This window comes from Mesorhizobium sp. (genome assembly GCF_017306585.1).
Classification (GTDB): Bacteria; Pseudomonadota; Alphaproteobacteria; order Rhizobiales; family Rhizobiaceae; genus Mesorhizobium.
In genome coordinates this window covers 1-57,671 of record NZ_JAFKIC010000115.1, presented here as the reverse complement: position 1 = coordinate 57,671, position 57,671 = coordinate 1, and the positions used below count along the sequence as shown (strand labels likewise).

50 protein-coding genes (1 of these 50 running past the window's edge) are annotated in these 57,671 nt (G+C 64.4%); 30 read left to right on the top strand and 20 right to left on the bottom strand.

Translation table 11 applies throughout. The annotated features are described in order from the left end of the window. The 10 genes from sfnG to J0I79_RS07960 all read left to right on the top strand — a co-directional run. Positions 1-893, top strand: partial view of a dimethylsulfone monooxygenase SfnG gene (gene sfnG / locus J0I79_RS08005; RefSeq protein ID WP_292856291.1) — the 3' portion only. It extends 208 nt beyond the left edge of the window; only the last 893 of its 1,101 coding nucleotides appear in the window; its start codon lies beyond the left edge, outside the window; the stop codon is at positions 891-893. Positions 894-1,014: 121 nt separating this feature from the next. Next, entirely contained in the window at positions 1,015-1,947 is a 933-nt protein-coding gene (locus J0I79_RS08000) for an ABC transporter ATP-binding protein (protein WP_292856290.1), read from the top strand. Next, positions 1,944-2,843: a branched-chain amino acid ABC transporter permease gene (locus J0I79_RS07995; protein ID WP_292856289.1), complete on the top strand. Its 900-nt coding sequence runs from the start codon at positions 1,944-1,946 to the stop codon at positions 2,841-2,843. The genes J0I79_RS08000 and J0I79_RS07995 overlap by 4 nt, the downstream gene beginning before the upstream one ends. Before the next feature lie 3 nt (positions 2,844-2,846). After that, complete coding sequence (locus J0I79_RS07990) at positions 2,847-3,887, top strand: branched-chain amino acid ABC transporter permease (RefSeq protein ID WP_292856288.1); 1,041 nt, start codon at positions 2,847-2,849, stop codon at positions 3,885-3,887. 77 nt (positions 3,888-3,964) lie between these two features. Next, positions 3,965-5,302 (top strand): ABC transporter substrate-binding protein, encoded by a 1,338-nt coding sequence (locus tag J0I79_RS07985; protein ID WP_292856287.1) that lies wholly within the window; start codon positions 3,965-3,967, stop codon positions 5,300-5,302. A gap of 66 nt (positions 5,303-5,368) precedes the next feature. Further along, a complete protein-coding gene (locus tag J0I79_RS07980) occupies positions 5,369-6,160 on the top strand; it encodes an ABC transporter ATP-binding protein (RefSeq protein WP_292856286.1) in 792 nt (263 codons plus the stop codon). A gap of 24 nt (positions 6,161-6,184) precedes the next feature. Then, positions 6,185-7,432, top strand: a complete 1,248-nt coding sequence (locus tag J0I79_RS07975; RefSeq protein WP_292856285.1) for an SfnB family sulfur acquisition oxidoreductase — start codon at positions 6,185-6,187, stop codon at positions 7,430-7,432. 66 nt (positions 7,433-7,498) lie between these two features. Then, complete coding sequence (msuE, locus tag J0I79_RS07970) at positions 7,499-8,059, top strand: FMN reductase (protein ID WP_292856284.1); 561 nt, start codon at positions 7,499-7,501, stop codon at positions 8,057-8,059. A 106-nt stretch (positions 8,060-8,165) separates the two neighbouring features. After that, the gene (locus tag J0I79_RS07965; protein ID WP_137929145.1) at positions 8,166-8,651 is read left to right on the top strand and encodes a hypothetical protein; all 486 of its coding nucleotides are present in this window, start codon (positions 8,166-8,168) and stop codon (positions 8,649-8,651) included. A 294-nt stretch (positions 8,652-8,945) separates the two neighbouring features. Beyond that, positions 8,946-10,064: an epoxide hydrolase family protein gene (locus tag J0I79_RS07960; RefSeq protein ID WP_292856283.1), complete on the top strand. Its 1,119-nt coding sequence runs from the start codon at positions 8,946-8,948 to the stop codon at positions 10,062-10,064. Positions 10,065-10,108: 44 nt separating this feature from the next. Here J0I79_RS07960 and J0I79_RS07955 read toward each other — a convergent pair whose 3' ends face one another. The 7 genes from J0I79_RS07955 to J0I79_RS07925 form a co-directional block, all read right to left on the bottom strand. After that, complete coding sequence (locus tag J0I79_RS07955; RefSeq protein ID WP_292856282.1) at positions 10,109-10,783, bottom strand: helix-turn-helix domain-containing protein; 675 nt, start codon at positions 10,781-10,783, stop codon at positions 10,109-10,111. 110 nt (positions 10,784-10,893) lie between these two features. Next, positions 10,894-11,433, bottom strand: coding sequence for a sarcosine oxidase subunit gamma family protein (locus J0I79_RS07950; RefSeq protein ID WP_292856281.1), 540 nt, complete (start codon positions 11,431-11,433; stop codon positions 10,894-10,896). Further along, complete coding sequence (locus J0I79_RS07945) at positions 11,426-14,311, bottom strand: sarcosine oxidase subunit alpha family protein (protein WP_292856280.1); 2,886 nt, start codon at positions 14,309-14,311, stop codon at positions 11,426-11,428. The genes J0I79_RS07950 and J0I79_RS07945 overlap by 8 nt, the downstream gene beginning before the upstream one ends. After that, entirely contained in the window at positions 14,308-14,574 is a 267-nt protein-coding gene (locus J0I79_RS07940; RefSeq protein ID WP_292856279.1) for a sarcosine oxidase subunit delta, read from the bottom strand. The genes J0I79_RS07945 and J0I79_RS07940 overlap by 4 nt, the downstream gene beginning before the upstream one ends. A 78-nt stretch (positions 14,575-14,652) precedes the next feature. Further along, positions 14,653-15,906 (bottom strand): sarcosine oxidase subunit beta, encoded by a 1,254-nt coding sequence (locus tag J0I79_RS07935; protein WP_292856278.1) that lies wholly within the window; start codon positions 15,904-15,906, stop codon positions 14,653-14,655. An 81-nt stretch (positions 15,907-15,987) separates the two neighbouring features. After that, positions 15,988-18,399 (bottom strand): FAD-dependent oxidoreductase, encoded by a 2,412-nt coding sequence (locus tag J0I79_RS07930; protein ID WP_292856277.1) that lies wholly within the window; start codon positions 18,397-18,399, stop codon positions 15,988-15,990. Between the two features lie 190 nt (positions 18,400-18,589). Beyond that, positions 18,590-19,249, bottom strand: coding sequence for a TetR/AcrR family transcriptional regulator (locus tag J0I79_RS07925; RefSeq protein ID WP_292856276.1), 660 nt, complete (start codon positions 19,247-19,249; stop codon positions 18,590-18,592). A 275-nt stretch (positions 19,250-19,524) separates the two neighbouring features. On the opposite strand from J0I79_RS07925, the gene J0I79_RS07920 reads away from it, so the two are divergent. The 5 genes from J0I79_RS07920 to J0I79_RS07900 all read left to right on the top strand — a co-directional run bounded on the left by J0I79_RS07920 (position 19,525) and on the right by J0I79_RS07900 (position 24,689). Further along, the gene (locus J0I79_RS07920; protein ID WP_292856275.1) at positions 19,525-20,964 is read left to right on the top strand and encodes an aldehyde dehydrogenase family protein; all 1,440 of its coding nucleotides are present in this window, start codon (positions 19,525-19,527) and stop codon (positions 20,962-20,964) included. A gap of 59 nt (positions 20,965-21,023) precedes the next feature. Continuing rightward, positions 21,024-21,599, top strand: coding sequence for a DUF1349 domain-containing protein (locus tag J0I79_RS07915; protein ID WP_292856274.1), 576 nt, complete (start codon positions 21,024-21,026; stop codon positions 21,597-21,599). 95 nt (positions 21,600-21,694) lie between these two features. Beyond that, a complete protein-coding gene (locus tag J0I79_RS07910) occupies positions 21,695-22,678 on the top strand; it encodes a glycosyltransferase family 10 fucosyltransferase (protein ID WP_292856273.1) in 984 nt (327 codons plus the stop codon). A 165-nt stretch (positions 22,679-22,843) separates the two neighbouring features. Continuing rightward, positions 22,844-23,608 carry a glycosyltransferase family A protein gene (locus tag J0I79_RS07905; RefSeq protein WP_292856272.1) on the top strand — a complete coding sequence of 255 codons (765 nt, stop codon included), beginning with the start codon at positions 22,844-22,846 and terminating at the stop codon, positions 23,606-23,608. An 85-nt stretch (positions 23,609-23,693) separates the two neighbouring features. After that, positions 23,694-24,689 (top strand): hypothetical protein, encoded by a 996-nt coding sequence (locus tag J0I79_RS07900; RefSeq protein ID WP_292856271.1) that lies wholly within the window; start codon positions 23,694-23,696, stop codon positions 24,687-24,689. On the opposite strand, the gene J0I79_RS07895 is transcribed toward J0I79_RS07900, so the two are convergent. The 7 genes from J0I79_RS07895 to J0I79_RS07865 form a co-directional block, all read right to left on the bottom strand. Next, positions 24,672-26,246, bottom strand: a complete 1,575-nt coding sequence (locus J0I79_RS07895; RefSeq protein WP_292856270.1) for a glycosyltransferase — start codon at positions 26,244-26,246, stop codon at positions 24,672-24,674. The two genes, J0I79_RS07900 and J0I79_RS07895, sit on opposite strands and share 18 nt — an antisense overlap. 7 nt (positions 26,247-26,253) lie before the next feature. Continuing rightward, positions 26,254-27,525, bottom strand: coding sequence for a glycosyltransferase family 4 protein (locus tag J0I79_RS07890; RefSeq protein ID WP_292856269.1), 1,272 nt, complete (start codon positions 27,523-27,525; stop codon positions 26,254-26,256). 190 nt (positions 27,526-27,715) lie between these two features. Next, positions 27,716-29,245: a mercuric reductase gene (locus J0I79_RS07885; RefSeq protein WP_292856268.1), complete on the bottom strand. Its 1,530-nt coding sequence runs from the start codon at positions 29,243-29,245 to the stop codon at positions 27,716-27,718. After that, positions 29,235-30,584, bottom strand: a complete 1,350-nt coding sequence (locus tag J0I79_RS07880; RefSeq protein WP_292856267.1) for a glucoamylase family protein — start codon at positions 30,582-30,584, stop codon at positions 29,235-29,237. Before J0I79_RS07880 ends, J0I79_RS07885 begins: the two co-directional genes overlap by 11 nt. Beyond that, positions 30,577-32,064, bottom strand: a complete 1,488-nt coding sequence (locus J0I79_RS07875) for a glycosyl hydrolase (protein WP_292856266.1) — start codon at positions 32,062-32,064, stop codon at positions 30,577-30,579. The genes J0I79_RS07880 and J0I79_RS07875 overlap by 8 nt, the downstream gene beginning before the upstream one ends. A 61-nt stretch (positions 32,065-32,125) precedes the next feature. Continuing rightward, on the bottom strand, positions 32,126-32,878 hold the full coding sequence (locus tag J0I79_RS07870; RefSeq protein WP_292856265.1) for an SDR family NAD(P)-dependent oxidoreductase: 753 nt from the start codon (positions 32,876-32,878) through the stop codon (positions 32,126-32,128). 127 nt (positions 32,879-33,005) lie between these two features. Continuing rightward, positions 33,006-33,821: an IclR family transcriptional regulator gene (locus J0I79_RS07865; RefSeq protein ID WP_292856264.1), complete on the bottom strand. Its 816-nt coding sequence runs from the start codon at positions 33,819-33,821 to the stop codon at positions 33,006-33,008. Between the two features lie 188 nt (positions 33,822-34,009). Here J0I79_RS07865 and J0I79_RS07860 point away from each other — a divergent pair, with 188 nt between their 5' ends. The 6 genes from J0I79_RS07860 to J0I79_RS07835 all read left to right on the top strand — a co-directional run bounded on the left by J0I79_RS07860 (position 34,010) and on the right by J0I79_RS07835 (position 40,742). Beyond that, complete coding sequence (locus J0I79_RS07860; protein WP_292856263.1) at positions 34,010-35,023, top strand: ABC transporter permease; 1,014 nt, start codon at positions 34,010-34,012, stop codon at positions 35,021-35,023. After that, positions 35,023-35,865 (top strand): ABC transporter permease, encoded by an 843-nt coding sequence (locus J0I79_RS07855; protein ID WP_292856262.1) that lies wholly within the window; start codon positions 35,023-35,025, stop codon positions 35,863-35,865. The genes J0I79_RS07860 and J0I79_RS07855 overlap by 1 nt, the downstream gene beginning before the upstream one ends. Positions 35,866-35,868: 3 nt before the next feature. Continuing rightward, complete coding sequence (locus J0I79_RS07850) at positions 35,869-36,939, top strand: ABC transporter ATP-binding protein (RefSeq protein WP_292856261.1); 1,071 nt, start codon at positions 35,869-35,871, stop codon at positions 36,937-36,939. Next, positions 36,936-37,973 (top strand): dipeptide ABC transporter ATP-binding protein, encoded by a 1,038-nt coding sequence (locus tag J0I79_RS07845; protein ID WP_292856260.1) that lies wholly within the window; start codon positions 36,936-36,938, stop codon positions 37,971-37,973. The genes J0I79_RS07850 and J0I79_RS07845 overlap by 4 nt, the downstream gene beginning before the upstream one ends. A gap of 72 nt (positions 37,974-38,045) precedes the next feature. Next, a complete protein-coding gene (locus J0I79_RS07840; protein WP_292856308.1) occupies positions 38,046-39,287 on the top strand; it encodes a CaiB/BaiF CoA-transferase family protein in 1,242 nt (413 codons plus the stop codon). 18 nt (positions 39,288-39,305) lie between these two features. Next, on the top strand, positions 39,306-40,742 hold the full coding sequence (locus tag J0I79_RS07835; protein ID WP_292856259.1) for an NAD-dependent succinate-semialdehyde dehydrogenase: 1,437 nt from the start codon (positions 39,306-39,308) through the stop codon (positions 40,740-40,742). A 26-nt stretch (positions 40,743-40,768) separates the two neighbouring features. Here the strand turns inward: J0I79_RS07835 and J0I79_RS07830 are convergent, their stop codons facing one another. Continuing rightward, positions 40,769-41,407: a class II aldolase/adducin family protein gene (locus tag J0I79_RS07830; protein WP_292856257.1), complete on the bottom strand. Its 639-nt coding sequence runs from the start codon at positions 41,405-41,407 to the stop codon at positions 40,769-40,771. Next, positions 41,407-42,771, bottom strand: coding sequence for a 3-oxo-tetronate kinase (otnK, locus tag J0I79_RS07825; RefSeq protein ID WP_292856255.1), 1,365 nt, complete (start codon positions 42,769-42,771; stop codon positions 41,407-41,409). The genes J0I79_RS07830 and otnK overlap by 1 nt, the downstream gene beginning before the upstream one ends. A 116-nt stretch (positions 42,772-42,887) precedes the next feature. Here otnK and J0I79_RS07820 point away from each other — a divergent pair, with 116 nt between their 5' ends. Beyond that, positions 42,888-43,625 (top strand): GntR family transcriptional regulator, encoded by a 738-nt coding sequence (locus tag J0I79_RS07820; RefSeq protein WP_292856254.1) that lies wholly within the window; start codon positions 42,888-42,890, stop codon positions 43,623-43,625. 34 nt (positions 43,626-43,659) lie between these two features. Here the strand turns inward: J0I79_RS07820 and J0I79_RS07815 are convergent, their stop codons facing one another. The 3 genes from J0I79_RS07815 to J0I79_RS07805 all read right to left on the bottom strand — a co-directional run bounded on the left by J0I79_RS07815 (position 43,660) and on the right by J0I79_RS07805 (position 48,828). Beyond that, complete coding sequence (locus J0I79_RS07815) at positions 43,660-44,889, bottom strand: aminotransferase class III-fold pyridoxal phosphate-dependent enzyme (RefSeq protein ID WP_292856252.1); 1,230 nt, start codon at positions 44,887-44,889, stop codon at positions 43,660-43,662. 118 nt (positions 44,890-45,007) lie between these two features. Beyond that, positions 45,008-46,606, bottom strand: coding sequence for an ABC transporter substrate-binding protein (locus tag J0I79_RS07810; RefSeq protein ID WP_292856250.1), 1,599 nt, complete (start codon positions 46,604-46,606; stop codon positions 45,008-45,010). Positions 46,607-46,653: 47 nt separating this feature from the next. Beyond that, positions 46,654-48,828, bottom strand: coding sequence for an alpha-ketoacid dehydrogenase subunit alpha/beta (locus J0I79_RS07805; RefSeq protein ID WP_292856248.1), 2,175 nt, complete (start codon positions 48,826-48,828; stop codon positions 46,654-46,656). Between the two features lie 350 nt (positions 48,829-49,178). Here J0I79_RS07805 and J0I79_RS07800 point away from each other — a divergent pair, with 350 nt between their 5' ends. Together J0I79_RS07800 and J0I79_RS07795 are read left to right on the top strand one after the other, a co-directional pair. Beyond that, the gene (locus J0I79_RS07800; protein ID WP_292856246.1) at positions 49,179-49,460 is read left to right on the top strand and encodes a type II toxin-antitoxin system ParD family antitoxin; all 282 of its coding nucleotides are present in this window, start codon (positions 49,179-49,181) and stop codon (positions 49,458-49,460) included. Between the two features lie 20 nt (positions 49,461-49,480). Further along, positions 49,481-49,756 carry a type II toxin-antitoxin system RelE/ParE family toxin gene (locus tag J0I79_RS07795; RefSeq protein ID WP_292856244.1) on the top strand — a complete coding sequence of 92 codons (276 nt, stop codon included), beginning with the start codon at positions 49,481-49,483 and terminating at the stop codon, positions 49,754-49,756. A 44-nt stretch (positions 49,757-49,800) separates the two neighbouring features. Here the strand turns inward: J0I79_RS07795 and J0I79_RS07790 are convergent, their stop codons facing one another. Further along, positions 49,801-50,580 carry a helix-turn-helix transcriptional regulator gene (locus J0I79_RS07790; protein ID WP_292856242.1) on the bottom strand — a complete coding sequence of 260 codons (780 nt, stop codon included), beginning with the start codon at positions 50,578-50,580 and terminating at the stop codon, positions 49,801-49,803. 110 nt (positions 50,581-50,690) lie between these two features. Here J0I79_RS07790 and J0I79_RS07785 point away from each other — a divergent pair, with 110 nt between their 5' ends. From J0I79_RS07785 to J0I79_RS07760, 6 genes are all read left to right on the top strand, one after another. Beyond that, the gene (locus J0I79_RS07785; RefSeq protein ID WP_292856241.1) at positions 50,691-52,832 is read left to right on the top strand and encodes a hydantoinase/oxoprolinase family protein; all 2,142 of its coding nucleotides are present in this window, start codon (positions 50,691-50,693) and stop codon (positions 52,830-52,832) included. Between the two features lie 14 nt (positions 52,833-52,846). Next, positions 52,847-55,051 (top strand): hydantoinase B/oxoprolinase family protein, encoded by a 2,205-nt coding sequence (locus tag J0I79_RS07780; RefSeq protein ID WP_292856239.1) that lies wholly within the window; start codon positions 52,847-52,849, stop codon positions 55,049-55,051. Further along, positions 55,048-55,533, top strand: a complete 486-nt coding sequence (locus J0I79_RS07775) for an acetone carboxylase subunit gamma (protein ID WP_292856237.1) — start codon at positions 55,048-55,050, stop codon at positions 55,531-55,533. Before J0I79_RS07780 ends, J0I79_RS07775 begins: the two co-directional genes overlap by 4 nt. Before the next feature lie 13 nt (positions 55,534-55,546). After that, positions 55,547-56,317, top strand: coding sequence for a glucose 1-dehydrogenase (locus J0I79_RS07770; RefSeq protein ID WP_292856235.1), 771 nt, complete (start codon positions 55,547-55,549; stop codon positions 56,315-56,317). Positions 56,318-56,374: 57 nt separating this feature from the next. After that, entirely contained in the window at positions 56,375-57,202 is an 828-nt protein-coding gene (locus J0I79_RS07765; protein ID WP_292856234.1) for an SDR family NAD(P)-dependent oxidoreductase, read from the top strand. A gap of 80 nt (positions 57,203-57,282) precedes the next feature. After that, on the top strand, positions 57,283-57,671 hold a 389-nt coding region (locus J0I79_RS07760; protein ID WP_292856232.1), incomplete at its 3' end, for a glycine betaine ABC transporter substrate-binding protein.

The window sequence follows — 57,671 nt, the reverse complement described above, 5'->3', positions numbered from 1 at the left end:
AATCGGTGGCGTTCAGCCACGACCTGCTGGCCGCCACCACGACGCTGAAGGTGATCGCGGCGATCCTGCCCGGCCCGTGGAATCCCGCGCTGGCGGCCAAGCAGCTTGCCACCATCAGCTATCTCACCAATGGCCGCGTCGCCATCAACCTCGTCTCCGGCTGGTTCCGTGGCGAATTCCACGCCATCGGCGAGCATTGGCTCGATCATGACGAGCGCTATCGCCGCTCGGAAGAGTTCATCCGGTCGCTGCGCGGAATCTGGACGCAGGACAGCTTCACCTTCCGCGGCGATTTCTACCGCTTCAACGAATATTCGCTGAAGCCGAAGCCGCCGCAGGTGCCCGAAATCTTCCAGGGTGGCTCGTCGCGCGCCGCGCGCGACATGGCATCGCGCGTTTCGGACTGGTATTTCACCAACGGCAACACGCCGGCCGAGATCGCCAAACAGGTGGACGACATCAGGGGCAAGGCCAAGGCCAACAACCATTCCGTCAAGATCGGCGTCAACGCCTTCGCCATCGTTCGCGAGACCGAGGAAGAGGCCAAGGTGGTGCTGGCCGAAATCATCGCCAAGGCCAATCCCGAAGCGGTCAACGCCTTCGGCCATGAAGTCAAGAATGCCGGCAAGGCTTCGCCAGAGGGCGAAGGAAACTGGGCGAAGTCCTCCTTCGACGATCTCGTCCAATACAATGACGGCTTCCGCTCGAACCTGATCGGCACGCCGAGACAGGTTGCCGAGCGCATCGTCGATCTGAAGCGCGCGGGCGCCGATCTCATCCTGCTCGGCTTCCTGCATTTCCAGGAAGAGGTCGAGTATTTCGGCAAGCATGTCATTCCGCTCGTTCGCGAGCTGGAAGGCGCCGATCAGGCAGCATCGCTGGCGGCGGAATAGCCCACTTGGACCAACTGGCCGGACAGAAGTCCGGCCAGCGCATCAACACATGGCCGACGCCCGGTTCCTCGGGCGGCGATGGGGCTTTGCGCGCCTGCCGGCGCGGTCGAGGATGATGGAAATGCCGTTGCCCAGTTATGCCTTGGGAGTGGTGGAAGCCTCGGTCTACGCACCGGAGGTTCTCGCGCGCGGCCTGCCGGCAAGCCAGCTGTCCGGCGGGCAGCCCGAAGACCGCGGCGTGTCGGCGGAACCGATCGTCGCTTCCGCTCCGTTGCTGTCGCTCCAGGGCATCGGCCTGTCCTTCGGCGGCGTCGTCGCGCTCGCCGACATCGACCTGTCGGTTCGCCAGGGTGAAATCCGTGCCATCATCGGGCCGAACGGCGCCGGCAAGAGCTCGCTGATCAATGTCATCAGCGGCGTCTACCGCCCGGATCGTGGCCGTATCGGTCTCCACGGCGCCAGCTACGCCCAGGTGCCGACGCAACGCCTGGCGCATCTCGGCGTCGCCAGGACCTTCCAGAACCTCGCGCTGTTCAAGGGTCTCAGCGTCCTCGACAATGTCGCTGCCGGCCTCGCTTACAAGGTTCGTTCCAACTTTGCCGGCCAGGTGCTCGGCATCGGTCGTTCGCGGGAGGAGCGGCGCGACTCCTTGAACCGCGCCGATCAGATACTCGACTTCCTCGATCTCGCCGCCGTCCGCGACCGGCTTGCCGGCACCTTGCCTTACGGGCTGCAGAAGCGCGTCGAACTCGCCCGCGCCTTGGTCGCAGAGCCACGCCTGCTTCTGCTCGACGAACCGATGGCCGGCATGACGGCGAGCGAAAAGACAGAGATGGCATCTTTCGTGCGCGCCGCGCGCGACCGCTTCGCAACCACCGTCGTGCTGATCGAGCACGATGTCGGTGTCGTCATGGGCCTGTCCGACCGCATCGCCGTCCTCGACTACGGCCGCAAGATCGCCGACGCCACGCCGGACGAAGTCCGCAACGACCCGCGCGTCATCGATGCCTATCTCGGCGTCGCCTCCGACAATGAGGACGGGGCAGGCATATGATCGCCGATTTCGACTACCAGTTCTTCATCGAGGTGCTTGTCGGCGGCCTGCTCTCCGGCGTCATGTACTCGCTTGTCGCGATAGGCTTCGTGCTGATCTACAAGACCTCGGGCGTGCTCAATTTCGCGCAGGGCGCGCTGCTGCTGTTCGCCGCGCTCACCTTCGTCAGCCTCGTCGAGCGCGGCGTGCCGTTCGCATTGGCGCTCGCGGCCACCTTCGCCATCATGGTGGTCATCGGCATCGCCATCGAGCGCACCGTGCTGCGGCCGCTCACCAACAAGCCGCCCATCACCTTGTTCATGGCAACGCTTGGCCTCTCCTACATCATCGAGGGCGCGGCGCAATTGATCTGGGGCACGCAGGTCCATGGTCTCGACCTCGGCATCGAGGATGTGCCGCTCGAAGTCGGCGGCGTGCTGATCAGCCAGTTCGACATTTTCGCGGCGCTGGTGGCGGCCGGCATGGTTGTCCTCCTATCGCTCTTCTTCCGCTACACCCGCATCGGCCTTGCCTTCCGCGCCGTCGCCGACGATCAGTTCGCGGCGCTTGCGGTGGGGCTCCGGCTGCCGCTGATCTGGGCAACCGTCTGGGCCGCCGCCGGTCTCGTCGCGCTGGTCGCGGGCCTGCTGTGGGGCGCGCGTCTTGGCGTGCAGTTCTCGCTCTCCCTCGTGGTGCTCAAGGCGCTGCCGGTGCTGGTGCTCGGCGGCTTCGATTCCATCCTTGGCGCCATTGTCGGCGGCCTGTTGATCGGTGCAAGCGAGAAGCTGGCCGAGGTCTATATCGGCGACTATTTCGGCGGCGGTATCGAGAGCTGGTTCGCCTATGTCGTCGCGCTGGTCTTCCTGCTCGTCCGCCCCTCCGGCCTGTTCGGCCAGAAGCTCGTGGAGAGGGTCTGAGCCATGGCCGCGATCCCAGCCGAATTCTCCTCCGCGCCGGTGCTGCCGAAATGGGTCGCGCCCGTGCTGCTGCTTGCCTTCGCCTATGGCGTCGTGCCGCTCGTCGGCTCCAGCTATCTGTTCGAGGCCATCCTGCTGCCGTTCCTGGCGCTCGGGCTTGCCGGCGTCGGCTTGAACATCCTCACCGGCTATGCCGGTCAGGTCTCGCTGGGCAGCGCCGCCTTCATGGCGGCGGGCGCCTTTGCCGCCTATAATTTCAACTTGAGGATCGACGGCCTGCCGCTGATCGGCAGCATCGTCCTGGCCGGCCTCGTCGCGGCCGCGATCGGCATCGTCTTCGGCCTGCCGAGCCTGCGGCTGCGGGGCTTCTATCTCGCCGTCTCGACCCTTGCCGCGCAGTTCTTCGTGCAATGGGCGCTCACCAAGTTCAGCTGGTTCTCCAACAACTCGGCCTCGGGCGTCATCGACGCCCCCAGGCTGTCGATCGGCGGCCTTGCGCTGGATGGCGCTGTCGGCCGCTATCTCTTCGCGCTGACCATCGTTGCCGTCCTCACCTTCCTGGCCCACCGGCTGGTCTCCTCGCAGACCGGGCGCAACTTCATCGCTATCCGCGACAATGAAACCGCCGCCCGCATCATCGGCATACCGGTGCTCAAGACCAAGCTGCTCGCCTTCGCTATCTCCTCCTTCATCATCGGTGTCGCCGGCGTCATCTGGGCTTTCGCCTATCTCAGGACCGTCGAGCCGGACGGTTTCGACCTCGACCGCTCGTTCCAGATCCTGTTCATCATCATCATCGGTGGCCTGGCCTCGATCCGCGGCGCCTTCTTCGGCGCGGCCCTCATCGTTGTGTTTCCCCTCGCTTTGTCTCGCCTTGGCGGCTTCCTGCTCGGCGATGTCTTCGACTCGGGCGTGCTCGACATGAGCCAGCGCATCGTGCTCGGCGCGCTCATCATCCTGTTTCTGATCCTCGAACCGGACGGGCTGGTGGCCCTGTGGGACAGGATCCGAAGACGGCTCCTGTTCGCCTGGCAATCGACCTGAGCCGCATCCTGAAAGCAATCGCATCTGAGAATGAACCAGAGGCCGGACCAAGACGGCCCAACAGGAGTAATCGGACCATGACGTTCCTGAGCACAATCAAGGCGGCGGCGCTGTCCGCGGCGATGATCGTGTCGGTGGCCCTGCCGGCCGCCCACGCCGACGAACAGTATTTTCCGCTGCAGAGCTATCGCGTCGGGCCCTATGCGGCCGGCGGCACCGGCTTTTTCGGCGGCTTCATCGACTATCTCAACCTGATCAACATCCGTGACGGCGGCGTCAACGGCGTCAAGCTGACCTGGGACGAATGCGAGACCCAGTACGAGGTCGAGCGCGGCGTCGAATGCTACGAGCGCCAGAAGAGCCGCGCCGGCGCCGCGGCCTGGAACCCGCTCTCGGTCGGCATCGCCTATGCCATGATCGACCGCATCACCGTCGACAAGGTGCCGCTGATCACGGTCAATCATGGCCGGACCGATTCCACCGACGGGCGCGTCTTCCCCTATGTCTTCCCGCTGCTGCTCAATCCCTACAGCGAGACCTCGGGCATCGTGAACTACATCGCCTCCAAGGAAGGCGGCATCGACAAGCTGAAGGGCAAGAAGATCGTCGTGCTCTATCACGGCTCGCCCTACGGCAAGGAAACCATCCCGATCTATGAACTGCTGGCGCAGAAATACGGCTTCACCGTTCAGCAGATCGAGGTGCCGCACCCCGGCAACGAGCAGCAGTCGCAATGGCTGACCATTCGCCGTGCCAAGCCCGATTTCGTGGTCCTGCGCGGCTGGGGCGTGATGAACCCGGTGGCCCTGAAGACGGCGGTCAAGGTAGGCTATCCCGTCGACCACATTGTCGGCAATGTCTGGTCGAACTCGGAAGAGGACGTCATCCCCGCCGGCGATGCCGCCAAGGGCTACACCGCCATCACCACCCAGGCTTCGGGCAATACCTATCCGGTGGTGCAGGAGATCGTGAAGACCGTCTATGGCGCCGGCAAGGGCAACCTGGAAGACAAGGCGCGCATCGGCTCGGTCTACCACAATCTCGGTATCGTCAACGGCATCCTCAATGTCGAGGCAATCCGCGTCGCGCAGGAGAAATTCGGCCATCGCACGCTGACCGGTGACGAGGTGCGCTGGGGCTTCGAACATCTCAAGCTCGACCCGGCCAAGGTCGAGGCGCTCGGCGCCAAGGACCTGTTCCACTCCATCAACGTCAGCTGGGACAACCATGAAGGCGAGGGTTACGTGACCTTCCAGCAGTGGGACGGCAAGAAGTGGAACGTCGTCTCCGACTGGATCGCGCCGGACTGGGCGCTGCTGCGGCCGATCATCGAGAAATCAGCCGAAGCCTATGCCAAGGAGAAAGGCATCAAGCTGCGCACCGCCGCGGATGCCGACGCGGTGGCCACCAACTGATCGGAGCAACGGGCGCGCCGCGGATATTCCGCGGCGCCCCGCTTGCACGGAGCACGGAAGCAGCCCATGCCCAATGACGACATCATCCTTGCCGTGGACGCGGTGCACGCCACCTACAACCATGCCATCACCGCGCTGCATGGCGTCGGCTTCCAGATCAGGCGCGGCGAAATCCTGGCGCTGCTGGGAGCCAACGGCGCCGGCAAGACCACCACGCTGAAGGCCGTCTCCAACCTGTTGCCGGCAGAGCGTGGCCAGGTCAATTCCGGCTTGATCCGCTATGACGGCTCGGACGTATCGCGCCGCACGCCGGGCGACCTCGTGCGCGCCGGACTGGTGCCGGTGCTGGAAAGCCGCCACTGCTTCAAGAGCCTCACCGTCGAGGACAATCTGGTAGCCGGCGGGATAGGCCGCAGCGGCCGCCGCGCCGAGATCAATGCCGACCTCGAGCGCATCTACGCCTATTTCCCCCGGCTCAAGGAGAAGCGCCGGACATTGTCCGGGCTGACCTCGGGCGGCGAGCAGCAGATGACCGCCATCGGCCGGGCGCTGATGTCACGGCCGCGCCTGCTGGTTCTGGATGAACCGTCGATGGGGCTCGCGCCGCTCATCGTCCAGGACATTTTTCAGACGCTTAGGAAACTCAACCGCGACACCGGCCTGTCCATACTCGTCGCCGAGCAGAACTCCGCTGTCGCGCTCAAATATGCCGACCAGGCCACGGTGCTCGAAAACGGCGTCTCCGTTCTCTCCGGCGCGGCCGCCGATCTGCGCCAGCGCGAGGACGTCAGGGCCTTCTATCTCGGACAACAGGCCTCGCCGGTTGCCCATTCAACCCATCTCCATGCCGTCGTGTGAACCGAAATCTCAAGGAGCAGAGAAATGACCGTCTCGACCGTCAAGACCGATCAGGCGTCCGCCGCCGTCCCCCCAGTCGCAAGGCCGTCGGCGCCGGCGCATATCATCAGGGATGACGCCGAAGCAATTGCGGTTGCCCATGCGCTCGCCGCCGAATTCGTCAAGGAGTCGTCGAAGCGTGACCGTGAGCGGATCTGGCCGGTTGTCGAACTCGACGCCTTTTCGCAGAGCGGCTTGTGGTCGATCAACGTGCCCAAGGCCTTCGGCGGCCCCGAGGTCTCCTACGCGACGCTTGCCAAGGTGGTCGAGATCATCTCGGCGGCCGACTCCTCGATCGGCCAGATCTCCCAGAACCATCTCGGCGTGGTCGCCGCCATCCGCACCGTTGCCGACATCGACCAGCAGAGGCTGCTGTTCGCCGAGGTGCTGAAAGGCACGCGGTTCGGCAACGCCTTCTCCGAATTCGGCTCAAAGCGCGCGGCCGATTTCGAGACCCGCTTCACCGATGCCGGCGACCATGTCGTCGTCAACGGCCGCAAGTTCTATTCGTCGGGCGCGCTGCTCGCCCATCTCGTGCCGATCGTCGCCGTCGATGACCAGGGCCGCGCCTGGTACGCCATCGCCGATCGTGGCGCGCCGGGCCTCACCGTCATCGACGACTGGTCGAGCTTCGGCCAGCGCACCACGCTGTCGGGCACCGTCATCATCGACAACGTCAAGGTGCCGAAGACGCATCTGGTGCCCGGCTACAAGGGCTTCGACAGGCCGACCGCCGACGGCGCCATCTTCCAGATCATCCAGGTGGCCGTGGACACCGGCATCGCCCAGGCGGCGATCGACGAGACCGTCAATTTCGTCAGGACCAGGAGCCGCGCCTGGATCGACAGCGGCGTCGACAATGCCTGGGATGATCCTTACACCATCCAGGCCGTCGGCGACCTCACGCTGCGCCTGCACGCGGCACAGGCGCTGCTGGAAAAGGCCGGCCACGCCATTGATAAGGCCGTGGCGGAACCGACGGCCGAGACGGTGGCGCACGCCCAGATCGTCACCGCCGAGGCGAAGATCCTGTCGACGGAGATCGCCATCGCCGCCACCAACAAGCTGTTCGAGCTGGCCGGCACGCGCTCGACGCTGGCCGAGCACAATCTCGACCGGCATTGGCGCAATGCCCGCACCCACACGCTGCACGACCCCGTACGCTGGAAGTATTCCATTCTCGGCAAGTACTTCCTCAACGGCGAAAAGCCGCCGCTGCACGCCTGGAGCTAAGTCTTCGGTGGCGGGCGACGTCCGCCACGACAACATCCCGCGATCCATTCCAAGAGGCCCATCGCCATGTCAAATCCAACAGTCGTCGGCTTTTCCGGCAACGTCACCCGGCCGTCCAAGACGCGCGCCTTCGTCGAGCTCGTCACCAGGGACATAGCCGTCCGCCATGGCCTGTCGGCTGTTACCTATGACATCGAGGATGTCGGGTCCTCGCTGGGCACGGCCAGATGGGCGAGGGACCTCGACGAACAGGCCCAGGCGATCCTGGGGCAGGTTCTGGCGGCAGATGTGCTGGTGGTCGGCTCGCCCACCTACAAGGGCAGCTACACCGGTCTGTTCAAGCACTTCTTCGACCTGATCGATCCCGCAGCTTTGCGTGGAAAGCCGATCCTGTTGACCGCCACCGGCGGCGGCGAGCGCCACGCCCTGATCGTCGAGCATCAGCTGCGGCCGCTGTTCGGCTTCTTCGAGGCCTTTGCGCTGCCGACCGCCGTTTATGCCACCGACAAGGACTTCACCGACGGCGCTCTGCGCTCCGAGGCGATCCTGAAGCGCGCATCGCAGGCGGTGGACGAGGTCGGCTTCGTGCTGGCCAACCGCTCGGCCGGCAGGATTGCCGCCGAGTAGGCATATTGCGGTGATCGATAACCCGCCCGGGCGCGTCGCGCTTACGTGCAATTTACGAGCGCCCGATAAAACGGTTCCTGTCTGATTCGCACTGGACAGGAACATCATGAGCAAAGCTCTCACGACCTTCGCGCTCGTCACCGTGCTGACGGCTTTGCTCATGGCGCTCAGCCTGGCGGTCGCACGGCACGGCTATCCCTATGGCGCGTTCGGCGTGAAGCGCCTCGACGGCATCGCCGATGCCGCCACCTTCATCCCGCTGGCCGCCGTCTATTTCTTCAGCGCGCTGCTGATGATGATCCTGCCGATCCGGGCCGCGAGCATCGTGCTCACCCATGCCGCCGACGCGATCTTCTGGACGGTCATCGTGCTGTTTGCCACCATCGTTGGCGGGCTCCTCGCCAGATGGGCCTTCGGCCAGAGCGGCGTTCTGGCCGCGCTGCTGAACTGGCGGTTCCTGTTCGCGGTGGCGGTCGTCGGCTGTCATTTCGTCATGAACGAATTGCGGCGCAACATACTGTTGCGCAGCCTGTTCTTCGTGGTCTTCGCCGCGGCGACGCTGGCATGCCTGTTCTGGTCGTTCACGCTCTGAGCGAACCGACAGCTCTTCCAGTCATTGGTATCCTCTGCTGTCGGAGGCCGCGTCACCCGGCTTGAACATTCCTCCCACGTCAAAGGCGCAGGAGAAGGGCGACCGCCTACCAAGCGCTTTGACGCGATGATTTGCGCAAATTTACAATCTGTCCCGCCGGGGCTCCCCTAGTTTGACTTCATCGAACAAACCAGGAGCCGCGAACAAGCACCGTCGAGAATTTGCGAAAGCCTGACGGCAACAGCATTTCCCGACCTTGCCAATCGCGGCCCCGCCTCACGGGAGAACACCGCCATGGACAAGCCCACACCATTCACGATCGCCATTTTCGATGAACAGCTTGCCGATCTCAAGGCGCGCCTGCGGCACACACGCTGGCCGGATGAGCCCGATGGAGCTGGATGGATGGCCGGAACGAATCTCGACTACATGAAGAAGCTGACCGACTACTGGCTTCATGAGTACGACTGGCGAAAGGCCGAGGCGGACCTGAACGCCTTGCCGAATTACAAGGTCGACGTCGAAGGGACCGACCTGCATTTCGTGCATCAGCCGTCGACGAAGAAGGGCGCGACGGCACTCCTCCTGCTTCACGGCTGGCCCGACAGCTTCTACCGGTATCACAAGGTGGTGGGCGCGCTGGCTGAGCAATTTCATGTTGTCGTGCCGTCCATTCCGGGGACCGGCTTTTCCGGGAAGACGGCCCTGCCTGCCGACAAGGTGGCCGACATGCTTGCCCGGCTGATGAATGATGTCCTGGGCTACGACCGCTTCATCGTGGCGGGAGGCGATCTCGGGTCGGTGATCGCCATGTCGCTGGCGCAGCGCCATCCCGACAAGCTTGTCGGTTCCCATCTGACCGATGTTGGCTACCCCGATCACACCACGGATTTCGGAGCGCTCAGCGGTCCGGAACAGGCCTATGCCGGGGCGATCCAGCAATGGTTCTTCGCCCATGGCGCCTTCAATCTGGTCCAGGCCACAAAGCCGCAGAGCCTTGCCTTCGCCATGAACGACTCGCCGGTCGGACTTGCGGCATGGATCATGAGCTTCATGGCCGGAATGGGCGTCGGCGGTGAAGCGGATGCCAGATTTGGCCGCGACGAGCTGTTGACCAACATCATGATCTACTGGCTGACGGAAACGGCCGCCTCGTCCTTCCGCATCTACAGTCAGAACGCCATGCAGCCGGCGACGATCAAGGGCAGGAACACCGGCGTGCCGGTGGCGGTGGCGACGGAAGCGCCTATCCCCGGCGGTGTCCGCTTGCCCCGTGCGTGGGCGGATCGCCAGACTTCGGGAAATGTCGTCCAGTTTCACGATATGGAAAAGGCGGGTCATTTCGCCGCCTGGGAGGATCCCGCTTTCTTTGTCGAGGACATCAGGCAGTTCGCCGCCCTTGTCGCGAAATAGGGTAACCCTGAGCCATTCGACGCCGGGCGAATTTTCGACCGGCGTCAGATCTTGTGGACGGCGTCCAGGTTCGACGGCAACGACCCCATTATCTTCTTTATGGATCTGATCATGTGCGGTTGGTCCGTATAGCCCAGGTCGAAAGCCACCGCCGCGCCGCTTTGGCCGGCCTTGAGCCGCCGCACCGCCTCCTGGGCGCGGCGGATCACCTGAAAATCCTTCTGCGTAATTCCGGTGGTGTTCTTGAAATGCCCCTGCACCGAGCGCTTGGAGGCAGCCTTTGGCTGCTCGGTGAAAGCCCTCGCCACGACGTCGTCGGACAGGAGCAGCCCTGCCGCGATCATCTGGTCGACAAGGGTTTCGGCGTCGAGGAACGTCGGTAATGGCAGCTCCACGCCGTCCAACAGGAATCTGTCTTCCCTCACGTCCAGGAAACGGATCGCCGCGCCGGTTCGCACCTGCCGGTCATGCGCCAGATAGACATGGGCGGCAAAGGAGATGACGACAGAGTGTTCGCCTTCGACATATGGCACCTCGACAGGCTCGGTTGCCTGACCGCTCAAGAAGACCGCGGATCGGCCATCCGGCGCGACGCTGAGGATCAGGTCCCACGAACCGTCAGGCGTTGATTTATAGATGCCGTCGCTCAAACACACGGTTTGCCAGACCGTGTCGATCCAGGGATGGGGCGATGACCGGCTCGTATGCTTTTGCGCCATGATCGGCAATTGCTCCTGTATAGGGGCGACGGCCTGTCATCGCCCCCACGGGCATGAAAGCATCTTCTCTCGACCGGGAACAGGGATCGCCCGCGCCGGTATCGTGTCGGCTAGCTGCTTGGTCCGACGGAAATGTTGCCTGAGGCCTTTTCCATCCAGGTCCAGAGATAGCCGGCGAGGCCACGATCGACATGGATGCGCAGCTTGCCCTCGTGGCGGTAGACGAAAGCGCTGATGCCGGCGAAGGATAGGGCCGCGCTCGCGCTCGGCTGGTTCGGATCAAGTGTCGTGGCGCGCGCGATGAAAGCATCGAGCGCGGCGCCCTCGACTTCGAACACCTGCAGCCCGGCGCTGATCTCCGTCACCGCGAAACCTTGGGCGAACCAGCCCGTGGCCATGCCGATGGGCGTGGTGGATACCGCAAGGACGCGGTCTCGCGCCACGCGAATGGAGTAGCGTATGCCCTCGGCCGGGCCGAATGCGCCGACGACCGTCCCATCGAAGCCGGATGCCTCGGCCCATGCGCCGAGATCGCCGCTGACCAGCCGCTGGTGTAACCCCGACACCGGCCTGATCTTCAGACCAGTCACTTCGATCGCGGCGCTTCGCCAGTCAGGCGCGATGGGCCATTTTTCCGCTAGGTCACGCATGGAGCCGGTCTCCCGCCTGGTCGAAGGCGCAGGGCGCGGCGATCGTCGCGCTGCTGATCTTGCCGAGATGCTGGATTTCGATCGTCTCGCCATGACGGGCAGCACCTCGCTCGATCAGGCCGAGCGCGATGGGCCGGCCAAGCGTCGGGCTCTGGTAGCTCGAGGTGACGAAGCCTTGGCTGTGCAGTCTGCCATCGCCTCGTTTGATGCCATGCGCGCCGGTCGCCAGCGGCGGCTCGCCGGATGGCACTGTCAGGCCGACAAGCTGCAGGCGGTTGTTTCGCGAGGCCTCCTGCGTGAACAGCGAGCGGCGGCCGACATATTCGGTCTGGCGCTTGGCACGGGGTCCTTCGCTGCCCAGGTCGTGCGGCAGCGTCGTGCCGTCCGTGTCCTTGCCGATGACGATGAAGCCCTTTTCGGCGCGCAGGATCATCAACGCTTCCAGGCCGATGAGAACGGCATCGAAAGCCTTGCCGGCCTCGCGCAGATGCGCCCAGAGCGGCTCGGCGCGATCGGCGCGGATCGAGATTTCGTAACTTCTGTCGCCCGTGAAGCTAACGCGGGCGATGCGGACCTCGTCGCCGGCATAAGTGCCGTGGCTGACCGCCATATGCGGCAGGTCGGCCTCGTCCAGCGAGAGGCCGAGACCGACTGTTTCGAGCAGTTTTCTGGCATTCGGTCCGGATACCGTCAGCGTCGCCATCTCCGAAGTGGCATTGTGGATATAGATCGCCTCACGGCCAAAGCGGTCCTGGCGCCATTCCTCCAGGCGGGCGTGCACGGCCGCCACATGCGAGGACGAGCAGGACACCACGAAGCGGTGCTCGTCCAGCCGCACCAGCACGCCGTCGTCGAAGACCACGCCGTTTTCCGAAAGCATGAAGCCGTAGCGGCAACGGCCCGGCTTCAGCGTCGACATGGTGTTGTAGTAGAGGAAATCGACGAACTCGGCGGCCTTCGGGCCGATCACCTCGATCTTGCCCAGCGTCGAGCCGTCGAACAGCGCCACCGACTGGCGGGCGCGCCGCGCCTCATCCGCGATCGAGCGATCCGCGTCGGCTCCGGCCCCGCCATAATGGGCAGGCCGCAGCCAGCCGCCATATTCCTGGAACACCGCGCCGCTTTCGCGATGGACATTCTCCAGCGGCAGCCGCCGCACGGGCGCCATCAACGCCCCGGCGCGCGCGCCGGCAAAGCTCGCCAGCGGCACCGGCGTGAAGGGCGGCCGGTAGGTGGTGGTGCCGACCTCCGGCACGGTGCGGCCGGTAATGCCGGCCATCAGTGCCAGGCCGGGCAGGTTGGAGGTCTTGCCCTGGTCGGTCGCCATGCCGAGCGTGGTGTAGCGCTTCAGATGCTCGACCGAGACGAAGTTCTCGCGCGCCGCCAGTTCGACGTCCTTCACCGTCACGTCGTTCTGGTAGTCGATCCAGATCCGCCCTTTCGAACCGGGCTTGGGCCATGCGGCGCTGATACCGCCTGTCGCCTCCGGCCCGGTGCTGCGCGGCACGGTCACCTTCGTCGGCCCGGATGCGGCAATGGCTTTCTCGGCGCTGGCGAAGACGTCCGACAGGGAGACCGCGCCGGCGGCGGCGCCGGCAACCGCGATCCCGTCGACGGGATCGCCCGGCAGGAAGGCGGCGCGCGCCTCGCTCCACGCGAGCTTGCCCTTGGCGTGGCAGAACAGATGGATAGTCGGCGTCCAGCCGCCCGAGACCAGCACGCAGTCGGCCTCAAGTTTGGTGCCGTCGTCCAGCGTGACGCCTTCGACGCGCAGCCTGCCGCTTGCGGAGGCGAGCGCGCGTCCTTTGATCGTCCGCACCTTGGCGGGCAGGGCGGGCGCGCCGTCGCGCCTGATATCGACAAGCGTGACATCGGCGCCGGCCTCGACAACAGCCTGCGCCACTTCATAGGCGCTATCATTGTTTGTGGCGACGACGATGCGGCGGCCGGCCAGCACCGCATGCCGCTTGAGGTAGCTCAGCCCCGCATCCGCCGACAGGATGCCGGGAAGGTCGTTGTTGGCGAAAGGCAAGGGGCGCTCTATCGCGCCTGTCGCCAGCACGATCCGGCGCGGCCTGACCCGCCACAGCGTGTCCGGCCGGCCGTCGAAATGGCGCTGGTTCAATCCGACCAGGTTGTGGTCATAGATTCCGAAGGCGGTAGTCGAAGGCAGGACCTTATGGCCGTCGGCGACAAGCGCCGCCACCGTCTCTTCGGCCCAGACCGAAGCCGGCCTGCCGTCGATCTCGCCGTCCCGGTGACCGAGCGAGCCGCCAGGCCTCTGCTGGTCGTCGACCAGGGTGACGGACAGACCCGCGCCGGCCGCCAGTCTCGCCGCTGCCAGTCCCGCCGGGCCGGCGCCAACCACCAGCACGTCGCAGTGATGGTTGACCTGGTCCGCCGTGTCCGGCGAAGTCCAGCCGGCATCGACCTTGCCGAGGCCTGCCATAGCGCGGATGCGCGGCTCGAACATGTGCCAATCCGGCCACATGAAGGTCTTGTAGTAGAACGCCGCCGGAATGAAGCGCGCGAAGCGGTCGAGAAAGGCGTTACGGTCCGCCAGCGCGCTGGGCGTGGCGTTGACGCTTCTTGTCTCCAGTCCTTCGCGCGCCGGCTCGGTGGTGGCGCGCGTGTTGGGCGTCGTCCGCTCGCCGCTAATATCGACCAGCGCGTTGGGCTCCTCTACGCCGGCGCCCCAGATACCGCGCGGCCGGTGATATTTGAAGGAGCGCCCGACGATCGCGACGTCATTGGCAAGCAGTGCCGAGGCGATGGTGTCGCCGGCAAATCCCTCGACGGTCGCGCCGTCGAAGCTGAAGCGGATCGGCCGCGTGCGGTCTATGGCACTCCCGCCTCTTGTGAGACGTGATGCGGTCATGCCGCATGCCCTCCGCCGAGGTCGGCCGAGGAGAGCACCTTGTGAGTCAGCGTATCGCGTTCCATGACGAAGAACTCGCCGCAGTTCATATGCACCCAGACCTCGCGCGCAGCACCTTTCGGATTGCTCCTGAGGTAGAGATAGTTCGTCCAGCGATCGACCGGCACATCGGCACCGTCCGGCCTGGCATTGCCGGCATCGCCGCCATAGTGGAATTCGGTCTCGTCGCGCGGGCCGCAGAACGGGCAAGGGAAGAGCTGCATGATTGCCTCTGGATTCTATCTTTGTGCATGATGCATGTCGTTACCCCAAAACCGCTGCACACTTTTGGGCGACATGCATTAATGCGCGATGCCGGAGCCGGCCGCTTCGTCGATCAATCGCCCACTGGCGAAGCGGTCGAGATCGAACGGACGGCTGATGTCGTTGTGCTTGCCGGTGGCCAGCAGGTTCGCCAGCAGCGTGCCGCCGGCGGGGATCGCCTTGAAGCCGCCCGTGCCCCAGCCGCAATTGAGGAACAAATTGGGCAATGGCGATTCCCCGATGATCGGCGAGGAATCCGGCACGACATCGACGATCCCGGCCCATTGCCGCATCAGCTTCAACTGGCCGAAGATCGGGAACATTTCCAGCAGACCGGCAATGACAGTCTCCAGCGTCGGCAGATTGCCGCGCTGCGCATAGGACGGGATGCGGTCGAGCCCGCCGCCGATGACGATCTCGCCCTTGTCCGACTGGCTGACATAAACGCCGGTGCCAGGCGACAGCACGACCGTGTCGAGGATCGGTTTCACCGGCTCGGACACGCAGGCCTGCAGCGCGTAGGAATTGATCGGCAACCGGAACCCCGCCTTGGCCGCCAGCATTGAGGAGTGGCCGGCCACAGCCATGCCGATCCGTTCGGAACGGATCGCGCCGCGCGTCGTCTGGACACCACGGCAGCGGCCGCCCTCGATGATGAAATCTGATATCTCGCAATTCTGGATGATGTCGACGCCGAGCCGGCTTGCCGCACGCGCATAGCCCCAGGCGACGGCGTCGTGGCGGGCCGTGCCGGCGCGGCCCTGCCAGATGCCGCCGAAGACGGGAAAGCGCGCATCCGGGGAGAAATTGTAGATCGGCGCCACCCGGCGTACGTCCTCGGGCGAAAACAGCTCGGCATCGATGCCGTTGATCTGCATGGCATTGACGGTGCGCGCGCCGACCTCCATCTCTGCCGTCGAGTGGCAGAGATTGACCATGCCGCGCTGCGACAGCATGACGTTGTAGTTCAAGTCCTTCGACAGGCCCTCATAGAGCCGGTGCGCCAACCCATAGAGCTCGACGCTTTCCGGGTAATAGTAGTTGGAGCGCACCACCGTCGTGTTGCGGCCGGTGTTGCCGCCGCCGATCCAGCCCTTTTCCAGCACCGCGACCCTGGCGATGTTGTGATTCTTCGCCAGGTAATAGGCCGTCGCCAGCCCGTGGCCGCCGCCGCCGATGACGATTGCATCGTAGGACGATTGCGGCTCCGGCGAACGCCAGGCCTGCTTCCAGCCGGTCTGGCCGGCCAGGCCCTCCTTGAACAGCGACAGGGCGGAATAGCGTCTGGTCATGGCGTGACGGACAAGCCTGGTTTCGGGAAAGGAGCGTTGATCATGCCGTGGTCTTCCGCAGGGATGGCACCGGTTTGCCGGTCACGCCCGCATCGCCTTGCCTAAGGGATCATATGGCGACGAAGCGATGACGCGCGCTTCTCTTTCGACGCCGACGATATGCGTTGTCAACTCAGTATCGATGCCGGCGGCATCGCGATCGACCAGCGCCATGGCAAGGCTCTTGCCCACAGTGTGGCCGTAGCCGCCCGATGTGACGAAACCGGCGAGCTTGCCCTTGTGCCACACCGGCTCATAACCGCTGGCATCGGCGTCGTCGGCATCGATTTCGAGCGTCACCAGCGTGCGCTTCGATCCGGCCTTCCGCTCCCTCAGGGCCGCCTCGCGGCCGATGAAGTCGCCCTTGTCGAAGGCGGTCCAGCGGTCCATGCCGGTCTCGGCGGGCGTATAATCCTGCATGAACTCACGTGACCAGATGCCGAAACTCTTTTCGAGCCGCAGCGAATTCACCGCGCCGAAACCGTATTCCGTAACACCAAGGTCGCTGCCCGCGCCAAGCAGCGCGCGCCGCAGGCCGGCATGCTCGCTTGCCTGGCAATGGATTTCGTAGCCGAGCTCGCCGATGACCGAGAGCCGGCCGACCTTGGCCCGCACCAGGCCGACATCCAGCGTCTGGCAGGCGAGGAAGCCGAAGGCTTTGTGTGAAACATCTTGATAGGTCAGCCGTTCGAGCAGCTTTCGCGCATTGGGGCCGGCCAGCGAGAAGCCCCCGACCGCGTCCGAAATGTCGCGCACGGCAACGCCGTCGGCGAGGTGCTTTTCGAACCAGCGCATATGCCACTGCCGCAGATAGTAGGATCCCATGATCCACCACGTCCCGTCTCCCCAGTTGAAGACGGTGAGGTCGCCCTTGAGCTTGCCGTTCTCGCCCAGCATCGGGGCAAGTTTCGCGCGGCCGGGCTTGGGCAGCGCACAGGCAAGCAGCCGGTCGAGCCACGCTTGCGCCCGTGGACCGCTGACCTCGTAGCGCGAGAAGGCGGTGATATCGAGCAGGCCGACGCCTTCGCGCACCTTGCGGCATTCGTTGGCGACGATGTCGAACGCGTTGGAGCGCTTCAGCGTCGGGGTTTCGACGAATCCCTTCGGCGCGAAATAGAGCGGCACTTCCATGCCCCAGGAACTGCCCCAGCGCGCGCCCGCGGTGTCCATGGCGTCATGCGCGCCTGCGGTCTTCAGCGGCCGCCCAGCCGGCAGTTGCTCATTGGGATAGCTCATGACGAAGCGGCGCGAATAGAATTGCCCCGTCGTCTGCTTGATGTATTCGCGGTTGGAGGCGAAGTCGCCGTAGCGGGCGATGTCCATGCCGTAGACGTCGGCCTCCGGCTCGCCATGGATCATCCATTCGGCGAGCGACTTGCCGACGCCGCCGCCCTGCAGGAAGCCGGCCATGACGCCGCAGGCCACCCAGTAGTTGGGAACGCCGCGCACCGGGCCGACCAGCGGGTTGCCGTCCGGCGAGAAGGTGAAGGCGCCGTTCACCCAGCGTTTGATGCCGGCGGTCTCAAGGCAAGGATAGCGGCTGAAGCCGAGCGCCAGCTCGTTGGCGATGCGGTCGGTATCCTCCTGGATCAGTTCGATGCCGTAATTCCACGGCGCGCCGTCCATGTTCCAATGCTTGTGATTGATTTCGTAGATGCCGAGCAGCAGGCCCTTCTGCTCCTGGCGCATATAGGTGAAGCCTTCGAGGTCGACGATCAGCGGCAGCTCATGGCTGAGCGCCTGGATCTCCGGCAGCGCCTCGGTAACCAGATAATGATGCTCCATCGGCGACACCGGCAGGTCGATGCCGGCCATGCGGCCGACCTGCTTGGCCCACAGGCCGCCGGCATTGACGACATGCTCGGCCACCACAGTGCCTTTCTCGGTCACCACGTCCCAGCTGCCGTCGGCGCGGCGGTTGAGCTCCAGCACGCGATTGTGCTCGATGATATCGGCGCCGCGCTTCCTGGCCGCCTTGGCATAGGCATGAACGACGCCGGACGGGTCGATATGGCCCTCGCGCTCGGCGTAGAGACCGCCCAGCATGCCGTCGGTGTTGAGGATCGGGCAGCGCTGGCGGATTTCGTCGACGCCGACCAGATGGACGTCGTCGATACCCATGGTCTGGAAGATGCGGTAGGAGGCCTTCAGCCATTCCCAGCGCTCCGGCGCCGACGCGACCGAGATGCCGCCGGTCATGTGCATGCCGATGTTCTGGCCCGATTCCTTCTCGACCTCCGACAGAAGGTCGATCGTATAGGCCTGTAGAGCGGCGATGTTGGGATCGGCGTTCAAGGCATGAAAGCCGCCTGCCGCGTGCCAGCTCGACCCCGCGGTCAGCACCTCGCGTTCGATCAGCGCGACATCGCTCCAGCCGAACTTGGCCAGGTGATAGAGCACCGAGGCTCCAACCACGCCGCCGCCGATAACGATCGCCCTGTATTGCGATTTCATGCTCGCACTCCATCCGGTGATGGGCCCAACTTACTGGCATTGTACATATGTGTCCAGTACATTGCCAGTTTGGTATAGAGCAAGGCTGTATGTTGGCTGTGGGTGGACGAAAGATGCGTACAGAGGCCGCCGACCCGCTCAAACGAGCCGCGCGGATCGGGTCTGATGCAACGCGTTCAGAGGGCTGCGTTCACCGCTTGCCGGAGAGCGTCGTCTCGACATAGCGCGAGAAGTCGGCGACGTCCTCGGGGGAGGGGTCCACGCCGGTGAAGCTGCGCAGATAGGCGGCGACATGCGTGAGGCGGCTGCTCATCGTCTCGTTGAGTTCGAGCGAATAATAGCCGATCTGCATGAAATAGAGGACGCGGGCCCGCACGAACGCGTCTTCCTCATCATAGCCATGCCGCATGAACATGTCGCGGATGGCATTTACGCGCTCGTCGTCGGCCTCGTCGAGCGCGCGTCTTGTGGCGGGGGAGCGGCGAGCCCACGCCCTGATCGCGAAATCGAGCCGGGGATCGAACAGCCTTTCGTCGACCCAGCATTCGAAAATGCTCATCACGCCACGGACGACCGTCGCGGAAGGCCGCCCGGCGCGCTCGACGATGAACCGCGTGTTGGTCTGCCGCCAGTGGTCCAGCAACTGGTCGAGCAGGTCCTGGCGGCTCTTGAAGTACCAGTAGAAGCTGGAACGCGAGACGTCGAGCTGCTGGCCGAGCGTCAACACCCGGACACGTTCCACGCCGTCCGAGATCAATGTTTCGAGCGCCAGGTTCAGCCAGTCTTCGCGAGTGGCCTTGATGTTGCCGGTGGCGCCGGCGCGCGGGATCGTCGGTTCGATTGCTGCCATCGGCATCACGCATGACACGCCCGATCGGGCAAATCAAGGCACTGTACATATTCTGTACAGAGCAATTCGCCTGGGCTTGGATCAGCTTTCGCGATGTTAGCCGGCGGTTGACCGTCGGGGAGTTCACGGCGCCGCTACAATTGGCTTGCGGGCAACCCCGGGGATTTTTGTCGCGCCGGCGCCGCCAGTGCGTGCTTTCCCGCGGGCCATTTGTCTGGCAAATACCAAATTCGAAAGATGCCGCCAGGCAGCCACCCAGCAGGAAAGACGAGGACATGGCTCTGCTTCGAAAGAACCTGATCGACGGCGAATGGGTCGGCGATGCCGGCTCCCGCAACATCAACCCCTCGGACACAGGCGACGTGGTCGGCGAATACGCCTCGGCCGGTGCCGAGCAGGCCAGGCAGGCGATCGCCGCCGCCAAGGCGGCTTTTCCGGCATGGTCCCGTTCCGGCCCGCTGGCCCGCCACGCGGTGCTGAAGAAGGCTGCCGACGAGATCACGGCGCGCAAGGACGAGATCGGCCGCAACCTGGCGCGCGAGGAAGGCAAGACGCTGGCCGAGGGCATTGGCGAGACCATCCGCGCCGCCCAGATATTCGACTTTTTCGCTGGTGAAACATTGCGCCTGTCAGGGGAAATCGTGCCCAGCGTGCGGCCGGGCGTCGGCGTCGAGATCACGCGTGAGGCGGTTGGCGTGGTCGGCATCATCACGCCATGGAATTTCCCCATCGCCATTCCGGCCTGGAAGATCGCCCCGGCCCTGGCGCATGGCAACACCATCGTCTTCAAGCCGGCGGAACTCGTTCCCGAAAGCGCCTGGACCATCGTCGACATCCTGCATCGCGCCGGCCTGCCCAAGGGCGTGCTCAATCTCGTCATGGGTAAGGGTTCTGTGGTCGGTCAGGCGATGCTCGACAGTCCCGACGTCAATGCCATCACCTTCACCGGTTCGGTCGGCACGGGAAAACGCGTCGCTGCGGCAAGCGTCGAACACATGCGCAAGTTCCAGCTTGAAATGGGCGGCAAGAACCCGCTGGTCGTGCTCGACGATGCCGATCTCGCGGTCGCAGTCGACTGCGCCCTCAACGGCGCCTTCTTCTCCTCCGGCCAGCGCTGCACGGCTTCCTCCAGGCTGATCGTGACCGACGGCATTCATGACCGCTTCGTTGATGCCCTCAAGGATCGCATGAGCAAGCTGGTCATCGGCGATGCGCTCGACGCGCAGACCCAGATCGGCCCGGTCGTCGACGCGACCCAGTTGCAGCAGGACGAGGACTATATCGCCATCGGCGTCAGGGAAGGCGCTACGCTCGCCTTCGGCGGCGAGCGCCTCGACCGCAAGACGCCGGGCTTCTACCTGCAGCCGGCGCTGCTGACGCAGGCCACCAATTCCATGCGTTCGTCGCGCGAGGAGATTTTCGGGCCGGTTGCCAGCGTCATCCGCGTCAGAGATTACGACGAGGCGCTTGCCGTCGCCAACGACACGCAGTTCGGGCTGACGTCGGGCATCTGCACCACGAGCCTCAAGCACGCCACCCATTTCAAGCGCAACTCCGAGGCTGGCATGGTGATGGTCAACCTGCCAACGGCGGGCGTCGACTTCCATGTGCCCTTCGGCGGGCGCAAGGGCTCGAGCTACGGCCCGCGCGAACAGGGCCGCTACGCCATGGAGTTCTACACCACGGTCAAGACCGCCTATACATTCGCGGGCTGATCAACCGCCGGCCTTCGGGCCGGCGAACCTCCATCATCGGACCGGATAGGCGCGAAGCGATGACATTGCAGAACCTGACCTGGCTCAACCCGCCGCCGCACCATGCTGTCGAGGGCGATGCCGTGCGTGTGCGCACCGGCAAGGAGACCGATTTCTGGCGCGAGACCTTTTATGGCTTCTGGCGCGACAATGGTCATTTCCTGCATCGTCCGGTCGAAGGCGATTTCACCGCGGAAGTCACCGTCAAGGGCGACTACAGGGTGCTCTACGACCAGGCCGGTCTCATGGTCCGGCTGAGCGAGACGCACTGGATCAAGGCCGGCATCGAATACACGGACGGCCTTGCCTATTTCTCCGTCGTCGTCACCAACGACACTTCGGACTGGTCGCTGGTGGCCATTCACGCCGGGCCGGACGGAGTCAGGATCCGGCTGACCCGGCACGGCGAGGCGATCCGCGTCCAGTATCTCGATGCTGCGGACGGCCGCTGGAAGCCGGTGCGCCTCGCCTATTTCCCGATCTCGAAGACGGTCGATGTCGGCATGACGTGCTGCTCGCCGCAGCGCGAGGGGTTCGAGGTCACGTTCTCCGGATTTTCCGTAGGCCCGCCGATCGCACGGGACCTGCACGACTGAGACGCGACGTCGGCCGCTGCGAGCGGCCGTCCTTCCGCAAGCGTGAAGACTGGCATAGAACAGGCGGGCTTGCGTGCCTGGAGTTGCCGGTCTTCATGCCGTCCACCGATCCGCTCATCCTCTTTTACACATCCTACTTCGGCAGGCCCGTCGACATCGCGGCCATACCGGATTGCGCGCCGCCAGTGGCATGGACCAATGACCGGCGGCGGATCGCCGAAGCCACGGCGGTGGTCTTTCACCTTCCGGATTTCCGCGAGATCGGCGATGCCCGCAAATATCCCGGCCAGGACTGGGTCGCGTGGTCGATGGAGAGTCGGCAGAACTATCCTTTGATGGCCGATCCTCGGTTCATGAGGCATTTCGACATCACCATGACCTATGAAGCCGGATCGGACGTCTGGGTCCCCTATCTCCCGGGTATTCGCCTGTGGGAGGCGGCACGGGCAGATCCGGTGCTGTTGAAGACGGAAGCCGCGCCTGCCGTGCACTTTCAATCTTCCGGCATCGACCGAAGCGGCCGCGGTGCGTTCATTACCGAACTGTCCCGACACATAGGTGTCGACTGCTATGGGCGACATCGGCCGAACCGGCAACTCGATGGCCCCGACCTCGGCCGCAGGACGAAGATCGAGACGATCGGCCGCTACGCCTTCTGCCTGGCGCTGGAGAATTCGATCGCGCCGGACTACGTGACCGAAAAGATGTTCGATCCGCTGCTTGCCGGTACGGTGCCGGTCTATCTTGGCGCTCCCAATGTCGCCGAATTCGTGCCCGAGCATTCCTTCATCGACGCCGCGTCCTTCGCCACGCCGGCCGACCTTGCCGCCTACCTTCGCCATCTCCTCGAGACGCCGCAGGCCTATGAAGCCTATTTCGCCTGGCGCTCAAAGCCCTTGCCGACGCGGCTTGCCGGCTGGCTTGGCGGGTTCGACACGCCGACCATGTGCCGCCTGGCGCAACTGGTGCATCAGCGCCTGCAAAAAGCAGACAACCGCCGGGCGCGCTTACCTTCACTGCCGTTTGGGCCGAAAGCCTTCCTGCGCACAAGGCTGCAGCGCTGGCGGAAGCGGTTCTGACAGAGCGCAACGCCGCTGGAACGCCGGTCGGCGATCATGCTAGAGCATAATGTCGAGACGTGTAGCGGTTTTCGGACGCAGTCATGCTTCAACTGTTTGAGCTGGAAGCGGGTTCAGCCTTCGGGCCGGTTCGGCCTCAAGTCGTCCGGCTCTAGGCGAGCAGCCATGGTGCTCGTCGCCATCCCTGTCCATGAACGCGCGAAACTGGTCCGCCACTGCTTCGCCACCGCCGCCGAACTGATCCTGCCTCCGGGATCACGGATCGTGGTCCACGACGACGCCAGTTCGACGCTGGACGCGGCAAGGCTGATCGCCGATGCGGGGCTGGCGGCGGGCCTTGACCGCGCGGTCACTCGCCGGGGTGCCTCGGGCACCATCACACACATCTGGCGGTCTTTTCTGGGTTCCGATCAGGAACACCTTCTGTTTCTCGACAGCGACATGATCATCAACCGTGACGCCCTCGGTGCCGGACTTGACCAGATGGCTGGATTCGATGGGCTTCTGACGCTCTACAATTCGACGATGCATCCGGGCGAGCCGCTCGGCCCCGGCCTGGTCAGGAAAATTCGGGTTGGCAATGCCGGGACACTCTGGCGGCGGCCTCTGGTCGAAGCGGCTCTGGCGGCCGTGGGCGGCCAGGCCTGCATAGACGACCGCTACTGCGAGTTTTTTGCCGGGCGCAACATCCCGCTGGCGGCGATGGCGCGCAGCCGGGTCCAGCATCTCGGCATTGCCGGCGAAAACTATCGCCCCTTCGGTGCGCTGGATCACGGCATCGGGTTTATTCCGGACTCTCCCCGCCAGTCCGCCGCCATTGTCCATGCCCACGACCAGTTGTTGAGCCGGCAGGAGGCGCTTCTGCCGAGTGTCTCGTGGCTGCGGGCGCGGCGCGGCCGGACATTCTGGCGCAGACTTATTGGCCGATGAGACCCAGGCGAAGGGCCGCGCGCCTTCGCCAAATTGTGCTGGCAAGACATTGCGTTGCGGCTGGTGTCCGGGCTAAGCGTCGCCGATGGGTATGTCGCGCTGGCGGGCAAAAGTAAAAAAGGCCATTTATTCCAGGGCGCTGAGATTTCTCGACGTTCCTCCCGTCCTGTGGTCGCAGGGGATCGGCCATTTCTGCGACGTTGCGGGGCCCGGCTGGTACCGCTGCGCACCAACCGAATCGACGCAGAACGAGGCGTTCTTTCAAAAACACTATGGCGGCGCCCATGGCATTGTCTGGGTCCGCCTGAGCACGCTTGCCAGGGATCCCCAGCCTTGTGACCTCGACACCTTCGCCAGGGTCGTCCTGCCGACCATCAAGGCTCCGTTCATTCTGCTGACCACCGATGGCGACGCTTCGGTGCCGTCGGACCTGGCGAACGAGACGGTGGGGCGGCTTCTTGCCAGTCCGTACCTGGTGTCCTGGTACAGCCAGAATTGCGATGGCGGCCACCCCAGGATCAGACCCTTTCCGATCGGACTGGACCTCCACACGCCACGGTCTTTCGCGACACCAGCCGGGCTGGTGAAGCAATTGGAAATCCTGCGCCGGCAGCAGGGAAATGCCGATAGCCGCCCGCTCAAGGTATTCTGCGATTTCAGCATCAGCAGAGGCTCCGCCGAGCGGCGAAATCTGCTTGAGGCGCTGGCGGGATGTCCTCACGTCGATTTCCTGAAGCAGCGGGTGTCGCAACACGCTATCTGGAAGCTCTATTCGCAATATCCGCTGGTGCTTTCGACCACCGGAAACGGCCTCGACTGTCACCGGACATGGGAGCTGCTTTATCTCGGCTGCATCGTGGTGACCAAGACATCGCCGCTCGATCCTCTCTACGAAGGTCTGCCGGTCATCATCGTGAGCGACTGGAGCGAGGTGTGCGATCCCGAGGCGCCGGCGCGCTGGGTCAGGCAGGTCGCGCATTTGACGGACCGGAATTATCTTTGGGAGCGCCTGCGCCCGCAAACCTGGCTGGAACCGCTGCGGCAACAACTCCGGGCCGCCGGTTCACCAGGGAACGTGTAGAATCTCCAGCTTCGGCAGGCCGACCGGCCTGATGCCGAGATCGTTGGCAAGCACGCCGAAAGCCTCCGTCTCGATCAGGTCGCGATAGGGAATTTCGGGGAAGCGCAGGCCGCCGCGATGCAGGGCCGCGTCGACCAGAAGCATGGTTCCGCCGACCGCATCGAGGCCGACAATGTCGAGATGCCTGACATCGCTGAGATGGTACCGGTTTGGCGTCCGCGCCGGAGGCTGGTGGAGGCCGCCGCGTATATCGCGGTAATAGCGGTAATCCTTGCCCTGCCCTCTGATGATGAAGCTGTTGAGGTCGAAGCTGCCGCCATCGGCAATCTTCACGCAATTGGGTACCGCGATGCGGTGTCCGGTGCCGATCAACCGGTTCAGCGCATCGGGCGGAAAACGCCATACGTCGATGTCGATCCACAGCGCCCAGTCGTCGTCCTCCTTGAGGCCGTGATCGATCAGGTAATTTCGAACCTTGGCGATCGCGCCGCGCCTGACGCGCTGCATCCTTGGCTTCGCCCGTTTTGCCCTGTCGAGCGTGGTGCCGACCTCCCTTCGCAGCAGGACGATGTCACGATATTTGCCGGCTAATTTACTGGTTTCGGCCTGCAGCCTCTCCCAGCTCCCATCCACGCTGTCACCCTCGCAGAAGACCAGCTTGATCCTGTCCTTGGGGTAGTCCAGCCCGTCGAGCGTTTCGAGGAATGGCTGGATGAGATCGGCGGCATCGCGAAGCGGCACCAGAACGGCGATGTTTGGACCTTGAGGCGGCGGTGCCGAAAGGACGGCCTTGTCGATGCCCGCCTTAGCCTCGGCCTCGTCCAGATACGTGCCCCGCGTCAGGCGGTATCGTAGCTTGTAGGCCCGGTTACGCAGCTTGGTCCACCAATTCGGCGGCGGCTGCGGGGTCCACCATGTGCCGGCCCAGTGATGGATGGAAAGCGGCACGGTCTCGTCGCCGGTTTCGCGCTCCGTGCCACCGGCGGAGGTGACCGGTGCGAACAGGCCTGAAGGATGGATGGCAAGGGCCGTCTGGTCGGCGTAGCCGCGCTGGGCGGAGGTCAGCAGGCAAGGGCCGGTCGCGTCGAGCACGTCCTTGGCGGCGGCGAGCCCCGGCATCATTGAAAGCAGATGAAGCCAGAACGGGTGGCCGGGCGGGCTTGCCATAGTGCCGTTGAACAAGAGGTAAGGCAGGCCCCGGAAATCCGCCTGGACCGCCGCGTGCGAAGCCGGCTCCTTGCACAGCACGATACGGTTCTCGCTCATGATCGGGTCGAACGGCGCGACGCATTCGCAGTCGATGTCGGCATAGACACCGCCGAAATGATGCAGAAGCATGTAGCGCGCCGCGTCCGACCGCTGCACGCCGTTCACATAACCACAGAACATCGGCAGGAAAGCCGGGTAATGCTCGGCCACGAATTCGAGCAGCATCCGATCGCTCCAGAACATCGTCGTCCAGTGCGGATTGTGCTGCTTCCAGCTCTCGGCATAGGCCTGGAAGCGGGCGGGAATGCGATCGGTTTTCCACGTCTGGTGCAGGATCGGCGGGATCATCGGCGGCTCACGGGGGAGGGATGGAAGATGGCGGGTTGTCGCTTGCGTCCTTGTTCGATCCGAGCCCGGCCCGGACCGCATTGCGGATTGCCTGTGGGCCAAACCTTGCCCATGCGGCCCGATGGGCGCGCTCACGCTGCCGCGCGCGCCGCTCTGTGTCGAGGCACAATCCAACAGCCATGTCGGCCAATCCATCGTCGGTGGCCGACAAGAGCACCTCGTCGCCCTCGACAAGGCCCAGTCCCTCGGCCGCGAGCGGCGTCGCGATCACTGGAATGCCCCAAGCCATCGCCTCCAGGATCTTGATGCGCGTACCCCCGCCTGTCGTAAGCGGGACGATGCTCAGATGCGCGCCGGACAGCAGCGGCGTCACGCTTTCGGGGCTTTCGACGAGCTCGACATGGGGCAATTGAGCCAGAGCCCGCACGCTCGCCTTCGGGTCGCGTCCGGCCAGAACAAGCCTCGCGCCGGGCAGGGCACGTCGCATGCGGGGCACTATGGCATGGGCCAATCTTTCTGCGGCATCGACATTCGGCGGATAGCCGAGATGGCCGATGAACAGGATCACCGGAAATCCGCCATCGGTCGCGGCTTCGCCGGGCAGCCGTCTGGGAATGTCCCCGGCGTTGGGAATTCCATTGGGAATGACATCGACCGGTACGCTGTGCGGGAACAGCCTCGCCAGCTTTTGACGATCCTCGATCGAGCAGACCCAGACCCTGTCGACAAGGGCGAGCGCCTTTCTTTCCAGGTGCCTGATGCCGGTCGATGCATAGAATGCCGCAAGCCGTGGTCTCGTCGCTTCGCCATGGCTCGTCTGATAAGCCAAGTCAGACTCGACATTATGCATGTCGAGGATGAGTTGCCGCACCAGCGGCCGCAAGGGGCGCAGCAGCTTGAACAGGCCAATGCCCTCGACCACGACGGTATCCGGCTTGAAATCGCCGATGAGCGCTTGCAGCCGTGCCAGTGCGGAGCGTGAAATGCGGTGCTCGGCTCTTATGCGCCACCATCCGATCGACGCGGTTCGGGCCTCGCCCTCGATGGACAGCGCCTCGGTGCGGATCGTTGGTTCGGGCGGCGTCGCCGTGCCGGCACGCGGCAGCACCGAGACAAGACAGGCAGGTCCGAAACCTGCCGCTGCGACGGCATTGCGGTAATTTCTCAGATCCGCGCCGGAGGTCGGTGGAAAGGCCGGTTCATGGGACAGCACAAGCACGCGCCGTTCGCCGCCGAACGCCGGCATGGCGACATCCGGTTGCGCACCGGTGCTGTTCAAAGCGAGTGTCCGAGCCACGCTGCGGGCTCAATCCCTGACGACATTCACGAGGCCCCCCGAGCCACAGAAATCAGCTTCGACTTGTTTAGCTGAATGGCGCGTTCGTCAAGCGCTTGATCGTCCGTGGATGTCAGCCGTGCCGCTTTGCGGGCCGGACACAGCCCCTGTCGGTGGAGGCGGATCGTAAAGCCTATCGCCTCGACCAGGCCAGCCAGCGTGCCGCCAGGCGCCTGCGCAGCGCGGTGAGTCGCGTTCGCCTGTAGGCGTCACCGGCCATCTTGATGCCTTGCGCCTGAGTCGGGAAAGGATGGATGACATCGGCGAGCGCATGCAGCCCCATGCCCGATCGCATGGCGAGCGTCACCGCATTGATCATCTCGCCGGCATGGCTGGCGACCACCGTCGCGCCCAGGATGCGGTCGGATCCTTCCCTGACATGGATCTTGACGAAACCTTCCTCCTCGCCGTCCATCACGGCGCGGGCGACATCGTGCATCAGCACGGTGTAGGTCTTGACCGGAATGCCGTTTTGGCGTGCCTCGATAGGGTAAAGCCCGACATGGGCGATCTCCGGGTCGGTGTAGGTGCACCAGGGAATGACGAGGTCGCTCAGTCGCTCCCGGCCGCGAAACAACGCGTTGCGCACGACAATGCGGGCCGTGGCCACCGCCGTATGGGTAAACTTGTAATCCAGGCACACGTCGCCCGCCGCGTAGATGTGCGGGTTGGTGGTTCTGAGGTGATCGTCCACCTTGATGCCTGAGGCGTCATAGGTGATGCCCGCCTCTTCCAGGCCGAGGCCAGCCACATTGGGCGAGCGGCCGACGCCTGTGATGATCTCGTCGACCGAAATCGTCGTTGTGTCGCCGTCCCGCACGAGGTCGGCAAGCTTCTTGCCTTTCTCCGTCCGCACCGCCACCACTTCGGTGTTCAGGCGCACCTCCACACCTTCGCGCGCAAGGGCGTCCGACAAGATCTGCGCCGCATCGCGTTCCTCGCCAGGCAGGAACATGGGGTCGCTCTGCGCAAGGATGACTTTCGCGCCAAGCAGGCAGAAGGCCTGCGCCGTCTCGCAACCGAGCGGCCCACCGCCGATGACGAGAAGCCGCGGCGGGCAGCTTGTCAGGTTGAACATCGTGCTGTTGTCGAGATAGCCGGCTTCTGCAAGCCCCGGAATCTCCGGTCCACTTGCATGTGCGCCCGTCGCGACCAGCGCCTTCGTGAAATGCAGGGTCTTGCCGTCCACCAGCACCGTGTCCGGTCCGCCGAAGCGCGCTTCGCCGAAATAGAGATCGATGCCATGGCCCACGAGGTCCGCAGCGGATTCGGCACGGCTGATCCGCTGCCGGATCTGGCGCATGCGCATCATGGCCCGTTCGAAGTCGACACGAATAGGTTTGGGCGGGTGGCCCCCGAAACTCTCCGCGTCGCGCATGTCGGCATAGAGCCTGGCCGTGCGGATGATCGTCTTCGACGACACGCCGCCGACATTGACGCACGCACCGCCGATCAGCCCACGTTCGATCAGCGCGACCTTCGCCCCGAGGCTCGCGGCGTCACGCGCAGCGGTCAGGCCGGCCGGGCCGGCGCCGATCACGACGACATTGTACCGTCCGTCCGGCTCGGGATTTTTCCAGTGTGGCGGATGCGCGCCCCGGATCAGGTCGGCGTCGTTGCGGTCGACGGGGAACGCGGCCACCCTTGTCGGTTCACGCGACATTGCGCGCTCCTTGCGTGGAGTCCGCCGGCTGCGACAGCCACCCGCCTGTGAAGCCCGCGCGGTCGAGACCACGACGGATATGCGGGTTGGACCGCATCAGATCCCAGACCAGCCGTGACCGGTGATTCTCGATCATCATCACCGTGATGCCCTGGTCCAGCCCGTAGTAACCCTCCGACACCCAGCCGTCTGGGCCAAACTTTCGCCGGTTGGCCAATGTCGGATTGAAGCCGCTCGGCAGCCGGAAATTGTCGATCACCTCCGGATAGCGTTCGGCGAGATGGCGCAATGCGGCCATGCAGATGTCGGGGGCAAAGGGCATAGACGCCGGATAGGACCATGGCGCGATCGTCCCGTCATCCGGCCCGAACGGCGCGCCGCGTGCGGCATAGCCGGAGAACCGGTGCCGCCGCCGTTGCACGCTGGCTCGGAAGCCGCCCGGCCCGTCACCCGCCGAGAGGCCCCACAGGTTCTCGCCATAGCCGTCAAAGCCGTAGGGGTTGTGGCGGGCGTAGTCGCGGTGCAGGTAGGTCGAGCGCCGGCTGTTTTCGAAATAGTCCGAATTCTTCTCGCGCATGAAGGCGTCGCGGATGCCGGAGAAATCGATCCACGCATGCGAGAACTGGTGCATGAACAGCGGCCCGCCATAGAGCACGTCATGGCCGTAGATGTTTTCCCATTGGTAGGTTGCCGTCCAGGCCTCGTAGCTGTCGTCCGACGTCGGGCTGTCGGGCGAGGCCATCGACAGCACGTAAAGGATGGTCGCCTCGTTGTAGCCCTCCCAGCCATAGTGCAGGAAGCCGCTTCTGGGTTTCCAGCCCTGCCGCAGCGTGGGTGTGCTGCCCTGCGCCCACCGCCAGTCGACACGCCGGTAGAGCGCTTCGGCCAGTTGCCGGATTTCTGCTTCCTGCCGGTCGTCATTGGAGAAATATGAGCCTGCCAGGAGCACGCCCGCCATCAGGAGTGCGGTATCCACCATCGACAGTTCGCAGCGCCAGACGCGCAGGCCTGTACGCATGTCGAGGAAGTGGTAATAGAACCCCTTGTGGCCGGTCACATCGTCGCCGCCGCCTTGCGTGCTGGCCGCGAAGAAACGCAGCGCCGAAAGGGTCAGCTTCGCCGCCGCATCGCGCGTCATCCAGCCGCGCTCGACGCCGATCGGATAACAGGAGAGCGCGAAGCCGACGACGGCGATGCTGGCCGGCGAGTTCGGCCGCGACGTGTCGGCGACCAGCCCGTTGGCGGCGTTTACATTGTCAAGGAAATAACCGAAGGCCGCGCGTTGGTAGCGGTCCAGGAGTTCGTCATCGGACAGCGCTGCGGGTTCTCTATTAGGCAAACGATGCAAACTCCAGCCTGATGGAAGCGACTCCCAAGGGTGGAATGGTCACCTCGATTCCAAGGGTACGGTCGCGCCAGCTGACCGGTTGCTGCTGCACCGGCATTGCAGAGGCCGCATGCAATCGCTCGACCATTGCCCGGCTCGGATATTCGGGGCTGCCCATGCCCACCCATAATGACTTGGCGTTGGCATTCTCCGCGTCGATTCGCTGGATGGTTGCCGTGGCGGGCTGCGGCGCGTTCTTGAGTTCGATATGGACCGTTTCGCTAGCGATGGCGTGCCTGGGCAGGGCAAAATTGGAGATCAGAACGGTCAAAGAATTTCGGGCGCGGACGCACCAGCTGTCGACCGTTGGATGATTGCCCTCCATGGACAGAATTTCCGTTCCCAGCCCGTGCAGCATTTCAAAGGCACGGTAAGCCGGTTTGGCGATTCCGTGAAGGTTCATCAGGCCGAAGCCGCCATGAAAAGGCACGGAAGGGAAGTAGTTTTCCTCGAAGATGTCCGAGAACGTCCAATAGCTATAACCCTGAACCAGGTCTCTTGCTTCCATCACCGTCTTGACGATGAAGGCGGCGGCGTAGGGCTCGTCGTGCATCGGATCGCGCGGATTTGAGGAGGTACACCATTCCGTATAGTAGAGCGGTCGGTCACCCGCCTGCCGTCGCGCGGTTCGCGCTTCCTCGCGCAATACGCTCCGCGTGCTTTCCGAAAGCTGTGTTTCCGTGTCGTCACCCGGCCTGCCGAAGGCATCGGTCGGATAATGATGCGTGCTGACGAAGTCGGCCGGAAGGTTGTTCTGCCGGCAATAAGCGAGGAAGTCGTCAATCCAGGCATTTGCCGCCGTGGCCGGGCCGCCGACCCTGAGTTGAGCGTCGACCGATTTGATCGCCTTCGCCGTATAGGCGTAGAGCTTGAAATAGTCCTCCTGCCTGCCGCTTCCGAATGCATCCAGGTTGGGCTCGTTCCAGACCTCGAAGAACCATTGGCGGACCTCCTCCACGCCATAGCGATCGATCCAGTGGCCAACAAGCTTGGTAATGAGAGTCGACCACTGGTCGTAGTCCTTCGGTGCACTGACATTGGCACGGTAGTGGAAAATGATCTGCCCACTGGACGACAGCATCGTCGGCATGAAGCTCAGTTCGACAAATGGCCGCATGCCGATGGAGAGCAGGAAATCGAAGATCTGGTCGGCGTTGAAGAACGAATAGAGCGGCTTGTCGTCCTGGTCGATCAGCGTGCCCATGTCGTCGCAGAGAAGGCCGTGGAACCGGACATGGCGAAAGCCGAGTTCGTCATGCGCCCGTCGCATCTGTGCCTGCCAGTCGGCACGCAAGGCCAGTGTCGCATGGCCGCTGCCAACCGTATGTTCCCAGAAATGCGGAAAGTCCTCACCCTCCAGGCCAAGATTACAGCGAAAAATCGTATTCTTGGAACGTTTTGATGGCTTGTTCGGGGATGGGATGCACTGCATGGCCGACAATACGCCTGAAGGGCTCCATTCGTTGCCTTCTCACGCGGATTTGTAGTCGCCCTCAATAGGTGGCGCGTCCGCCCGAAACGTCGAAGACGGCGGCCGTGGTGAAGGAGCATTCCTCCGAGGCGATCCAGCAGATCAGCGCGGCGACCTCGTCGACTTCGCCGAAGCGCGCCATCGGGATCTTGGAGAGCATGAAGTCGATATGCTCCTGGCTCATCTGCTTGAAGATCGCGGTGCGCACGGCGGCCGGCGTCACGCAATTGACGGTCACCTTGGTCTTGGCCAGTTCCTTGCCGAGCGATTTGGTCAGGCCGATCACGGCGGCCTTGGAGGTGCTGTAGGCCGACGCGTTGGGATTGCCTTCCTTGCCGGCGATCGAGGCGATGTTGACGATGCGGCCGTAATTGCGCTCGAGCATGTGCGGCACCAGCGCCTTGTTGCAGTGGAAGACGCCGTTGATGTTGATGTCCATGACCCGCTGCCAATCCTCGGTGGGATAGGTCCATGTCGTCGTGTTGGGTCCGGTTATGGCGGCGCTGGTGACAAGGATGTCGACGCCGCCAAGGGCATCTATGGTCGACCGTGCGGCGCTGTCCACATTCGCCGCATCGGCAACATCCACCGTCACGCCGTGCAGATGAGGCACAAGGGCTTGCGCCTGTTCGATCTGGGCGGGATCGCGATCCCAGACGCTGACGCGCCCGCCTTCGTCGGCGATCCTCTGCGCCACCGCAAGCCCAATGCCAGAAGCGCCGCCGGTTATGACGGCCGACCGGCCGGCGAAGCGTCCTGCGAAATTCATCGGCATGTGTTCTCCCCCGTCCATACCAGCTGTAGCCGGGCCTGTGCTAAGGCCGAAATTTGTCCGGGATTTTGGGGTTGCCTGCGGCCGAGTTCAAGCCGGCATGGTCCCGGATCGTCTGGGCCAATGCTGGTCAGGATTGCGCCGGATTTCCTTCGAGCTCCCGCCGCAACGCGGCCACCATCGCCACCAGGGCCGGTCCGATTTCGGCATGCGCGCGTTGCTCGGTGATGATCTCGCCGATGCCGCCGCAGGTAATGGCGACCAGCGGCGAGCCGTCGCGCGGGCGAAAGGGCACGCCTACCGCGTGGATATAGCTGTGCCACGCCCCGAACGACGTTACATACCCGAGCCGCCCATGCTGGGCGATCGCGTCCTCGATCGCCGCGGAGATCGCTTCAGCCTTGTCCGGTTCCGCCTCCTGCAACGCCCGCACGAGACGTGCCCGTTCCTCGGGCAGAAGCCCCGCCGCATAGGCAAGTCCCATCGAGGTCTTCCAGATCGGCAGATAGGAGCCAGGATTGAGGCGCAGCGTGACCAGGCTTTCTGACCGGCAGTTGGCGAGATAGACCATGTTGAGGCTGTCGCGCGTGCCGATCGCCACCGCCGCGCCGGTCAGGTCCGCGAGTGGCTGCATCAGGGGGCGCGCGATGTGGACGACGGCGCTGGAGCTCAGCGCCGAATAGCCCAGCGCCACCGTTGCGGGACCGAGGCTGTAGCGCCCGAGTTCCTTGTCGTAGAGAAGGTAGCCGAGCGCGCTCAGCGTGTAGGTGATGCGTGACACCGTCGCTTTCGGCAGGCCGGTGCGGGCGATAATGTCCTGATTGCCGAGCGAGGCATCGCCCGGCCGGAAGGCGCGCAATATGCCAAGCCCGCGCACCAGCGAGGATGAAAGTTGCCCGCCTTCGCCGTCGAGGTCCGTCTCGTCCCTTGTCGCTCTTTTGCGCACGCTGGCGGTCTTTCTGGCGGACGGGTCCGCCGCTCGGGCCGGTGTCGCCGGCGCCGTTCATTCAAAAATGAAATTAAATTCCATTTATATTGACAGCGGCTTTCCCAGCCTGTCAATATGTTTGCCTTGATGGTATGTCGCTGCGCCCCGTGCCATCATACGAAGCCCGTCCTTGTGAAGGTAGCCACGTGTCCCGCTATATTTTGCGCCGGCTTATCGCAATGCCGTTCCTTGTGCTCGGCATCGTCACCATCGCCTTCCTGATCACCACGGTGACGAAGGGCGATCCGCTGACGGCTATCGTCGCTGAACAGCAGATGAGCAATCCCGAAGTGGTCGCCGCCGCCAAGGCCCGCTGGGGTTTGGACCGTCCTCTGCCGGAGCGCTATATGATATATCTTGGCAATTTGATGAGTGGCGACCTCGGCACTTCCTTCATCACCAAGCGCAATGTCGGCACCGACATTCTCTACCGCCTGCCGGCAACACTCGAACTGGTCTTCGCCGCCATGATCTTCGGCACCACGCTTGGCATCGTGCTCGGCGTGCTGGCCGCCTATTTCCGCAACAGCCTGATCGACCATGGCGCGCGGCTGTTCGCCCTGTTCGGGTCATCGCTGCCGGTGTTCTGGTCGGGTCTCGGCCTGCTCTTCATCTTCTCGGTGGTCTTGAACTGGCTTCCAGGCCCGGGCCGCCTCGATGCGCGCTTGCCGCTGCCGCCCGGCGTCACCGGCTTCCTCACCATCGATTCGCTGCTGGCCGGCAACCTCGCCGTCTTCAAGGATGCGCTGTGGCATCTGCTGTTGCCCGCCTTCGTGCTCGGCTGGACGGTTTCGGGCACGATCTCGCGTCTGGTGCGCGCCAACATGCTCGACGTGATGAGCCGCGAATTCGTGCTCACCGCCCGCGCCAAGGGGGCGAGCGAATTCCGCGTCGTCATTGTGCACGCGCTGCGCAACACGATGGTGCCGACGCTCACCGTCATCGGCTATTCCTTCGCTTATCTCATCACCGGCGCGGTGCTGACCGAGACCATCTTCTCCTGGCCGGGCATGGGCTCCTACGCGGTCGAGGCGGCACGCGCGCTCGACTTCCCGGCGATCATCGGCGTCACCATCGTCGGCGGCCTGGCCTTCCTGGTCACCAATCTCGTCACCGACATCCTCTATGTCGTGGCCAATCCGCGCGTGAGGCTGAGCTGATGTCGGCCGTCGTCACCAAGTCCCGTTCCGTCGGCATCCCCGAATGGCTGACCGCGCCGCTCGTCATCGGCACGGTGGTCATCCTGTTCTGGCTGTTCATGACGCTGTTCGCCAATCTGGTGGTGCAGTTCGATCCGCTCGAAATGGTCGGTCGCCGGCTGCAGCCGCCAAGCTGGGCGCATTGGCTGGGCACCGATGCGCTCGGACGCGATGTGCTGGCCCGCACCCTGCACGGCGCGGCGCATTCGCTGCCGATCGCCGTTCTGGTCGTCGTGTCGGCCGTTATCATCGGCTCGCTGCTCGGCGCCATCTCCGGCTTCGTCGGTGGCTTCACCGGTGCGGCGATCATGCGGCTTGTCGACGTCACCCTGTCCTTTCCGCCGATGCTGCTCGCCATGGCCGTCGCGGCCTCGCTCGGGCCGGGCCTCGGCAACGCGGCCATCGCCATGGTGCTGGTCTGGTGGCCGGTCTACGCCCGGCTGATGCGTGCCCAGGTGCTGGAGGTGAAGGAGCGCGAGCATGTCGAGGCGGCGATCGCCGCCGGCGCCCGGCCAAGCCGGGTCCTGTTCAAGCACATATTGCCGCTGTGCTGGACGCCGGTGCTGATCAGCGCCACCATGGACCTCGGCCAGGTCGTGCTGCTCGCTGCCTCGCTCAGCTTCATCGGGCTTGGCGCAACGCCGCCGACGCCCGAATGGGGTTCGATGATCTCCGACGGCGCGGTGCATTTCTATCAGTGGTGGATCGCCTTCGGTCCCGGCGTCGCCATCCTCACCATCGTGCTCGGCTTCAACTTCATCGGTGACGGCCTGCGCGACATTCTCGATCCAAGGTCGGACTAGACGATGAGCGCACAGCTATCCTCAGCGCGCTCCGGCGCGATCGACAAGGCAGGCGAACCGCTGCTGTCCATACGCGGTCTGCGGGTCGGGTTCCGCAAGGCCGGCAGCCAGTTCGAGGCGGTGCGCGGCATCGACCTCGATGTCGCCAAGGGCGAGGTGGTCGGCATTGTCGGCGAATCCGGTTCGGGCAAGTCGGTCGGCATGCTCGCCGCGCTCGGCCTCACCTCGAAGAACGCGGTCGTCACCGGTTCCGTCCGTTTCAAGGGCGATGAACTGGTCGGCAAGCCGGCGCGCGAGATGCGCAGGATCAGGGGCGCGCGCATCGCCATGATCTTCCAGGACCCGCTGTCCTCGCTCAATCCGGTGATGACCGTCGGTGCCCAGATCGCCGAGGCGGTCAGGCTGCATCAACGCCTGACCCACAGGCAGGCCATGGCGCGCGCGGTGGAACTGCTCGCCTTGGTGGCGATCCCGCAGCCGGAACGCCGCGTCAGCCAGTATCCGCATGAATTCTCCGGCGGCATGCGCCAGCGCGCGGTGATCGCCATGGCGGTCGCCAACGATCCCGACCTGCTGATCGCCGACGAGCCGACCACGGCGCTCGACGTGACGGTCCAGGCGCAGATCCTGGCCGTGCTGCGCTCGCTGCAGGAACGCCTTGGTCTCGGCCTTGTGCTGATCACGCACGATCTCGGCGTCGTTGCCGGTCACGCCGACCGCGTCGCCGTCGTCTATTCCGGCCGCGTCGTCGAGCAGGCAACCGTCAACCAACTGTTCGCCGATCCGCGCCATCCCTACACGCGCGGGCTGATCGCCTCGATCCCCAATCTGGAAGAAAGCCGCGAGCGCCTGTTCTCCATCGAAGGCTCGCCGCCGGCGCTTGGCCGTCTGCCGGGCGGCTGCGCCTTCCATCCGCGTTGCATATACGCCGAAGCGCGCTGCCGGGAGCAGGACCCGCCCTTGCTCGATGTGGGAGGCCGTTTCTCCGCCTGTCACTTCGCGACAAGCCTGCCGCCGTTCCACAGCGCCTCGCTGGCGCCGGCGGTCCTCGAGACTGGAAGCGTAGCCCGATGAGTGCAGCGGCCGAACACAAGACCGAAGCGGCATCGGCACAGGCGCCCGCGCTGTCTGTCCGCCACCTGGTCAAGGATTTCCCGGTGCGCGGCGGTCTGGTCTTCGACCGGGCGGTTGCCCATGTGCGGGCGGTCGCAGATGTTTCCTTCGACGTGGCGGCAGGCGAGACGCTGGGCCTTGTCGGCGAATCCGGTTGCGGAAAATCCACGCTCGGCCGCTGCCTGATGCGGCTCATCGAGCCGACCAGCGGCGAAAGCTGGTTCCGTGGCCAGAACCTTCTGGCGCTGAACCACGAAGACATGCGCCAGATGCGGCGCTACATCCAGCTCGTCTTCCAGGACCCATATGGTTCGCTGCACCCGCGCATGCGGATCGCCGACAACATCGCCGAGCCGCTGCGCATCAGCGACATGTCGAAGGCCGACCGCCGCGCCCGCGTCGCCGAGCTCCTGGAACTCGTCCGCCTCAACCCCGAACACGGCCGTCGCTACCCGCACGAGCTTTCCGGTGGCCAGCGCCAGCGTGTCGTCATCGCGCGCGCGCTCGCGCTCAATCCGCAAGTGGTGATCCTCGACGAGCCGGTGTCGGCGCTCGACGTCTCGGTTCAGGCTGGCGTGCTCAATCTGCTCAGGGATATCCAGCAGTCCTTCGGCACCTCCTACCTGTTCATCGCCCACGACCTGTCTGTGGTGCGCCACATCTCGCATCAGGTCGCGGTGATGTATCTCGGCAAGATCGTCGAGATCGCGCCGGCGGCCGAACTCTATTCCCGGTCGCTGCACCCCTATACGCAGGCGCTCCTGTCGGCGGTGCCGCTCGCCGACCCCGAGAAGGAGCGCAAACGCGAACGCATCGTGCTGTCGGGCGACGTGCCGAGCCCGCTCAATCCGCCGTCGGGCTGCCGCTTCCGCACGCGCTGCTTCAAGGCGCAGGCGATCTGCGCCTCGGTCGAGCCGCCGCTAGGTCCGTCCGGCGACAAACATCGCGTCGCTTGCCATTTCCCGGAACCCGTCAACGCGTTCAAGGCCGCCTGACATACGCAGGCCGACGTCGAATTATCTTTGAAGGATTTGATCGTGATCGAAGACCGTCCCAGCGACGCCGGCATGGCAAGCCGCAACCGACTGCCGCTCGCGGGCATTAAGGTGCTCGATCTGTCGCGCGTGCTCGCCGGCCCCTGGGCGACGATGAGCCTCGCCGATCTCGGCGCCGAGGTCTGGAAGATCGAGAACATCGATGGCGGCGACGACACCAGGGCGTGGTCGGTGCCGAGCTACAAGGGCGTCTCGACCTACTATCTCTCCGCCAATCGCGGCAAGCAGAGCATCGCGCTCGACATGAAGAGTCCTGAAGGGTTGGCGATCGTGCGCGAACTGGCCGCCAAGGCCGATGTCGTCGTCGAGAATTTTCGCGCCGGCACCGCCGACCGGCTGGGCGTCGGCTATAAGGAACTCAGCGCCTCCAATACGGGCCTGATCTACTGTTCCATCTCCGGCTACGGCCAGACCGGTCCCGACGCCAACCGTCCCGGTTATGATTTCGTCATGCAGGCCGAAAGCGGCCTGATGGCCATCACCGGCGAGAGCGACGGCGAGCCGATGCGTGTCGGCGTCGCCATAACCGATGTGGTCTGCGGCATGGTGGCGACGCAGTCGGTTCTCGCGGCGCTTTTCGAACGCACGACGACAGGCAAGGGCCAATTCCTCGACCTGTCGCTCATCGACTGCGCACTGAGCCTGTTGATCAATGTCGGTAGCGGTTATCTCAACACCGGGCGGGAGGTCGCGCGCTACGGCAATGCGCACCCGACCGTGGTGCCCTACCAGATATTCGAGACCTCGGATGGCCGGTTCGCGCTGGCGGTCGGCAATGACCGGCAGTTCGCGGCGCTCTGCGAGAAGGTCGTCGGCTTGCCTCATCTGGCCAGCGATCCCCGCTTCATCAAGGCCGGCGCTCGCGCGACCAACCGCGCGGCGCTGATCCCGCAACTCGCGGAGGTTTTCAAGACGCAGACCAGCGACCACTGGATGACAGCCTGCGCCGCCGCAAGCGTGCCGGCCGGCACGGTGAAGTCGATCCCGGAAGTGTTCGACAGCCCCAATGTGCGCGAGCGCGGCCTCGTCCAGACCTTGCCGCATCCCCATCTCGGTTCCGTCGCCATGGTGCGCCCGGCGCAGGGGCTCGCCGCGCAGCTGACGGCGGAATTCACCGCGCCGCCAATGCTGGGCCAGGATACCGAGGCCGTGCTGAGCACTGTGCTTGGCTACAGCGCCGACAGTATCCGGGACCTGATCGATGTCGGCGCGATCGACATATACACGCCCACCGCCGAACCTGTTTCCGCCTGACCTGCCACGGAGCCCTACATGTATCCCAACGTTCATCTCCATATAGGCGGCTCGTGGCGGCCAGCGCGCGACGGCCGTACGATGCCGATCGTCAATCCGGCGACGGAGGCCGAACTCGGTTCGCTTTCCCATGCCGGCATAGCCGACCTCGACGAGGCGCTGGCCGCCGTGGCGAAAGGCTTCGATGCCTGGCGGCGCGTTTCGCCATTCGACCGTTCCAAACTGATGCGCAAGGCGGCCAACCTGCTGCGTGAGCGCAACGAGCACATCGCCACGCTGATGACGCTGGAACAGGGCAAGCCGATCGCGGAATCGCGTATGGAGGCCTTCGCCGCCGCCGATATCATCGACTGGTTCGCCGAGGAAGCGCGCCGCGCCTATGGCCGCATCGTGCCGGCGCGCCTCGAAGGGGTGAGCCAGTCGGTGATCAAGGAGCCGGTCGGGCCGGTCGCCGCCTTCACGCCGTGGAATTTTCCGCTCAACCAGGCGGTGCGCAAACTGTCGGCCGCGCTTGCCGCCGGCTGCTCGATCATCGTCAAGGGTCCGGAAGAGACGCCGGCTTCGCCGGCCGAGCTGGTGCGCGCTTTCGTCGATGCCGGCCTGCCCGATGGCGTCGTCAACCTCGTCTACGGCACGCCGTCCGAAATCTCGTCCTATCTCATCCCGCACCCGGTGATCCGCAAGATCTCCTTCACCGGCTCGACGCCGGTCGGCAAGCAACTAGCGTCGCTGGCCGGCCTGCACATGAAGCGGGCGACGATGGAGCTTGGCGGCCATGCGCCCGTCATCGTCCTGCCAGATGCCGATCTCGACCGTGCGGCACGCTCCATGGCGGCATCGAAATTCCGCAATGCCGGCCAGATCTGTGTCGCGCCGACGCGCTTCCTCGTCGATCATGCCGTCTATGACGAGTTCGTCGGCCGCTTCACCGATGTCGTCAGCCAGATCAAGGTGGGTGATGGCCTTGCCGAGGGCACGACCATGGGGCCGCTCGCCAATCCGCGCCGCGTGCAGGCGATGGAAGAGCTCGTCCATGACGCCGTCCAGAAGGGCGCCGAGCTCGTCACCGGCGGCAAGCGCATCGGTAATTCCGGCTATTTCTTCGAACCGACTGTGCTGTCTGGCGTCGGCACGGATGCGCGTGCCATGAACGAGGAACCGTTCGGTCCGCTGGCGCTGATGACCCCGGTGAGCGGGCTGGATGAAGCGCTGGCCGAGACCAATCGGCTGAACTATGGCCTCGCCGCCTACGGCTTCACCCGCTCGGCGGCGAGTGCTGCAAAAATGTCGTCTGGCATCGCCAGCGGCATGGTGTCGATCAACCATTATGGCCTGGCGCTGCCGGAAGTGCCGTTCGGCGGCATCAACGATTCCGGCAATGGCACCGAGGGCGGCGCCGACGCGCTGGAGAGCTACTTCAATGCGAAGTTCGTCTCGCATCTGCAGGCCGACTGAAAGCGGCGCCCGGACGTTCCGTCCGCCTACTTCTGCTGGCCATAGGTCTTGTAGCGTCCGCGAATGGCGGCGAGTTCGGTCTCGCCGATCAGCACCGGTGTTCCGGCGCTGAGCGCCAACAGATATTGCCGCGCCAGCGTCTCCAGCTTGATGGTGCGTATGAGCGCCGTGTCGAGATCGCCGGCGAAGGCGATCATGCCGTGATTGGCGAGCAGGCATGCCGTGCGGTCCTTCAGCGCCACGACGGCCGCCTTGGCGAGATCGCTCGAGGCGAACAGCGCATAGTCCGAGCAGCGCACATCATCGCCCCCGAAGCCCGCCACCATGTAGTGAAACAATGGCAGCGGCTGGCGCAGGCACGACAGCGCCACGCAATGGTCGGGATGGGCATGCACCACCGCGCCGGCGTCCGGGAAAGCCTTGTAGATCTCGGCATGCATCTCCCACTCGCTCGACGGCTTGAACGGCGCGTCCCAGGAGCCGTCGAGTCGCATCGGCACCATCTGTCCCGGCCGCAGCGCGCTCGTGGCAATTCCGGTCGGCGTGATCAGCATGCCATCCTTCGTGCGCACGCTGATATTGCCTGTCGTGCCGACATTCATGCCGCTGGCGTCCAGCGTCTCGGTCGCCGCTATCAGTGCCGCGCGGGCGGTTTGCATATCCATCACGATGCTTTCCCTGTGGTGGCCATCATCGGCGGCCATGTGTCGATTGCCGGCGCGGTGGAGGTGGGCCGCGTCATGTCCTTCAGAACGTCGGCGAAAATATCCGGGCCGCCGAGCTTTCCGGATTTGAGCATCAGCGCCAGCGGGTCGTCGGACAGGCCCGGCAGGTGAGCAATGGCGCGCGACAGGCCTGGCCCCTCATAGGCGCCCATGGCGATCCGGTCGATGCCGAGCGCCTTGACCACCGAGCCTGCCGTCTCGCCGCCCGCGACCACCAGGCGCCGCACACCGAATTCGCGCACCAGTATTCCTGCGATTTCGGCCAGAATTGATTCCGCCTTTGCAGCCACCGCATCGCGCCCATGCGCCTGCTGAAGTGCCTCGACCGCCGGCTGCGGTGCCGTGGTGGCGATGGCGATCACCGCATCGGGCAGATGGCGTTTTGCGAAACCGCGTGCTTGCGCCACCACATCCTGGCCGGCGAAGGCTCCGGCGAGATCGATGGACAGCAGCGGATTGTGCTCTGCGAATCGGTCGAGCTGTTCGATGGTGCGGCCGGCGACGCTGCCTGCCAGCACCGCCGCCGGTCCGTCAACAGCGGGCAGATTGGGCGGAATGAGATCGTCGGTGCTCAGCAGTCCGTGCTCCAGCCAGGCCGTCGGCAGGTGCGCGACCACGGACGAATTGCCCGTCATCAGCGGCAGATCGAAGGCCGCTTCCGCGATCGACGCCAGGTCGCGCTCTCGTATCGTGTCGGTGAGCAGCAGCGTCTCTCCGCTTGCGCTTTTCTCACGGACGGCTTTGCGGATCGCTTCCGGGCCACTGTCGATGGTAAGCCAGCTAATTAGACCGGCTTTGCTGCGGCTCTGAGCCTGCAGCACGCGAACCAGGTTGGAATCGGTCATCGGCGTCAGCGGATCGAAGCGCTTCGGCGATTCGCCCAGCAATTGCGTGCCGCCGAACATATGGCCCTGGTAGACGGTGCGGCCGGTCTCGCACAGGGCCGGCGTAAACAGCGTCACGCCGCCCCCGAGCCGTTCCAGCAATGCCTCCGCGCAAGGACCGATATTGCCGGCAGGGGTGGAATCGAACGTGGCGCAGTATTTGAAGAAGATCTGTCTTGCGCCTGCTTCGACCAGCCGCTCCGCGGCCTCGAGCACCTGTCGCACGGCCTTGTCGGCGGCGATGACGCGTGTCTTGAGCAGGATCACATGGGCCCTGTTGCCGGTTGGGATCGGCGCTTCCAGCCCGACCGTGCATCCCGTGGCAATGCCGCGCGCCACCAGCATCGATGCCAGTTCGGTGCCGCCGGTGAGGTCGTCGGCAATGGCGCCGAACAATAGGGAAGGCGTCGACACGGTCATGCGCTTCGTCTCATTTTTGCGTGTCCGATGTCGATGGTCAGGCCGGTCGTGATATCATATACACGGCCCGCGCGCCGTGGACGACGCTGGCGCGGCCGCAAGGACGGAGACTGAATGTGACTGCTTCCATCGCGCCGATCGCGCGCGACAACCTGACGACCCGCGTCTACGAGGAGCTTCGCCGCGCCATGATGGAAGGCCGCTTCTGGCCCGGCCATCGCTTCAAGATCCGCGACCTCGCCGCCAGCCTCGAAGTCTCTGAAACGCCGGTGCGCGAGGCCCTTATGCAGCTGGTGCGCGAGAAGGGCCTGGAGATGGAGGCGGGGCGCTCGATCACCGTCGCCCAGTTGTCGCTGGCCCAGTATCTGGAGCTGCGCAGCATCCGCCTGCATCTCGAGGGCATGGCCGGCGCGGCGGCCACCACGCGCATCGAGCCGCGCGAGATCGATCGTCTGGCCGACGTGCATGAAAAGCTGATCGCCAACGAGGACAATGGCCGCTGGTTCGAGGCCGTCCGCGACAACTGGGAATTCCACCACTCGATCTACCAGGCGGCGGGCATGCCGGAGCTGCTTGCCATCATCGAGGGCATCTGGTTGCGCAACGGCCCGCTGGTCAACTACCAGTATCCGCACGCCCGGCCGACTTATGACGGCCGCCACCGCCATCTCGACATCCTCGACGCCCTGCGCGCGCGCGACGAGAACGGGGTTCGCAAGGGTATCCAGCAAGACATGATCGAAGGCGGCCGGCTGCTGGTCAAGGTGCTGGAGCGGCTGAACGACGGTTCGGTCACGCCTGAAGAATTGCGCGCGGCCGCGCAGAACGGCCGCCTGGTCTCGGCGGCCGGTTGATCCATTCGTTACGGCGCGTTGCACTGCCGCCGGCTCACGCCAGCTGCGCGGCCGCGGCCATGCCGGCGTCGGCCGCCTGGAGCACGAGGTCGATATCCCTCGCCGTATGCGCGGCGCTGAGGAACATGTTGTGCTTGGGGTGGAAATAGGCGCCCTCACGCAAGGCGGCCGAGCAGAAGGCGTCCGCCTTCTTGAATTCACTGTCGCCGTCGAAAAGCACCATCGGCATCGACACCGGGCCGGTCTGGCGTAGCGACAGCCCGTGCTTCCTCGCCGCAGCGTCGAGACCTGTCCGCAGCCTTTCGCCGGCAGCATTCATGGCGGCGATCGCATTGCTGTCGCGCAATGTCCTGATGGTGGCGACCGCCGCCGCCATGGAGACGGCGCCATACCAGAACGAACCCGTTACATAGACCTTGGTCGCGGCTTCGCGGAACCGGTCGTTGCCGGTGATGGCAGCCAGCGGGTAGCCGTTGGCGATCGCCTTGGAGAAGGCCGACAGGTCCGGCCGCACGCCGAGCGGCTCCCAGCTGCCGCCGAGGTCGATGCGGAAACCGGCTCTGACATCGTCGACGATCAGAGCAGCGTCGGCGGCCGAGGTGAGTTCGCGGGCCCGTTTGGCGAAGGCTGCTGTCGGCAGTTCCTGGTCGCGGGCGATGTCGTGGCGGAAGGCGGTGACGACTATCGCCGCAAGGTCGCTGCCGGCTTGCTCCACGGCGGCTTCGAGACTGGCGACGTCGTTATAGTCGAAATGGATGAGATGGGCGCGATCCTCCGCCGTGACACCGGCGAGCGAAGGCGTGCACCACGGCACCGCGCCGTGATAGGAGCCGCGCGCCACCAGCACCTTGCGTCGGCCGGTGCCGGCACGTGCGATGGTCACGCAGGCGGTGGTGGCGTCCGTACCGTTCTTCTGCAGCATCGCCCAGTCCGCATGCGCGACGGTCTCGACCAGCAGTTCGGCCAGTTCGACCAGCACTTCGCCGGGGCCGTTCATCGCATCGCCCAGGCCACGCTGCCGCGCCGCCGCTTCCTCGACTGCCTTATGATGATGGCCGAGGATGTTCGGGCCCCAACTGCACATCAGGTCGATGTATTCGCGTCCGTCGACATCCCACACCCGGCAGCCGTCGGCGCGCTCGAAGAATTGCGGATAGGCGGAGCCGAGATAGCGCGTGGACATATGTCCCCACATGCCGCCCGGGATGACCGAGGCGGCGCGGTCGCGCAACAGCTGGTCCTTGGAGTTGATCAGGGAAGGCATGTAGATCTCCGCATTTTGATATATCATATATTGAAGATTGAATGTCTCGCCACCGGAATTCCCATACCGAGAGGCAGGAAATGGTGGGGAAGCTTCCACTCCCCCACCATTGGTTCGCTTAGTGGCTGAGTTCGGCCAGCGGCAGGTTGCAACAGGCGCTGTAGCGCACGCCCTTGACGTCGGACTTGTAGGCCAGGATCAGGTTCGGGCTGACCAGCGGCAGGATCACCCTGTCCTTGATCATCTCCTCGCCGGCCTGGTGCCACAGCTTGGCGGCCTCGTCGCCGCTCGCCGCGAGCGCTGCCTTGTAGAGTTCGGCCTCCTTCGGGTTGAGCACCGACGGCTCGCGCTCGGCGCCGGCGCGCCGCGCCCACGGGCTGCCCTTGGTCATGGCGAAATACTCGATGTACTGCGAGGTGCCGTAATAGTCCGGCGCGTAGAAGACGGCGGTCATCGGGATGCCGTCGCCATTGATGCGCTCGCGCCAGTTGGCGAAGGGGATCGGCTGCAGGTCGAGCTTGATGTTCACCTTGGCCAGATCCTGCTGGACCTTCTGCATCAGCAGCGACAGGTCGACGCCATAGACGTTCATGCCCGGGAAGGCGGCTTCCATCTCGAAGCCGTCGGCGTGACCGGCCTTGGCAAGCAGTTCCTTTGCCTTGGCGAGATCGTAAGGCTGCTCCTCGAAGCCCGAGCCGCCGGGGAAACCGAGCGGGATCGGCGCGCTGATCAGCTGACCCTCGGAGCCGATGGTGAAGTCGAGGATGCTCGGCCGGTCTAGCGCGAGCGAGATCGCCTCGCGTACCTCTGCCGTCAGCGGCACCTTGTTGGCCTTGGCGCCGGGCGACAGCGCGACATAGATGAAGTTGTAGGACGGCACCGTCTCGATCTTGACGTCGTTGCCGGTGATGGTCTTGGCCGTGTCCGGGTCGATCTGCATGGCGATGTCGGCGGTGCCGCTCTGCAGCATCTGCGCCTGCGCCACGGCGTCCTTGGTCTGGCGGATGACGACTTCGCTCAGCGCCGGCGCCTTGCGCCAGTACTTGTCGTTGCGCGCCAGGCGCACTTCCGAATTCGGTTCATAGGACTTCAGCACGAACGGCGCGCTGCCGGCCGAGTGGGCGAGGAACCACGCCTCGGCATTGTCGGTGGTCGAGGCGTCGGCTCCGGCCTTGGCGCCGGCTTCCTCGGCAACCTTGCTGTTGACGACCGCAGTATAGGGCGCGGCCGCGATGTTGAGGAATTCCGACGACGGCGCGACCATCTTGACCACGACCGTATGCGCGTCCGGGGCCTCGATCGAGGCGACATTGTCCATCAGGAACGAAGCGCTGCCCTTGAGGTTCTTCAGCCGCTCCCAGGACCACTTCACGTCCTTGGCTTCCACCGGCGAGCCGTCGGAGAATTTCGCGGCCGGATCGAGCGTGAAAGTGAAGCTGGTCTGGTCGGCATTGCTCTCCCACTTGGAGGCGAGCAGCGGGATCAGCTTGTTGTCCTTGTCGAGCGTCAGCAGCGATTCATAGACGCTGGAATTGTAGATCTGGCAGGTGTCGCAGAAGGCGCGGTGCGGATCGAGCGAGTTGAGGTCGATGTTGCGCGCGATGACCAGCGGCTTCTCGTCCTGCGCGAAGCTGGCCGGTGCCCAGAAGGCGCTCGTGGCCATCAGCGCGGCGGCCAGCAGGGTCGCCCTGGTCTTGTTTCTTGGTAGGATGGTCATGTCGGTTCTCCCATTTTCTTGTCTGATCTTCGTGGCAATGCGTTGCTCTACCCGCTCACGACCGTGAGGGATCGAAGCGCGGCCCGGAGCTTGTCGGCGCCGCCCAGGGCGGCCCGATTGAGCGGGGCCGATACGACGGGGGCCGAGAGGCTTCCCGTCACATGCAGGATTTCGTGGTCGAGATAATCGAACACGCGCTCCTGAATTTCCTGCGTCAGTCGCCCGCCGAGCGACAGCCCGCGCTGCACCTGTTCGACCACCGCGACGCGGTTGGTCTTGCGGATCGACGCTTCCAACAGCGGCCAGTCGAGCCCGGTCGGGTCGAGGCTGCGCAGGTCGATGATCTCGGCATCGACGCCCGTCTCCTCGACAACTTGTCTTGCGACGGCAACCATGCTGGCGCTGGTCAGCAACGTGCAGGCGCTGCCTGGCCTGACGATTTTCGCTTTGCCCAGCCGCACGCAATAATCGCGGTCTTCGGTCGGAACGGGACCTTCGCTGGTGAACAGTTCGACATGCTCGATGACGACGACCGGATCGTCGCATTTCAGCGCCGAATTCATCAAGCCGACATAGTCGAAGGGCGTCGTCGGGGCGACGATGCGCCAGCCCGGATAGAGCGCGAACAGGCCGGACGGGTCCCCCGAATGCTGTGAGCCATAGCCGGTGTGCGGCGAGACGCGGACCCTGACCACGATCGGCACTGGGAAGCCGCCGCCGAACATGTGCCGCACCTTGCTGACCGCATTGAACAACTGGTCAGCGGCGACAAGGCAGAAATCGCCGAACATGATCTCGACGATTGGCCGCAAGCCGCAAAGGGCCGCGCCCAGCGCCACGCCGACAAAACCGTTCTCCGCGATCGGCATCGCCAGCACGCGTTCGGGCCAGCGCTCCAGCGCGCCCTTGGTGGCGCCGGACACACCGCCGCGCAGCCGGTGCACGTCCTCGCCCATGATGATGATCCGCGGGTCCTGCTCCATGGCGCGCGCGATGACTTCCGATGCGGCGGCCATGAACTTGAGCGGCTTGGTCTCGGCCGGCGGCACGTCCTCGATCTCGAGAAAGCGCTCGTCGTCCAGTTCGGACAGGTCGCCGCGGATCTGATTGTCGACGTCATCGGGGTTCGGCCACAGATGGTCGGGAATGCGCAGCGCATTGCCGCTCATCTCGGTCAATGAGCCGGCGGCGGTGTTGACGACATCCATTACCCGCTGGTCGAGCGTGGCGAGGTCTGCCTGGCCGAGAATTCCCATCTTCTTCAGACGGGCGGCCATGTTGGCGATCGGGTCGCGCGCCTTCCAGATGTCTTCCTCGGCACGCGTGCGATAGCCGAATTCGCTGCCGGGGCGGGCACCGCTCTGGTGCAGGAAGCGGTAGCAGAGCGCCTCGACCAGAACCGGACCGCCTTCCTCCTCGATCGTGCGACGCGCCTCGCGCATGGCATGGTGCACCGCCACCACATCCATCCCGTCGCATTCGATGCCGCGAAAACCCAGCATCGGGCCGCGCGAGGCAAGCCGCGTCTCGCGCGTCTGTTCGTTGACATGGGTGGAGACGGCATAAAAATTGTTTTCGGCAAAGAAGATCACCGGCAGCCGGTAAAGCGCGGCGATGTTCATCGCCTCATAGGCCGGGCCCGCCATCATCGTGCCGTCGCCGAAGAAGGCGACCGAAATGTTGCCATTGCCCTGCAATTTGTCGGCCAGCGCGTAGCCCGCCGCATGGGGCAGGTTGCCGCCGATGATGGCGCTGGTGCCTGGGATGCCGGAGGCGTCGTCGCGCATGTGCATCGAACCACCGCGTCCGCCGCAGTAGCCTGACTTGAGCCCCATGATCTCGGCCATCAGGCCGCGCACCGAGCCCTGCATCGGCGTGTTGAAATCGTCGCGCAGCGGATCGAACCCCGCCGGCGTCTGCGCGTTGACCAGCTTGGCCAGAACCTGGTGGTGGGCGCGATGGGTGCCGTTGATACGATCGCCGGTGCCGAGCATCGACATCGCGCCGACGGCCGTCGCCTCCTGGCCGATGCTGGCGTGAGCCGGCCCGTGCACCAGCCCGGCATTGGCGAGATCGAGCACCTTTTCCTCGAAACGGCGGATCAGCAGCATCTGGTGATACCAGCGCACGAGGCCCGATGCCTCGGCGGCGTTCCAGTCGGAATCGTCGACGTCGAGCCGCAACCAGGGCGCCGATGGCTGGATCGCTGTCTGCTGGACCATTTACGCTAGTTCCATTCCGGTAGATGATATATCAAATATTCTCTCTGTGGGTCGTGGCGGCTTATGTCGGGGGCATGTCACTGGTTCGCGGGGTCTGGCAGGTAAATGGAATTAAATTTCATTTTCTGCTCAAAGCCGAGACTAAGCCGGGACGGCGCCGTTCCGCAAGAGGAATTTTGAGATGGTCGGGCAGACATTTCGCTCTCGAAAACTGAATGCCGGATAAAAGGGCGTTATGCCCTTGGCCGTAGCGAACGTATCGCCGTTCTTCACGGCAAGGCGGTTCTCAGATTTCAGGTGCGGTTCAGAGTTGGTATGATATTATCACACCGACCCTGTAGGAGAAATCCATGGCCGCCACCGAAAAACGCACCTTTAGCCTGCCGACGGAGCAGGCTGCTTTCATCGACCGTCTCGTCGAATCGGGAACCTATGCGACCAGCAGCGAAGTGATCCGCGCCGGGCTTCGTGCCTTGCAAGAGCGCGACGCGGCTGTGGAGCGCTGGCTCCGCGAGGAAGTCGTGCCGACCTATGACAGATGGAAGGCGGACACTTCCCGAGTGATCCCGCTCGACGAAGGTTTTGACGGCATCCGTGCATACCACGCTACACGGCTCAAGGGCGACGAGTGAAACGGCGGCACGTTGTTCTGATGCCAGAAGCCCAAGCGGACTTGCGGTGGATATACGATACCATTGCATCCGCTGCAGGCAACGCCACGGCGATCCGTTATATCGAGCGGATCGAAGCCTATTGCGGGCGTTTTGACTACGCCTCGGAGCGAGGGACGCGCCGTGACGACCTGCGGCCTGGACTTCGGGTCATTGGTTTCGAGCGCCGTTTGACGCTAACCTTTGCCGTGGAGCCCGACCAAGTGGTGATTTTCCGGATATTCTACGGCGGGGCCAATTGGGAGGACGAACTTTAACCGCCACGCGAAAAGCCTGATTGACGAGGCTGCGCCCGATCCTATCACCTATCCGCCCGATGCTGGAAAAACTGCAGGAAAAGCTCCCGCTCCGTCGTTATGTCGAGCTTCTCGTAGATGCGCCGGCGGTGGTTTTTGACGGTGCCGACGGTGATGCCGAGGCGATCGGCGATGTTGGCCGTTGGATGGCCGGCGAGGATGAGCTGCACCAGCTCCCGCTCGCGCAACGACAGTTCCGGCCACAGGCTTGCCGGGATATTGGGCTCCTGCCGGGGCGAGGCGCCGGGGCCGGTCGGCGCCGATGTGCGGAAGAAATCCCGCCCACGCGCCTTGATGTCGAGCGCGTGCAGAGCCTCGAACACCGGCAGCCGCTCATCCAGCAACGTGATCTCGCTATCCTTGAAGGATGCCGTCGAACGGTCGAGGAAGATGCCGAGGCACCAGTCTCCGCCATCCGCCAGCATGATGCCGACCTCGTCGCAGATTTCCGACTGCGCCAGGAAGCCGGCTATGTACTGGCCACGCTTGGCCTCGTCGTCGGCAAGCCGCTTCAGCGGCATGATGCCCAGCCGGCGCTCGCGCCGCCACGAGGCATAGAACGGGTCGAAGACATAGTAGTTGTCGAGATAGCGCCGGACCATTTCATCCGAGAAGCGCCGGTGCTTGACGAATTCCGGTGTCTGCGTCGCCGAGTAACGCGTTACCGTGACGAGGTCATGCTCGATATCGGCGCCGATCAGGTCGATCAGGCAGTCGACATGTCTGTCCGTGCCGGTGGCGGCGATTGCCCTGGCGAGCGGCGCCCAGATATTGGCCATGCGCATGCCTCTTTGTCTGCGAGGGGTGCCCGCCCGTCATTGTGCCTTTAGGCATATGGCGCGATCCGCGCGATCGAATCTAGCCTGTGGCCATTCTCGACGAGGGAAGGCGACCCGTGGACCAGATCACAACCAACCCCATTGTTATCGGCATCGACGCCGGCGGCACCATGACCGACACCATCCTTGTCGATCAGGACGGCCACTTCAAGATCGGCAAGTCGGCGACCACGCCGAAGAACGAGGCCGAAGGATTCCTGGCTTCCGCCGAGGACGCGGCCGACGCCTGGGGCATCTCGCTCCAGGACCTGTTCTCCGGCGTGAACGTCGTGCTCTATTCCGGCACCGGCATGCTCAACACGCTGTTGTCGCGCACCGGCCGCAAGCTCGGGCTGATCACCACCAAGGGCCTCGAGGACATGATCCTGATGGGGCGCGGCCTGCAGGCCTGGGCCGACTATTCCTATGCCGACCGGTTGCACGCCGTGACACATCACCATCCCGATCCACTGGTGCCGCGCCGCCGCACCCATGGCGTCACCGAGCGCATCGACCAGTTCGGCGACGTCATCCTGCCGCTCTACGAACATGAAGTCGCCGCGGCGGCCAGAAAGCTGATCGCCGACAAGGTCGAGGGCATCTGCATCATGACGATCTTCGCGCACGTCAATCCCGTACACGAGAAACGCATAGCGGAGATCTGCCGCCAGGAGATATCGGCTGCCGGCGCCGACATCCTCGTCTACACCAGTCATGAGGTGCGCCCGGTCATCCGCGAACAGTCGCGGCTGAACTCGGTGCTGATCGAGGCCTACGCCACCTCGCGCGGCCGCAAGCAGCTCAAGGGCATCGAGGACGTCTCGAAGAAATACGGTTTCAAATACGGCGTGCAGACGCTTCTGTCTTTCGGCGGCCTGACCTCGATCAACCATCCGCGCCTGCACGAGACGATGATCTCCGGCCCGATCGGCGGCATCCTGGGCGCCGCCTATGTCGGCAAGCTGATCGGCAACGACTCGCTGATCTGCTCGGACATGGGCGGCACCTCCTTCGACATGGGTGTCATCACCCGCGGCCAGACGCGCATCGAGAACGAGCCGTTGATGGACCGCTTCAAGCTCAACGTCCCGACGCTGCATCTCGACACGATCGGCGCCGGCGCCGGCATGATCCTCAAGGTCGATCCGCTGACGAAAAAGGTCTCGCTCGGACCGGAAAGCGCCGGCTCCGACCCCGGCCCGATCTGCTTCGCCAAGGGCGGCACCGAGCCGACCATCGCCGACTGCGACGCCATCCTCGGCCGTCTCAACCCGCACTATTTTCTGGGCGGCAAGGTCGTGCTGCAGGTCGAGAAGGCTCGAAAAGCCTTCGAGGAGAAATGCTCGCGCCTGCTCGGCGTCGGCGTCGAGGAAGCCGCCGAAGGCATGATCGAGATGCTGGAGGCCGACGCCAACAATGCGCTGCGCCGCGTCATATCAGGCCAGGGTATCCATCCCTCCGAATTCACGCTGCTCTCCTATGGCGGCTCGGGACCATTGCACCTTGCCGGCTGCTCCAGGGGCATCGGCTTCAAGGACATCATCACCTTCCAGTTTGCCGCCGCCTTCTCGGCCTTCGGCTGCACCACCGCCGATTTCATGCGCCGCCACTCCGTGTCGACCCAGATCGACATCGGCGCGCGCGCCGGAGACGACGAATTGCAGGCCTTTGGCACCCGGGTGACAGCCGTGTGGGACGACCTGACCAAGGCCGCGGTCGACGAGATGATCGCGGATGGTCATGCGCGCGAAAAGATCAGGACCGTGCCGTTCCTGATGATGCGCTACACCGGCCAACTCGAGGACGTCGAGGTGATGGCGCCGCTGTCGGCCGTCAACTCGCCAGATGACATGCGCAAGATCATCGCCGAATTCGAGGCCGTCTATGCCAAGGTCAACCATCGGGTCTCGCGTTATGGCGAGGCCGGCTTCTCGATCACTGAGCTCGGGCTGATCGCCACCGCCGACAAGGTCAAGCCGACGCTGGTCAAGCGCCCGCTCGGCAAATCCGACCCGGTATCCGCCCACAAGGGCGTGCGTGAGGCCTATATTGGCGGCCGCTGGCACAAGGCCGATCTCTATGAGATGGACCTCCTGCAGCCCGGCCATGAGGTTACCGGCCCGGCCATCATCGAACACCCCGCCACGACGCTCGTCGTTCACCCGCAGGATCGTGTCCATGTCGATGAATGGACGCTGCTGCACTACACCCACGCTTGATAAGGGCTGTTGCCATGCTGGACAAACCCGCTTCCGCGCTCCGCATCCGCGAACGGCTGATCGAATCCGAACGGCTGATGGAAGAGACCGGCTGCTATGACGGCATCACCGAGCTCGAACTGCGCAACCAGGATCCGCTGAAGTTCGAGACGCTGCACACCAAGCTGCGCGCTTATTGCGTGTCGGCCCGCGAAATGGCCCGCCGCATCTCGGCTTCGCCCGGCGTGCGCGAGGTCGGCGAGATGGTGGTCGCCATCTACACGCCGGAGGGCGACGCGATCGCGCTCTCCAACGGCATCATGGTGCATGTGCATACGATGAGCCGTTTCATCAAATGGATGATCCGCAACGGCTACGAGGAAAATCCGCGAATCCGCGACGGCGATATCTTCGCCAACAACGACGCCTTCATCGGCACCGTGCAGGTGCCCGACGTGATGGACGTGGTGCCGATCTTCCATTCGGGCAAGCTGGTCGGCTGGGCCGGCGCCGTCTGCCACGAACTGGAGGCCGGCGGCATCACGCCAGGCGGCGACGTGGCGCTGGCGCAGGAGCGCTTCACCGAGGGGCTGTTCGTCTGCGCCGAGAAGGTTGGCGAGAACGACGAGCTGCGTCGCGACTATGTCATCCGCTGCGAGCGCAACTTGCGCATGCCGATCTACTGGGTGCTCGACGAGAAGGCCAAGGTCGCCTCCTGCATCGACATGCGCGAAAGCGTCAAAGGCCTGATCGACGAGATCGGCCTCGACTACTGGATGCAGGTGTCGAAGGAATTCATCGAGGAGGGACGACGCGCCCAGCTCGCCCGCACGCGCCAGCTCACCGTGCCCGGCATCTATCGTGGCCACACCTTCTACGGCCACGTCACCAAGGGCAAACCGGGCTACCAGCCGCTCGGCGATCCCGACTGGCTCTACAACATGCCGATAGAGATGGAGATCACAACAGACGGCAAGATCATCATGGACTTCGAGGGCACGCAGCCCTGGGGCTACCATTCGATGAACTGCACGCCGGCCGGCATGGATGGCGGCATGTTCGTCACCCTGACCCAGCACATGAATTTCGAAGGCCTCGTCAATGATGGCGCCTGGATGGCGACCGAGCTGAAGCTGCCGCACGGCACCTGGACCAACCCCGACAGCGAGATGGTGGCGACCGCCACGTCCTGGGCCTTGCTGCTCCCGGCCTATGGCGTCTTCCAGCGGCTGCTGTCGCGCTCCTTCATCGGCCGTGGCTTCGTCGAGGAAGCGTTCGTCGGCCAGGTCAACAGCCCGATGATCGAGATGGGTGGCACCAGCCAGTACGGCTCGCTGTTCGGCATGGCGCATTTCGAATGCGCCGCCGCCGGCTCCGGTGCGCTCGCCATCAAGGACGGGCTCGACACCGCCTATGTCGGCTGGAACCCCGAATCCGACATGGGCAACATCGAGATCTGGGAACAGAACATGCCGATGTTCTACATCGGCCGCTCCATCGTTCCCAACTCCGGCGGCGCCGGCAAGTATCGCGGCGGCTGTGCCTTCCTGTCGACCTGGCTGGTCTCGAAGACCGATCATCTGCGGCTGGTCACCTCGGAACATTCCTCGCGCGTCTTCGACAATGGCGGCATGTGCGGCGGCTATCCGGCGCCCACCTGCCAGAAGCATCGCGCCGTGCGCGACTCGAATATTTTCGAATTGGCGGGGAAGGGGGCGCCGCTGGCGCATCACACCGGCACCAATCCGCATCGCTCGGAACTCGAAGTCCGGCTGCAGGGCGAGCATGTGACGATGGAGGGACCTTACATCACCGCGCCGCACAAGACCGGTGACGTCTTCACCCATTCCTACAATGGCGGCGGCGGCTACGGCGACGTGCTGGAGCGCGATCCGGTCAAGACCGCCTGGGACGTCGAGAACGGCTTTCTGACCAAGGAAGCGGCCGAGGGTATTTTCGGCATCATGCTGGATGAAGACGAGGACGGCTATCCTGTCGCCAACATCGAAGCCACCAGGCGTCACCGCGCCGAGATGCGCGCCGCCCGATTGGCCAGGGCGAAGCCCGTCTCGGAATGGATCGCGGCCGAGCGCAGCCGCGTCGAGAAGGCCGACTTCGCCCCCGAGGTGAAGAAAATGTATGCCAGCGCCATCAAGCTGTCGTCGCGCTTCACCAGGGACTTCAGTGATTTCTGGAAAGTCGACGCCAGATCGATCTTCATGCCGGGAGCAAAGCCATGACCTCATACAGCAAGGAAGTCATTGCCGATCTGGTCGCGGGTACGCTGCCCTGGCCGCAGACGCGCCGCGTCATGAGCGCCTACAAGGACGACGATCGCTTCTTCAAATACGTGGCGGTGCTGCAGGACCGCGTCGGCTGGAAAGATCCGATCCTGCTGCCGGTCTCGGACCACCTGTTCATCTGCCAGAGCGGTGACGAGCGGGTGACGAAATGCGAATGCGGCCATTCCTTCGGCGACTATCGCAAGAACTGGAAGCTGAAGGCTTCGATCATCGTACGCGACACCGAGGAATCGCTGCGCGAGATCTATCCCAACAGCGATCTGCCGGATCCGGATTGGATGGAAATCCGCGAGTTCATCTGCCCGCGATGCGGGACCTTGCATGAGGTGGAGGCGGCCGCGCCCGGTTACCCCATCGTGCACGATTTCGAACCTGATCTCGAAGGCTTCTATCGCGAATGGCTGGGCAAACCCTTGTAGGGAAACTGATCTTGTGAACCGCGTCGCAGGCAAGGTAGCGCTCGTCACCGGGGCCGGCATGGGCCTCGGGCGGGCGGCCGCGTTGCTGCTCGCGGCCGAGGGCGCCAAGGTGGTCGTCACCGACATCGATGAGGCGGCTGCCCGGCAGACATCAGACCTGATCACCTGGGGCCGTGGCGAAAGCCTCCATATCCAGCACGATGTCTCCAGCCCCGAGGCCTGGCCGCCGGTGATGGATGCGGTTGCGAAACGCTTTGGCCGGCTCGACGTGCTGGTCAACAATGCCGGCATCGCCATCGCCAGGAATATCGAGGACACCACGCTCGCCGAATGGCGGCGCACGATGGCCGTCAACCTCGACGGGGTCTTCTTCGGCTGCCAGCAAGGCATAGCGCTGATGAAGCGCTCCGGCGGCGGCTCGATCATCAACCTGTCGTCCATCGACGGCATAATCGGCGAGGCCGATCTCGCCGCCTACTGTGCCTCCAAGGGGGGCGTGCGCACGCTGACCAAGGCGGTCGCGGTGCATTGCGCGGAGCAGCGCTACGGCATCCGTTGCAACTCCATCCATCCCGGCTACATCTGGACCCCACAGACGGAAAACTATCTGCGCGACCTCGGCACGCTCGACAAGGAGAAGGCCAAGGCGCTGGCCCGTCACCCCATAGGGTTCCTCGGCGAGCCCAACGACATCGCGTACATGGTCCTCTACCTCGCCTCGGATGAATCCAAATTCGTCACCGGCTCCGAGATGGTCGTCGACGGAGGCTATCTTGCCGTTTGAATCCCGCACCTCGCCGGGCCCTGCCGCGCCCGCGCAACTGCCTGGAGAACCCGCCTGATGACAAGTCTTTCCGGGCGCAGCGCCCTCGTCACCGGCGGCTTTTCCGGAATGGGTTTTGCCATCGCCACGGCGCTTGCCGAGGCCGGTGCCAACGTGGCGGTCGGCTCCTACATCGCGCCGGCCGGCAGCCAAAAGAACGATGCAGCCTATTATCCCGGCGCTGACGAGATCGAGCGGGTGCGCTCAGCGCTTGCCGCGCATGGCGGCAAGGTCCACGCGGCCCATCTCGATGTCCGCGACAGCGAGGTCACCGACCGGTTCGCCGCCGACGCGCAAGCCGCCATCGGCCCCCTGGACATATTGGTCAATGCCGCCGGCACCACCGCCGAGCAACCGGTCTGCGGCCATTCCGACGCGCTGTGGGACAAGATCGTCGACACCAATCTGACTGGCGCCTTCCGCGCCACGCGCGCCGTGCTGCCGGGCATGATCGAACGCGGCTGGGGCCGCATCGTCAATATCGGATCCACCGCTGCTTCGGTCGGCTGGAAGGACAATCCTGCCTACTGTGCCTCCAAGGCAGGGCTCCTCGGACTGACCCGCTGCGTCGCGCTGGAAGGCGCCGCGCACGGCGTCACCTGCGTCATGATCAGCCCGACCTGGGTCGAGACGGAACTGATGCGCCGCAACGTAGCGCAGGTCGTCGAGCGCGAAGGCAAGGGGCGCACGGCTGAGGAGGCGATGGCCGAGATCGCCAGGGGCAATCCGCAGCAGCGAATGCTGCAGCCGCAGGAGATCGCCGCCCTTGCCGTCTTCCTGTGCTCGGACCTCGCCAGGGGCATCACCATGGAAAACATACAGATCACCGGCGGGGCGCTGTGGTAGCGCCCAAACCCGATGGTTGCGGCCTTCATGGGAGGAGGCCGGCATAGGCAAGGAAAAGTCCAACCGACAGGGGAACTGAGATGAAAAGGACCAATGTCTTGAAAGGCGCCGGCATCGGGCTGGCGCTCCTGCTTGCAGCCAGCAGCCCGGGACGAACCGCCGACCTCGGGGCGAAGGACGAGCCGATCAAGCTGGCCATGCTGGAATGGACCGGCGCGCATGTCTCCACCCACATTGCCGGGCAGTTGATGGAGAAGCTGGGCTACAAGGTCGAATACGTCACCGCCGGCAACTTCCCGCAATTCTCCGGTCTTGCCGATGGCACGCTGAGCGCCTCGGTCGAGATCTGGCTCAACAATGTCGGCGACATCTATCCCAAGGTGCTGGCCGAGAAGAAGATCGAGGATGTCGGCAAGCTCGACCTCAAGACACGCGAAGGCTGGATCTATCCGAAGTTCATGGAAAAGGT

Bases quoted from the DNA above. Each gene is read 5' to 3' on its own strand.
- J0I79_RS08000 (WP_292856290.1), top strand. From the start codon at position 1,015: ATGCCGTTGCCCAGTTATGCCTTGGGAGTGGTGGAAGCCTCGGTCTAC.
- J0I79_RS07765 (WP_292856234.1), top strand. From the start codon at position 56,375: ATGACAAGTCTTTCCGGGCGCAGCGCCCTCGTCACCGGCGGCTTTTCC.
- msuE (WP_292856284.1), top strand. From the start codon at position 7,499: ATGTCAAATCCAACAGTCGTCGGCTTTTCCGGCAACGTCACCCGGCCG.
- J0I79_RS07900 (WP_292856271.1), top strand. From the start codon at position 23,694: ATGGGTATGTCGCGCTGGCGGGCAAAAGTAAAAAAGGCCATTTATTCC.
- J0I79_RS07945 (WP_292856280.1), bottom strand. From the start codon at position 14,311: ATGACCGCATCACGTCTCACAAGAGGCGGGAGTGCCATAGACCGCACG.
- J0I79_RS07930 (WP_292856277.1), bottom strand. From the start codon at position 18,399: ATGAAATCGCAATACAGGGCGATCGTTATCGGCGGCGGCGTGGTTGGA.
- J0I79_RS07850 (WP_292856261.1), top strand. From the start codon at position 35,869: ATGAGCGCACAGCTATCCTCAGCGCGCTCCGGCGCGATCGACAAGGCA.
- J0I79_RS07960 (WP_292856283.1), top strand. From the start codon at position 8,946: ATGGACAAGCCCACACCATTCACGATCGCCATTTTCGATGAACAGCTT.
- J0I79_RS07795 (WP_292856244.1), top strand. From the start codon at position 49,481: ATGCCAGAAGCCCAAGCGGACTTGCGGTGGATATACGATACCATTGCA.
- otnK (WP_292856255.1), bottom strand. From the start codon at position 42,771: ATGACCGTGTCGACGCCTTCCCTATTGTTCGGCGCCATTGCCGACGAC.
- J0I79_RS07870 (WP_292856265.1), bottom strand. From the start codon at position 32,878: ATGCCGATGAATTTCGCAGGACGCTTCGCCGGCCGGTCGGCCGTCATA.
- J0I79_RS07800 (WP_292856246.1), top strand. From the start codon at position 49,179: ATGGCCGCCACCGAAAAACGCACCTTTAGCCTGCCGACGGAGCAGGCT.
- J0I79_RS07990 (WP_292856288.1), top strand. From the start codon at position 2,847: ATGGCCGCGATCCCAGCCGAATTCTCCTCCGCGCCGGTGCTGCCGAAA.
- J0I79_RS07940 (WP_292856279.1), bottom strand. From the start codon at position 14,574: ATGCAGCTCTTCCCTTGCCCGTTCTGCGGCCCGCGCGACGAGACCGAA.
- J0I79_RS07875 (WP_292856266.1), bottom strand. From the start codon at position 32,064: ATGCAGTGCATCCCATCCCCGAACAAGCCATCAAAACGTTCCAAGAAT.
- J0I79_RS07985 (WP_292856287.1), top strand. From the start codon at position 3,965: ATGACGTTCCTGAGCACAATCAAGGCGGCGGCGCTGTCCGCGGCGATG.
- J0I79_RS07855 (WP_292856262.1), top strand. From the start codon at position 35,023: ATGTCGGCCGTCGTCACCAAGTCCCGTTCCGTCGGCATCCCCGAATGG.
- J0I79_RS07845 (WP_292856260.1), top strand. From the start codon at position 36,936: ATGAGTGCAGCGGCCGAACACAAGACCGAAGCGGCATCGGCACAGGCG.
- J0I79_RS07955 (WP_292856282.1), bottom strand. From the start codon at position 10,783: ATGGCGCAAAAGCATACGAGCCGGTCATCGCCCCATCCCTGGATCGAC.
- J0I79_RS07980 (WP_292856286.1), top strand. From the start codon at position 5,369: ATGCCCAATGACGACATCATCCTTGCCGTGGACGCGGTGCACGCCACC.
- J0I79_RS07835 (WP_292856259.1), top strand. From the start codon at position 39,306: ATGTATCCCAACGTTCATCTCCATATAGGCGGCTCGTGGCGGCCAGCG.
- J0I79_RS07965 (WP_137929145.1), top strand. From the start codon at position 8,166: ATGAGCAAAGCTCTCACGACCTTCGCGCTCGTCACCGTGCTGACGGCT.
- J0I79_RS07885 (WP_292856268.1), bottom strand. From the start codon at position 29,245: ATGTCGCGTGAACCGACAAGGGTGGCCGCGTTCCCCGTCGACCGCAAC.
- J0I79_RS07975 (WP_292856285.1), top strand. From the start codon at position 6,185: ATGACCGTCTCGACCGTCAAGACCGATCAGGCGTCCGCCGCCGTCCCC.
- J0I79_RS07935 (WP_292856278.1), bottom strand. From the start codon at position 15,906: ATGACCAGACGCTATTCCGCCCTGTCGCTGTTCAAGGAGGGCCTGGCC.
- J0I79_RS07790 (WP_292856242.1), bottom strand. From the start codon at position 50,580: ATGCGCATGGCCAATATCTGGGCGCCGCTCGCCAGGGCAATCGCCGCC.
- J0I79_RS07780 (WP_292856239.1), top strand. From the start codon at position 52,847: ATGCTGGACAAACCCGCTTCCGCGCTCCGCATCCGCGAACGGCTGATC.
- J0I79_RS07805 (WP_292856248.1), bottom strand. From the start codon at position 48,828: ATGGTCCAGCAGACAGCGATCCAGCCATCGGCGCCCTGGTTGCGGCTC.
- J0I79_RS07910 (WP_292856273.1), top strand. From the start codon at position 21,695: ATGCCGTCCACCGATCCGCTCATCCTCTTTTACACATCCTACTTCGGC.
- J0I79_RS07905 (WP_292856272.1), top strand. From the start codon at position 22,844: ATGGTGCTCGTCGCCATCCCTGTCCATGAACGCGCGAAACTGGTCCGC.
- J0I79_RS07920 (WP_292856275.1), top strand. From the start codon at position 19,525: ATGGCTCTGCTTCGAAAGAACCTGATCGACGGCGAATGGGTCGGCGAT.
- J0I79_RS07950 (WP_292856281.1), bottom strand. From the start codon at position 11,433: ATGCGTGACCTAGCGGAAAAATGGCCCATCGCGCCTGACTGGCGAAGC.
- J0I79_RS07840 (WP_292856308.1), top strand. From the start codon at position 38,046: ATGGCAAGCCGCAACCGACTGCCGCTCGCGGGCATTAAGGTGCTCGAT.
- J0I79_RS07775 (WP_292856237.1), top strand. From the start codon at position 55,048: ATGACCTCATACAGCAAGGAAGTCATTGCCGATCTGGTCGCGGGTACG.
- J0I79_RS07810 (WP_292856250.1), bottom strand. From the start codon at position 46,606: ATGACCATCCTACCAAGAAACAAGACCAGGGCGACCCTGCTGGCCGCC.
- J0I79_RS07830 (WP_292856257.1), bottom strand. From the start codon at position 41,407: ATGGATATGCAAACCGCCCGCGCGGCACTGATAGCGGCGACCGAGACG.
- J0I79_RS07915 (WP_292856274.1), top strand. From the start codon at position 21,024: ATGACATTGCAGAACCTGACCTGGCTCAACCCGCCGCCGCACCATGCT.
- J0I79_RS07925 (WP_292856276.1), bottom strand. From the start codon at position 19,249: ATGGCAGCAATCGAACCGACGATCCCGCGCGCCGGCGCCACCGGCAAC.
- J0I79_RS07995 (WP_292856289.1), top strand. From the start codon at position 1,944: ATGATCGCCGATTTCGACTACCAGTTCTTCATCGAGGTGCTTGTCGGC.
- J0I79_RS07895 (WP_292856270.1), bottom strand. From the start codon at position 26,246: ATGATCCCGCCGATCCTGCACCAGACGTGGAAAACCGATCGCATTCCC.
- J0I79_RS07815 (WP_292856252.1), bottom strand. From the start codon at position 44,889: ATGCCTTCCCTGATCAACTCCAAGGACCAGCTGTTGCGCGACCGCGCC.